We start from the raw sequence: 56,449 nt of genomic DNA on the forward strand, positions 1-56,449 counted from the left end.
TGGCAGACGCGGTGGCGTAGCCTCACTCTTGCGCGAATCCTGAGTTTCTTGTCGGGTGCGATGCCTCGCAGCGCAGCGAATTATCCGCCTTGACGGCAGCCTGTGCCAGTTCCTGAATGTCATTGAACTGTCACGTAACTAACACATTGTCCGCGGCGATTGGCTGCTACCGCCTCATTGCCCGAAATGGATGGATGACGACCTGATGGATTCCGTGGAAGAGATTGCGATTGAAGAGAAAAAGGGTGAAGCGAAGGCGGCTGAGGCGATCGCGTCCGGGCCGGAGCGTTTCATCAATCGCGAACTTTCCTGGTTGCATTTCAATCGCCGCGTGCTGGAGGAATCCGTCAATCCCGGCCATCCCGCGCTGGAGCGTGTCCGCTTCCTGTCGATCTCCGCCAACAATCTCGACGAATTCTTCATGGTCCGCGTCGCCGGCCTGAAGGCGCAGGTGCGCGAGGGGATCACGGAGCGCAGCCCGGATGGCCTGACGCCGCTCGAGCAGCTCGTGCTGATCAATGCATCGGTGTCAAAACTCGCCACCGACCAGCAGGCGATCTGGCGCGACCAGCGCGCCATTCTGGCCGATGTCGGTATCGTGTTGCTCGACGGCAAGGACGTCACCAAGCCCGAGCGTAGCTGGATCGAGGATCATTTCCTCCACAACATTTTCCCGCTGCTGACGCCGCTGGCGATCGATCCCGCGCATCCGTTCCCGTTCATCCCGAATCTCGGCTTCACCATCGCGCTGCATCTGACGCGGGTGGCCGACGGCAAGACGATGAACGCGCTGATCCGCATGCCCGGCAAGATCGACCGCTTCATCCGTCTGCCCAATCCCGGCAAGGATGGCGAAGTCCGTCTGATCACGCTGGAGCAGGCGACCGGCCTGTTCATTGGCCGTCTTTTCCCCGGCTATATCGTGCAGGGGCAGGGCGCTTTCCGCATCATCCGCGATAGTGAACTGGAAGTCGAAGAAGAGGCCGAAGATCTCGTTCGCCTGTTCGAGTCCGCACTGAAGCGTCGTCGCCGCGGGTCGGTGATCCGGCTCGAGATCGAAGCCACCATGCCGGTGGAATTGCGGGCATTCGTGCAGCGCGCGCTGGCGACGTCCGACGACGAGATCCTGCTGGTCGATGGCGTGCTCGCCATGAACGAGGTGTCGCAACTGACGCGGCTGGATCGCTCCGACCTCGAATTCGTGCCTTACGTGCCGCGCCATCCCGAGCGCGTCCGCGATCACGGCGGCGATATCTTTGCCGCGATCCGCCAGAAGGATCTGGTGGTTCATCACCCCTATGAGTCCTTCGACGTCGTTGTCCAGTTCCTGCAGCAGGCGGCGCGCGATCCCGACGTGGTGGCGATCAAGCAGACGCTGTATCGCACCTCCAACAATTCACCGATTGTGCGCACGCTGATCGAGGCGGCCGAGGCCGGCAAGTCGGTGACGGCGCTGGTGGAGCTGCGCGCGCGCTTCGACGAGGAAGCGAATATCCGCTGGGCGCGCGATCTCGAACGTGCCGGCGTGCAGGTCGTCTACGGCTTCCTGGAGCTGAAGACGCATGCAAAACTCTCCTTGGTGGTCCGCCGCGAGGGCGGCGCGCTGACGACTTATGTCCATACCGGCACCGGCAATTATCATCCGGTCACCGCGCGCATCTATACCGACCTCTCTTACTTCACGTCCGATCCGATCATCGGCCGCGATGTGGCGCGGGTGTTCAACTACATCACCGGCTATGCGGAGCCGAGCGACATCGAGAAGATGGCGGTGTCGCCATTGACCCTGCGCAAGCAGATGATCGACCACATCAAGGGCGAGGCGGAATTCGCGCGTGCCGGCAAGCCGGGCGCGATCTGGCTCAAGATGAATGCGCTGGTCGATCCCGGCATCATCGATGCGCTCTATGAAGCCTCAAAAGCCGGCGTTTCCATCGAGCTGATCATCCGTGGTATTTGCTGCCTGCGGCCTGGCGTTCCCGGCCTGTCCGAGAACATCAGGGTCAAGTCGATCATCGGCCGTTTCCTCGAACATTGCCGCATCTATTGCTTCGGCATGGGTCATGGCCTGCCGAGCCCGAAGGCGATGATCTACATCTCGTCGGCCGACATGATGCCCCGCAATCTCGATCGCCGCGTCGAGGTCTTGTGCCCGCTGCAGAATCCGACGGTGCACACCCAGGTGCTCGAACAGATTATGGTCGCGAATCTGAAGGACACCGAACAGAGCTGGCGATTGTTGCCCGATGGGTCGTCAACGCGTATGAAGGCCGCGAAGGGCGAGGAGCCCTTCAACGTACATAATTACTTCATGACGAATCCGAGTCTGTCTGGCCGTGGAAAGTCGCTTGAGAAATCATCGCCCCGGCGGCTTACGCGCCGTTCTGAACGCCAGCAATCGTCGTAAGGATCAGGCCTCGTGGTAGCGCGCACGGGTCAACGCGCCCAAAGCGTTGCGGTCATCGATATCGGTTCGAATTCCGTTCGTCTCGTCGTCTATGAATCGCTCGCCCGCAGTCTCGTTACTATTTTCAACGAGAAGGCGTTATGCGGTCTCGGCCGCGAGGTCCAGAGCACCGGTCTCCTGGCAAAGGACGCTGTCGACAAGGCCTTGGTCGCGCTGAAGCGTTTCCGGGCGCTGTGCAAGATCATGAAGGTCGGTCGCGTCTATGCGATCGCGACGGCCGCGGCGCGCGATGCCAGTAATGGTCCGGACTTCATCACGGCCGCGGAGAAGATCTGCGGCACCGAAATCCAGATCATCTCAGGACCGCGCGAAGCAAAGCTCTCCGCGCTTGGCGTGATCTCCGGCGTTCACAAGCCCAATGGCCTCGTCGGCGATATGGGCGGTGGATCGCTCGAGCTGATCGACGTGCGCGGCAATTCGCTGCGGCAGGGCATCACGCTGCCGCTGGGTGGTCTTGCCTTGCAGGATGCGTCGAAGGATTCGCCGAAGCGCGCCGAACGCATCATCGCCAAGGCCTTCGCCGATGTAGAGCAGCTCAAAGCCTGTGAGGGCCGCAATTTCTACGCCGTCGGCGGTACATGGCGCGCGCTTGCGCGGCTGCACATCCTGCAGAGCGGCTATCCGCTCAAGGTGATGCACGGCTATACGATTTCCGCTGCGGATGCGCTCAGCTTCGTGCGCCGCGTGCGGCGTTTCGCGACCGCCAATGTGCTGGCCGATATCGAGACCATCACAGAGGCGCGCCAGCCGCTGCTTGTCTATGCGGCGATCTTGCTCGAACACATCATCCGCATCGGCAAGCCGAAATCGATCGTGTTCTCGACCTATGGCGTGCGCGAAGGCCTATTCTACGAGATGCTGACACCGGCGCAGCGCGCCGAAGACGGCCTGCTCGGCGCGGCCGAGACGATGAACCAGCTTTACTCACGCTCGGCCCGCCATGCGCAGGAGTTGAGTGACTGGAGCGATCACTTCGCACGCGTGACGAAATTGCAGGAGACGGATGAAGACAAGCGCCTGCGCCGCATCGCCTGTCTGCTGTCCGACATCGGCTGGCGCGTGCATCCCGATCATCGCGGCGAACAGACTCTGCATCTGATCACCAACGGCAATTTCGGCTCGGTCGATCATCACGGTCGCGCCTTCCTCGCGCTGTCGGTCTACTACCGCTATGCCGGTTTCAGTGCCGAGAACGAGCCGCCGGAAATCGTCCGCGCTCTGGTGACACCGGCGCAGGTGGAGCGCGCGCGTTTGCTCGGCGCGCTGTTCCGTGTGGCGCATCTGATCTCGGCGGCGCAGCCGGGTGTGTTGCCGGCCGCGCATTTCACCGTGCAGGACCGCAAGATGATGCTGATCTTCGAGCATCGCCTGGTCGATCTCGTCGCCGACCGCGTCGGCAGCCGCTTCAAGCAGCTGGCACGACTGGTCGGGAAATCGGGCTCGGTGGTTCGGCGCTAATCTAGTCTCCGTCCCTCATCCTGAGGAGCCGCGCAGCGGCGTCTCGAAGGATGGCCGCAGGCTCTGAACCCGGCCAACTCATGGTTCGAGACGGCGCTACGCGCCTCCTCACCATGAGGGGCAGCGTGTACTGCGCTTCATAGACCGTATTTCCAGTCAGGCTCTCAGGATGAGGGCGGAGTTTAGTTGCCCACCCGATTCTCCAACGTTCCAATCTGCTCGATCTCAAGCGTCATGACATCGCCAGCCTTGAGCGGCCGCGGAGGCGTCATGGCATAGCCGACACCGGATGGCGTGCCGGTGGCGATGATGTCGCCGGGCTCCAGCGTAAGGCCGAGCGACAATTCGCTGATGATGCGCGCGATCGGGAAGATCATGTGCCTGGTGTTGGAGCTCTGGCGCAATTCGCCATTCACCTTCAGCGACAGATCGAGCGCCTGGGGATCGCTGATATCGGCACGCTCCACCACCCACGGCCCCATCGGACAGGTGCCGTCGAGGCCCTTGCCCTTGAACCACTGATCGTGGCGGCGCTGCACGTCGCGGCCGGTGACGTCGTTGATGATGGTGAAGCCGAAAATGTGATCGAGCGCGCTCTCGATCGGAATGTTCACCCCGCCGCGGCCGATGATGACGGCGAGTTCGACCTCATAGTCGAGCATCGCGGTGACATTCGCGTGCAGTGGCACAGTTGCGCCTGCGCCGATCACGGCCGTGCGCGGTTTGGTGAAGAACTGCGGATATTCCGGCAGTTTTACCTCAGTGCCACGCGCCCGATATCCCTCTTCGACATGCTCGATATAGTTGCGGCCGACGCAGAACACGTTCTTGCGCGGCGAGGGGATCGGCGCCTGCAACGTGACATCGGAGAGCTTGACGACGGCGCTTGGCGGCGCGGCGGAGGCGAGACGTCGTGCAGCTTCCAGCCCGGCAGCGCCGGCCTCGATCAGGCTGATCAGATCGGCAAAGGCCGCATTCGGCTCTGCCTTTGCGAGATCGAGCACACGCTCACTATCGAGCATCACGCCCAGACGCGCCGCGCCGCCCGACAAGATCGATACGAATTTCATGACGTCTCCCCGAATGTGCTGCGCTTGAACGGCAGCGGCACATTTGTGCCAGAGATCGGAGAGGTTTGGGAAGGGTTGGCGATGGAAATGAGATGTCGTCCCCGCGAAGGCAGAGAGCCATAACCTCTGGAGACATGGAAGAGCGCGATGGTTGCGGCTCTCGTGTTTCTGTCAGGTCGTCGGAGGCCATGGGTCCCCGCCTTTGCGGGGACGACAAGACAGCTTACGTCCGCTCGACGCGGATCACGCGGCCTTTTTCCATCGCGAGTGCCAGCCGGCCGTGCTTGAGCGCCAGCGCATCCTTGCCGAACAGCTCATGCCGCCAGCCCTGCAAAGCGCCCACATCGGCGTTGTCGTCGATGGCGATCTGTTCGAGATCGTCCACCGTGGCGATCACCTTGCTCGCGACAGCGTGACGCTCCGACGTCATGCGCAACAGCACTTTCAACAGCTCAACAGTGGCTGCGCCATTGCCGTTACCGCGCGGCTTTTCCAGCTTCGGCAGCGTGTTGGGATCGCGATTGATGCCGCGCTGGATGGCGGCAATGATGTCGCTGCCCCATTTCGAGCGCTCAAAACCTTTGGGCAGCGAACGCAGATTGGCGAGCTTCTCAAGCGTGGTCGGCGCATGTGTCGCGATATCGCCGACGGCGTCGTCCTTCAGCACGCGCGAACGCGGCACGTCGCGGCTCTGCGCTTCCTGCTCGCGCCAGGCGGCCACTTCCATCAGCACCGCGAGCTCCTTCGGCTTGCGGACGCGGGTCTTCAGGCGTTCCCAGGCGCGCTCGGGATGGAAGTCATAGGTTTTGGGCGAGGTAAGGATCTTCATTTCCTCGCTCACCCAGTCGCTGCGATTGCGTTTCTTCAGATCGGCATCGAGCTTGGCGAACACGTCGCGCAGATGCGTCACGTCCGAGACCGCGTAATGCAGCTGCTCGTCGGTCAGCGGGCGGCGCGACCAGTCGGTGAAACGGTGGGTCTTGTCAGGACGATGGCCGGTGACGCGCTCGACGAGCTGGTCATAGGCGATGCTGTCGCCATAGCCGAGCACCATGGCGGCGACCTGGGTATCGAAGATCGGATGCGGCACCACCCCATTGCGGTGGACCATGATCTCGATGTCCTGCCGCGCGGCGTGGAAGACCTTCAGCACGGCTTCGTTGTTCATCAATGCGAAGAACGGTGCGAGATCGATGCCTTCGGCCAGTGTATCCACGACCACCGCATCCTCGGCGCTGGCCATCTGCACGACGCAGAGCAGGGGATAATAAGTGGTCTCGCGGAGGAATTCCGTATCGACGGTGATGACGGGATGCTGGGCGAGGCGCTCACAGGCAGCGGCGAGTTGGTCGGTGGTGGTGATCAGTTCCATGGATGGTCCATAACGCTTTTATCAAGGCGTTCGGCCCAAAACGCTGGTGAGTCAAGGGAATCCCGCAGATTTGCGGTCTGCGGGAGCAAAAATGGGGTGATCAGGTACCGCAGAACGTGCGTAACACGCGCTCATCCATCGCTGGCGGATGGGTATAATCCGCCATCTGCGGTTGATCTTCATAGGGTTTTGCCAGCACGGCAACCAGTTCCTCGAACGGCGCGAAGTTGTCCGCGAGCGCTGCCTGGATCGCCGCCTCGATGCGGTGATTGCGGGGGATGAAGGCCGGATTGACGGCGTTCATGGCCTTGGCACGGGTGGCGCCGTCCTCGGATTCCGCGCTGAGTCGCTGCCGCCATTTGGCCGCCCATTCGTCATAGGCGGCGGGATTGACGAACTGGTCGCGGACACTGGCATCTCCTGCCGGATCGGCAGCAGCGGCTCCGAGCTGGCGGAATGTGTTTGTGAAGTCCGCCTGATTGGCCGTCATCGCGGCGAGCAGATCCTGTACCAACGCTTCGTCATTGGGCTGGCTCGTGAACAGGCCGATCTTCTTGCGGAGACCGCCTTGATAGGCGTCATTGAAGATGTCGGTGAAGGCACCGAGTGCCGATTGCGCGAGTTCGATGGCTTTCTTCTCGTCGCTGTCGATCAACGGCAGCAGCGTCTCGGCGAAGCGCGTCAGATTCCACAGCGCGATGCGTGGCTGGTTCGCATAGGCATAGCGGCCCATCTCGTCGATGGAGCTGTAGACCGTTGCGGGATCATAGGCGTCCATGAAGGCGCAGGGGCCGTAATCGATGGTCTCACCGGCGATGGAGCAATTGTCGGTGTTCATCACGCCGTGGATGAAGCCCACATGCAGCCAGCGCGCGACAAGCTCGGCCTGCCGCCTGATCACGGCATCGAGCAGTGCTCGGATGGGATGTTCGGCCGTCGCGAGATCCGGATAATGCCGATTGATCACGTGATCGGCGAGGCGCTTCACAGCAGCGATATCCTCGCGTGCGGCGAAGAACTGGAACGTGCCGACACGGATATGGCTCGATGCGACGCGCGTCAGCACCGCGCCGGGCAGCATGGTCTCACGCTGGACTTTCTCGCCGGTGATAACGGCTGCGAGCGAGCGCGTGGTCGGGATGCCCAGCGCGAACATCGCCTCGCTGACGATATATTCGCGCAGCACCGGGCCGAGCGCTGCACGGCCATCGCCGCGGCGCGAGAACGGCGTCGGGCCGGAGCCCTTGAGCTGGATGTCACGACGGACGCCGCTCCGGTCGATGACTTCGCCGAGCAGGATGGCGCGACCGTCGCCGAGTTGGGCGACGAAATTGCCGAACTGATGGCCGGCATAAGCCATCGCAATCGGATCCGCGCCATCGGGCACACGCTTGCCGGCGAGCACATCCACACCTTCCGGGGTGGCGAGCCATTTGGGATCGAGGCCGAGTTGCTCGGCAAGCGCCGTGTTCAGCTTGATCAGCCGCGGCGCATTCACCGGCGTTGGCGCGACGCGGGCGAAGAAATTGGCGGGCAGGGCCGCGTAGCTGTTGTCGAACGGGAAGTGGACTGTCATGGGCCTAAGATAGGCCAGCCCTTGCAATTGACAACCGTGCCATTCGCGCCGGTGTCATCACCCGCTTACGCGGGTGACGACAGTTGAGATTTAAGCCGCCCGCACCGTATCAAGGAACTTGTCGACTTCGCCCTTGAGGCGGTTGCTTTCCATCGACAGCGACTGCGCTGCAGCGAGAACCTGCGTCGAGGCCGAGCCGGTTTCAGCGGCGCCGCGATTGACCTCGGTGACCTCATTGGCGACCTGGCCGGACAGTTGCGCCGACTGCTGGACGTTGCGTGCGATCTCCTGCGTCGCCGCGCCCTGTTCCTCAACCGCCGCGGCGATCGCCGACGACACTTCCGAGATCAGCGTGATGGTCGCGCCGATTTCCTTGATGGTCTCGACGGTCTCGGAACTGGCCGCTTGCATGCCGGCGATCTGGGTCGAGATTTCATCGGTGGCTTTTGCGGTCTGCGAGGCGAGGGCCTTCACTTCGGCGGCAACCACCGCGAAGCCACGGCCGGCTTCGCCAGCGCGGGCCGCTTCGATCGTGGCGTTGAGCGCGAGCAGGTTGGTCTGTTCGGCGACGGCGGTGATCAGCTTCACGACATCGTCGATGCGGGCCGTCGCCTGCGTCAGCTTGGTGATGCTCGCATTGGTCTTCTCGGCCTGCTGAACTGCGGTCGCAGCGATCCGGTTCGATTCTGTTACCTGACGGCCGATCTCGTTCACCGACGACGTGATCTCTTCCGTCGCGGCGGCGACCGACTGGACGTTCTGCGACACTTCGGTCGAGGCCGAGGCTGCCGAGCCCGACAGCGTCATGGTCACATCCGAGGTGCGCGTCAGCGTGGTCGCGGAGGCTTCCAGTTCGGTCGAGGCCGACGACAGCGAATTCACGAGTTCGCCGATCATCGCCTCGAAATTGCGTGTCGCGTTATTGATCGTCTCGGCGCGCGCGGCCTTGACCTGGGCTTCGGCACCTGCGGCTTCATCGGCCGAGCGCTTGGCGATCAGCGCGTTCTTGAAGATCTGCAGCGCACTGGCAATGCGGCCGATTTCGGTGCTCTCGCCCTGATGCGGAATGCCGACATCCAGCTCGCCGTCGGTGAGCTTGCCCATCGGCTTGAGGATCGAGGAGATGCCGCCCGAAATATCGCGCACCAGATAGATCGCAGCACCGATGCCCGCGACCAGCGCTGCGGCGAGAATGCCGATCATCATCCAGATCGAATTCGCATAGGTGCTGTCGGCATGCTCGCCAGCGATGCCGGCGCCCTTGTCGTTTAGCTCGGTGAGTTTTGCCAGTGTCGCATCCATTGCGCGGCCGGTCGGCACGACCTTCTTGGCATTGATGTCCTTGGCGGCGTTGAGGTCGCCCTTGGTGGCGAGCGCCTGCACATCGGCGGCGGCGCTGATGAAGTCCTTCCATTCCTTGTCCAGCTTGTCGGCGAGTTCGCGCTCGGCCGGCGAGGATACCAGCGGCATATAGGCCTTGGCAGCCTTGTCGAAGTCCGACTTGCGGGCCGCGAGGTTCTTATCGACGTCCGGACGGTCGGCATCGGCGACGATCAGATGGTCGCGCAGCACGGCACGGTAGCGGGCCGATTGCACGCGCATCTCGCCAATCCAGCGGACGCTGGGCAGCCAGTTGTTCTTGATGTCATGGGTGGCGGCGTTCATGGCGCGCATCTGCAGAAACGAGACTGCGCCGATGCCGGCGATGGCGATGAACAGGAAGGTGACAATGGCAAACAGCTTTGTGCTGATCGAGTATCTGGCGAGCACGGAAGTTTCCTCGGCGTTTTGGCCGCGCACCTCGGCTGGCCAATCACGGCAATGGAGGGCACGCAGCGGGCAATGAATGCAGCAAGTTCCAGCTGAAGAGCCTGCCTTCAAAACGGGCAGGTTTCATGCAAATGACACTGACGGCGGGTGGTCAAAGATCGGTAAATTTTTCTGCAAATCGCCATAAGCTGTTGAATTTGTCCCAAAAATACCGCTGGAACCGTTCGTATGGCGAACTCGCGGGTGCTTTTGCGTGCCGGCGTTTATGTGTGCACCTTGAGGGTGTCGCGACTTAAAAGGTTGTTTGCGCCTGTCGATTCTGTTCGGCTTCGGGTTTCCTCGGCCGCTGCCATTCGGTTGCCGCGCAAGATGCGGTCGGGTAAACCCTGCGCTTCGCGCGCTAAGGCGCGACACCCGATTCTGAACCTCTGAAGCACTGCCAGGATAATCATGCATCGCTACCGGTCCCACACCTGCGGCGCGCTCCGCGACAGCCATATCGATCAGACCGTGCGCCTGTCCGGCTGGTGCCATCGTATCCGCGACCATGGCGGTGTGCTGTTCATCGACCTGCGCGATCATTACGGCCTGACCCAGTGTGTCGCCGATCCGGATTCGCCGGCCTTCAAGGTCGCCGAAACCCTGCGCTCGGAGTGGGTCGTCAAGATTGACGGCAAGGTGCGCCGTCGTCCCGAGGGCACCGAGAACGCCGAACTGCCGACCGGGCAGGTCGAAATCTATATCGACTCCATCGAGGTGCTCGGCCCGGCCGCTGAACTGCCGCTGCCGGTGTTCGGCGATCAGGAATATCCGGAAGATATCCGCCTGAAATTCCGCTTCCTCGATCTGCGTCGCGAGAAGCTGCATCAGAACATCATGACCCGCGGCGCCATCATCGACAGCATGCGCCGTCGCATGAAGGAGGGCGGCTTCTTCGAATTCCAGACGCCGATCCTGACCGCGTCGTCGCCGGAAGGCGCGCGCGACTTCCTGGTGCCGTCGCGCATCCATCCCGGCAAGTTCTACGCGCTGCCGCAGGCGCCGCAGCAGTACAAGCAGCTGCTGATGATGTCGGGTTTCGACCGCTACTTCCAGATCGCGCCATGCTTCCGCGACGAAGACCCGCGCGCCGACCGTCTGCCCGGCGAATTCTACCAGCTCGATCTCGAAATGAGCTTCATCGAGCAGGAAGACGTGTTCGCGGCGATGGAGCCTGTCATCACCGGCATCTTCGAGGAATTCGCCAACGGCAAGCCGGTCAGCAAGGACTGGCCGCGCATTCCATACGCCGAGGCGATCCGTAAGTACGGCAGCGACAAGCCGGATCTCCGCAACCCGCTGGTCATGCAGGATGTCTCCGAACACTTCCGCGGTTCGGGCTTCAAGGTTTTCGCGCGCATGCTCGAAGACCCGAAGAACCAGGTGTGGGCCATTCCAGGTCCGACCGGCGGCAGCCGCGCATTCTGCGATCGCATGAATTCCTGGGCGCAGGGCGAAGGTCAGCCCGGTCTTGGTTACATCATGTGGCGCGAGAACAATGAGGGCGCTGGTCCCATCGCCAACAATATCGGCGCCGAGCGTGCCGAAGCGGTGCGTGCTGCGCTCGGCCTCAAGGCCGGCGATGCCGCGTTCTTCGTCGCGGGTGATCCTGAGAAGTTCTACAAGTTCGCTGGTCTCGCCCGTAACAAGGTGGCCGACGATCTGAATCTCGCCGACAAGGAGCAGTTCAAGCTCGCCTGGATCGTCGATTTCCCGATGTTCGAATATAACGAGGACGACAAGAAGGTCGACTTCGCGCACAACCCGTTCTCGATGCCGCAGGGCGGACTCGACGCGCTGAATGGCCAGGATCCGCTGACCATCCGCGCGTTCCAGTACGACATCGCCTGCAATGGTTTCGAGATCGCTTCAGGTGGCATCCGCAATCACAAGCCGGAAGCCATGGTGAAGGCGTTCGAGATCGCCGGTTACGGCGAGGAGACGGTGATCGAGCGCTTTGGCGGTATGTATCGCGCGTTCCAGTATGGCGCGCCGCCGCATGGTGGCATGGCTGCTGGCGTCGACCGCATCGTGATGCTGTTGTGCGGCACCAACAACCTGCGCGAGATCTCGCTGTTCCCGATGAACCAGCGCGCCGAAGATCTCCTGATGGGCGCGCCATCGGAAGCATCGACCAAGCAGCTGCGTGAAGCGCATATCCGGCTGAACCTGCCGGAGAAGTAAGACTCTTTCACCTCTCCCCACCGGGGAGAGGTCACGCGTTCTTACGCGCGGGTGAGGGGGCTCGTGACGTCGGAGTTTGGGGCTCCCCCTCACCCGAAATCTACGCTGCGCTTTGATTTCACCTCTCCCCGGAGGGGAGAGGTGAAACAAGCCGTGCCGACGAGCTAAATCCTACGGCCCGCTCTGCGCCTCGATCTCGAACAGCGAGATCGCATCCGGGCCGCCTGCTTTCAGCACATCGATCATCTCCAGCAGCCGCAGGCTTTGCTTTGGCGTCATGCTGACTTTCAGCGTGCCGTTCGGCTTCCTGATGAAGTCCACAAGTGCCGCACCGAACTTGCCGCCTGCCGGATCCCTTGCAGCCAGCGCTTCGCTGTTGAGCTGCACTTCGGCCATGATGGCGGTTCGTGCTTCCTCGATCATGATACCGTGCTCGCGCGCATATTTCGCGAGCAACAGATCGACGCCGCCGAGATCGCGCAACGTGATCTTGAGCGGGCCGGGCTTGATCAGCGACGTCGTGACAAGCGCCTGGGTTGGATTGGTCGTGAACAGGTCGCGCAGCACGTTGTCGAGCGACAGTTCGGCATTGACGGCGAACAGCTTGCCGATCTCGAATGTGCCGGGCGTGAGCACCAGCTTCCTCTCGCTTTCGTTCCAGACGAGGCCGACATCGATCACGGCGGTGGCTTCATTGATGCCGACATCGCGCAACAGCATGAAGGGCTCGCCGTCTTTCTCCTCGATCGGGCCGGTCATGTTGAGCTTGAGCTGAACCTTGCTCGGGATCGGGCCGACGAACTGGCCCCAACTCAGGCTGGCATCATGCAGGGTGACCAGCTTGCCGCTTTCCTTGTGCGGCACCACCATGTCCTTGAACTCGACGCTCTCCAGCACTTTCAGCATGCCGATCATGTCGTCATTGGACGGCGTTGTGCCGCGCACGGTCATCTTCGAGGTCTGGCGCATCAGGCCGGAAAAATCGAAGCCCTTCACAGCGAAGCGACCGATTTTGAACGGACCTTCCTTCGATTTGCCGTCGAGTCCCTCGACGGCGAATTCACTGATCTTGCCGCGATCGACATTGAAACGCATGGACGCAAGCTTCACCGGTCCATCCGGCGCCTGGAACGACAGGCCGCGCATTTCGGCATTGTCGAGCTGGATGCCTTCATAGGTCGAAGCCACGGTCTCGATCATCGCGCTGGTCTTGGCGGGATCAAGCGGTGCGTTCGCTGCAGGCAATGCGGCGAGCAATTCCTGCATCTTGAATTTGGACGGCTGGATCTTCATGCCGCCCATGCGAATGCCGTCGATACGGAACGCGGGGCCGTCATCCGATGTCAGCGTATAGGCGCCGGTGCTGACCTCTCCCTGAATGCGATAGAACTTTTCATCATTCATATGGGCGGGATCGAGCACGATTGCCGTGGCCGTGGCATCGAAATCCCGTGCGGTGATGTCGGCGATCTCGCCCTTCATGCGCACCTGCTTGCCCGGCTGCGCAACGGTCATCGCGACATTGACGCGGCTCACATGCGAGGTCGCGACCTTGCCGTCCTTGATGTCGCGGATCGACAGATCGGAATAGACATAATCGGCGCCGCCCGGCAGCGCCGTGCCTTTTGCGGTCACCGTGACGGTCGGCGCCGTCAGCGCGCGCGCCGAGATGGCGGCGAATTGCGCGAGGCCGGCGCGATACATATCAAGCGGTGAGGTGATTTTGCTCTGTGCCGGCAACTGCGTCGGGCCGGAATAGTCGGCGATCTCGACGCGGGGCGCCTTGACCGTGACATCGAGGCCGCCCGACGGCGCGATCGCGCCGCTGGCGTCGATATCGGTGAGAGCGATCTTGCTGGTTGTGAAGGTCGATGTGCTTGCGAGCCCCACGCCTGAGGCGGCGAAGCGGCCGACAGTGATCTTGGCTTGCTGCGGTGCACTAAATTCCACGGCGATATCGGAAATGGTGACATCGCGTGTCCACAGGCTGAAGGCGAGGTTGCCATGCTTGGCCTGTCCGCCGCCGGCGCGGATCTGTGCGAAGTTGGCTTCGATCTCGGTCGCGATCCGGTGCTTGATATAGGCTTCGGTGCCGAAATAGCCGCCGACAGCAGCGACTGCGACCACTCCGAGGCCAATGACAGTTTTGGACATGGAAAACTCCGTTAGCGGGCGATGTGATGCGTCAATGCCTGAGGTCGCCAACGATCGAATGGCAGCGCCGGAGCGCTGAGTGACACATTTGCGTGCAATGGCATCAAGGTACCCAATTTTTGCGCGGTTGGGCAAGGCAGTCATTCCTAAGACGCGCATGACGCCCGATCGGTTCGAGGCGGCATGGGCGAAATATCATCGCTGATGTGGCCTCTGACATGCGTCCGGAAGCGGTTGCGCCAATGCCGTCCGGCGGGATAGACATCGCGCTGAATCCGCTGAACAACCCATCATTCAGTTGTCCTGCAGTCCTTCCTGCTTGCCCCCGACCGGAGCGCTTATGTCCTCTCCTTCCTCCGAAGAATTGTCGCGCGCGGCGCTCGCTTATCATCGCCTGCCCAAACCGGGTAAGCTCGAGATCCAGGCGACCAAGCCGCTGGCCAATCAGCGCGACCTCGCGCTCGCTTACTCGCCCGGCGTTGCAGCGCCATGCCTCGCCATCGCCGCCGATCCCAATGAAGCCGCAACCCTGACCTCGCGTGCCAATCTCGTGGCGGTTGTGTCGAACGGCACGGCCGTGCTCGGCCTCGGCAATATCGGCCCATTGGCCTCGAAGCCGGTCATGGAAGGCAAGGCTGTCCTGTTCAAGAAGTTCGCCGGCATCGACGTGTTCGACATCGAGATCGCCGCCGACACCATCGAGCGCGTGGTCGAGACCGTCTCGGCGCTGGAGCCGACCTTTGGCGGCATCAATCTCGAAGACATCAAGGGACCGGAGTGTTTCGAGATCGAGGCGCAGCTCAAGGAGCGCATGAAGATCCCGGTGTTCCATGACGACCAGCATGGCACCGCCATCATCGTCGGCGCCGCGATCAAGAATGCGCTGCTGCTGAACGGCAAGAAGCTGCCGGATGTGAAGATCGTGTGCTCGGGCGCAGGTGCTGCGGCGATCGCGTGTTTGAACCTGCTGGTGTCGCTCGGCGCCAAGCGCGAAAACATCTGGGTCTGCGATATCGACGGCGTCGTCCATGAAGGCCGCAACACGCTGATGGATCGCTGGAAGGCCGTCTATGCGCAGAAGACCGATGCGCGCACGCTGGGCGACGTCATCGGTGGCGCCGATATTTTCCTCGGCGTTTCCGCACCCAACGTGCTGAAGCCCGAGATGGTCAAGGCGATGGCCGACAAGCCGCTGGTGCTGGCGCTCGCCAATCCGACCCCGGAAATCATGCCGGATGAGGCCCGCAAGGCGCGTCCGGATGCGATGATCTGCACCGGCCGTTCGGACTTTCCGAACCAGGTTAACAACGTCCTCTGCTTCCCCTTTATTTTCCGCGGGGCGCTGGATTGCGGTGCAACCGCCATCAATGAAGCGATGAAGCACGCAGCCGTGGATGCCATCGCGCAGCTCGCGCAGGATCCGCCGTCGGATGCCGTGCATGCAGGCTTCGAGAGCGAGACGCAGGGCTTTGGTCCGGGCTCGCTGATTCCGTCGCCCTTCGATCCGCGCCTGATCCTGCGCATCGCGCCGGCCGTCGCCAAGGCTGCGATGGATTCGGGCGTCGCATCGCGTCCGATCACCAATTTCGACGAATACACCGCCGGCCTCGAGCGCTTCGCGTTCCGTTCGGGCCTGGTGATGAAGCCCGTCTTTGCGAAAGCCAAGACGCAGCCCGTCCGCGTGATCTATGCGGAAGGCGAGGACGAGCGCGTGCTGCGCGCCGTGCAGGTCGTGCTGGAAGAGAAACTGGCGCGTCCGATTCTTGTCGGTCGTCCGTCGGTGGTCGATGCGCGCATCAAGCGCTTTGGCCTGTCGATCAAGGCCGGGCAGGATTTCGACCTCATCAATCCCGAGGACGATCCGCGTTATCGCTCTTACGTGCAGTCCTATATCGACGTTGCCGGTCGTCGCGGCGTGACGCCTGATGCCGCGCGCACGGTTGTGCGCACCAATGCCACCGTCATCGCGGCTCTCGCCGTGATCCGCGGCGAGGCCGATGCGATGATCTGCGGTGTCGAAGGCCGCTTCATGAGCCATCTGCGCCATGTGCGCGAGATCATCGGCTTCCTGCCGGGTGTGTCCGATTTTGCGGCACTCTCGCTGATGATCACCAGCAAGGGCGCGCATTTCATCGCCGATACGCAGGTGCGTCCGAATCCGAACGCCCATGAGCTCGCTGAAATCGCAGCGCTCGCTGCGAACCACGTGCAGCGCTTCGCCATGAAGCCAAAGATCGCCTTCGTCTCGCATTCGGATTTCGGCAGCTACGATACGGACTCGTCGCGCAAGATGCGCCACGCCGCAGCCCTGCTGCGTGAAAAGCATCCGGAGATCGAGTCCGATGGCGAAATGCAGGGTGACACTGCGCTGTCGGAAGCAGCCCGCAAGATGGTTCTGCCGCATTCGAAGCTGGAAGGTGCTGCGAATGTGCTGATCATGCCGACGCTGGACGCGGCCAATGTCGCCTATCAGATGATCAAGACGCTCGGCGATGCGTTGCCCGTCGGTCCGATCCTGATCGGTCCGGCGCGTCCTGCGCATGTCCTGACACCGGGCGTGACCGCGCGTGGCATTCTGAACATGACGGCTGTTGCTGCGGTCGAAGCGCAGGAACGGGCAGGGCGTTCGCAGGCCAATCTGTTCGGCTGAGATGTTCTGACTGTAGTCGCCCGGCTCGACCGGGCGATCCAGTAAACACTGCGATATCGTTTATGCACTGCTGACTGTGTCGACTGGATCACCCGCTTTTGCGGGTGATGACAACGGCGCAGATCGTTATTTGACATTTGTATTTGCGACAAACTTGATCATACTTGTCGCGTTTCCATCCGCAGTCATTGCAGTTCGTGGGGCTTTCCTATGCCGGCGTTTATTACTTTCGGCCGCATTCTGTTTGCGGTGATCTTCATTGCCTCCGGCGCAAACAAGTTCCTCGATCTCGGCGTGGCCGCGGATGCCATTGCCAACAAGATCATTCCCACGCTGCCGGCTGAAATAACGCCCTACACGCAACAGCTCGAACAATTCACCAAGATGGAACTGAAGCAGATTCTCGCGATCGCGACCGCGGCGCTGGAACTGATCGGCGGCATCATGATCGCGCTGAACTTTGGTGCGCGATTCTTCGCCCTCGTGATGGTGCTGTTCGTGATGGCCGCGACGTTCTATTTCCACGACTTCTGGAATCTCACCGGCGCCGATGCGAAGGGCCAGATGATCCACGCGCTGAAGAACCTGTCGCTGATCGGCGGCCTGTTCATGATCGCGGGCATCGGCAAAGGCCCGCGCATGGATGGGTACAGCGAGGTGTGATCGACGCTTTGCGTAGGATGGGTTGAGCGAAGGCGCAAAGCGCCGTAGCGATAACCCATCACCGCTGAGCGCATGTGGTGATGGGTTGTCGCTGCGCTCAACCCATCCTACGAATTACGTCCTTCGCCACGCCGTCACCGTCACGTCATTCTCTGCATCCAGCACCCGCATCTCGCTCGCCTTCAGCCCGTGGCTTGCCAGCACTTCATGCGCCGACTGCGCGGGCACGCCGGGAAAACAGCCTTGGCCATCGGGCAGGCGAACCCTGTGCGCTTCCGACAGCCAGAACACGTCGTAGCGATCGAGAAAGAGACCGTAGACTTCCGGGCCGCCGATGATCGCAGCTGATCCGTCGGTCATGCCAGCCGCGTGTGCTGCGGCCTCGAAGGACGCGCCAGCGGGATTCCAGTAGACGGCTTGCGGGATGTCGTCGGCCAATGCCAGAGCAGCGACGCTGCGGGTCACGATGAGCCGTCGCCGCACGCGCTCGCGCGGATCGTCATCGCCGGAATTGCGGCCGTGGACGACGAGCGCCGCCCGCTTCAGGCCATCAACGAAGAAGCGGTGGTCCGCCTTGAATCGCAACGCATCGGGCTGCTGGTGAGTTGCGTCGGTCAGCCGGCCGTCGGCGGAGACGATGACGAAGCCTTCAACCGTAATCGGCATTGCGCAAGCTATTCCGAGACTGTGGTCACGACGCTGTTCACCGGACGCGAGCTCACCGTCGGCAGTTTGGCGTCCTTGGTGATCGCCTCGTCATAGGACGCAATCGTCTGCACCGGCGCCTTTGCGCGCATCAGCACGACCTTGTAGCCGCTGGCTTTCAGCTTCTGCAGCAGCGTCGGCAGTGCTTCCGCGGTGTGCTTCTGGAAGTCGTGCATCAGGATGATGCCCTTGCCGAGCTTGTCGAGCTTGGTCATCACATTGGTGACGACCTGTTCGGCCTTGCGCGTCTTGAAATCGAAGCTGTCGATGTCGGTGGAGAAGATCGCCATGTTGCGTTCGCCGAGATAGGTGACGATTTCTGGCGGATGCTGCAAAGCGGGCGCGCGGAAGAAGGGGGCGGGGGCGGCGCCCAGGGCCCATTTCACGGCGCTGAAGCCTTTCTCGATCTCGTCCTTGCGCTGCTGCTCGGTGAGTTTCTTGTTGGTCAGCGCGACGTGAGCCCAGGTGTGCCCGCCCACGGTGTGGCCGGCGGCGGCGACCTGCTTGAGGATTTCCGGATAATAGGTCGCATGCTTGCCAATCGGGAAGAAGACGGCGCGGACGCATTCATCGGCGAGGGTCTTGAGCACGGTCGGCGTGGTGGTCTGCCACGGGCCGTCGTCAAAGGTCAGCACCACTTCTTTGTCGCGCAGGAAGTCGAGCTGCTTGAAATGCTCGAAGCCGAAACCGGGACCGCCGGTGGTGTCGATCTCGACCACGCGGCTGACGCCGAGGGCATTGGGATTGGCGCAAGGCGGCGCCTTGGCTGCGGTCGGGGCGGGAGCAGGGGCAGGTGCGGCAGCCGGCGCCGGCGCGGCCGGAGCGGCAGCCTTCGGGGCCTGGGCCTGTGCGTGCATCGCCCAGAGCGAGACAGCGCTCGCCAAAAACACACCTGCAGACTTGCGCATGACGTCCCCCGTGGAACCGGCCTGCGGCCGGGTGAAAATCGGTTGGCTCGAAGTCTAGCGTGATTTCAGGTATCGCCGCCATGGTTGCGGGCCTTATCCCCAGCGTGGGATTTCTGGAATGGATTCAACTGTCAAACAGCCACGCCATCCCGTTCTCGCGGCGCCCGGTGGCGTCCGAGGTATGAGCAGGTCTCCCCTCGAGACATGAGGGGAGGTGGCACGCCGCAAGGCGCACTGGGTGGGACTTGACGCTGCTCCTGCCTGCTGGATCGCCAGCAAACCTGAGCCGCGCAACGCCTTACGGCGCGCCACCGCGACGTCTTGTTAGTCGAAGGACCGTTCTTCCGGGTACTGGGCACTCCCATTGGGAGTCATCCGGCAGGTTTCCCTGCCTTCACCCGCACCACGTCCAGCCGCGCTAGCGGCAGGGCCCCGTATTGGGCCCGGACGGTGACCCTCGACCACCCGAGTGCGTGAGGCCGCGTGAGCCTCCCGCCCGCAGGCGCCGCATCCACGTTCCGCCCAAAAGACGCCTCATGAGAGCGCCCCTCGCGAACGGGACAAGCGGGATATTGGCGAGGATGGGAATTTTGTCAAGAACAAAATAAGAACAAATCTCCGCCCCTCATAGTGAGGAGGCGCGAAGCGCCGTCTCGAACCATGAGATGGTGACGCTCTCGAGCCTGCGGCCATCCTTGAAGACGCGCGCTTTGCGCGCTCCTCAGGATGAGGGTGGAGTGTGGGTCTTGTCTGTGCACCCGCGATCCTCTTTTGCAATCGCCACATATTCCGCTGCCTGCCTAAATCTTGTCGCAGCCCGGCAAATCCTTGGACGCCTTAGCCAGATATGGTATCCGGGCGCAGTTCCTGACCACCACCCGAGACCGCCCGATCCCTGCCTCTCAGGCCGCGGCGGTGGAGATATGCTCACGATGACCAGTTCGGCTCCCAACGCCTCGTTCTTCTCTGCTTCTCTCGCCAAGGCCGATCCGGAAATCGCCGATGCCATCCGTGGTGAACTTGGTCGCCAGCGTCATGAGATCGAACTGATCGCGTCGGAGAACATCGTTAGCCGCGCCGTGCTGGAAGCGCAGGGCTCGGTGATGACCAACAAATATGCCGAGGGCTATCCGGGCGCGCGCTATTACGGTGGCTGCGAATTCGTCGATATCGCCGAGAACCTCGCCATCGAGCGCGCCAAGAAGCTGTTCGGCGCCCAGTTCGCGAACGTGCAGCCGAATTCCGGCAGCCAGATGAACCAGGCCGTGTTCCTGGCGCTGCTGCAGCCGGGCGACACCTTCATGGGCCTCGATCTCGCGGCCGGCGGCCATCTCACCCATGGTTCGCCCGTCAACATGTCCGGCAAGTGGTTCAAGCCGGCGCATTACACCGTGCGCCCGGACGACCAGCTGCTCGACATGGACGCCATCGCCAAGCAGGCGGAAGAGGTGAAGCCGAAGCTGATCATCGCAGGCGGCTCCGCCTATTCGCGCGCCTGGGATTTCAAGCGGTTTCGCGAGATCGCCGACAGCGTCGGTGCGTATCTGCTGGTGGACATGGCCCACTTCGCCGGTCTCGTTGCCGGTGGTGCGCACGACTCGCCGGTGCCGTATGCGCATGTCACCACCACCACCACGCACAAGTCGCTGCGCGGTCCGCGCGGTGGCCTGATCCTCACCAATGACGAGGCGCTGCACAAGAAGCTGAACTCGGCGATCTTCCCGGGCCTGCAGGGCGGTCCGCTGATGCATGTGATCGCGGCCAAGGCGGTCGCCTTCAAGGAAGCGCTGCAGCCGGAATTCAAGACCTATGCGGCCAATGTCGTCGCCAATGCCAAGGCGCTGGCGGAGACGCTGGTGGCCCAGGGCTTCAACATTGTGTCGGGCGGCACCGATAACCATCTGATGCTGGTTGACCTGCGGCCGAAGGGCCTGAAGGGCAATGTGTCGGAGAAGGCGCTCGTTCGCGCCGGTCTCACCTGCAACAAGAATGGTGTGCCGTTCGATCCGGAGAAGCCGTGGATCACCTCGGGCATCCGTCTCGGGACCCCGGCAGCCACGACCCGCGGTTTCGGCACCGACGAGTTCAAGCAGGCCGGCGAGTTCATCGCCGAAGTGCTGAGCGCCGTGGCGCAGTCCGGCGACGGCTCGGCGCCGCTGGTGGAAGCCGCGGTGAAGGACAAGGTGAAGGCGCTGACGGATCGTTTCCCGATCTATCAGTAAAGGGAAGTCGTAGGATGGGTAGAGCGCAGCGAAACCCATCATTCCGTGGCTGCTGCTAGCTCGGCTGATGGGTTTCGCTTCGGCGCTTTGCGCCTTCGCTCTACCCATCCTACACGCGACGGCCATGACGGAGTGAGTTGAGCGATGCGCTGCCCGAACTGCAACAGCCTCGATACGCAGGTGAAGGACTCGCGGCCTACCGAGGACTCGTCGGTGATCCGCAGGCGGCGCGTGTGCATCGCCTGCAATTTCCGCTTCACGACGTTTGAGCGCGTGCAGCTGCGCGAACTCACGGTGATCAAGCGCAACAGCCGCCGCGTGCCGTTCGATCGCGACAAGCTGGTGCGCTCGCTGCAGATCTCGCTGCGCAAACGCCCGGTCGATCCGGAGAAGGTCGAGACCATGGTCTCGGCCATCGTCCGTGAACTGGAAAGCGGCGGCGAGGCGGAGATTTCATCGGAGGCGATCGGCGAGATCGTGATGGAGCATCTGCGCGTGCTCGACGACGTCGCCTATGTCCGCTTCGCCTCGGTCTATCGCGATTTTCGCGAGGCGAAGGATTTTGAGGCGCTGCTCGGTGAACTCCACACCGATGAAGATGGACGGCCCACGGCCGCACGAAAATGATCTTCCGCATCCTGGAGGATCAGCATCGCGAAAAACTGGCCACCGCGAAGGCCGACGATCTCCGCTTCATGCAGCTTGCGCTGACGCTTGGGCGGCGCGGGCAGGGGCGGACATGGCCGAACCCGGCCGTCGGCGCTGTGATCGTCAAGGATGGCGTGATCATCGGCCGTGGCTGGACGCAGCCGGGCGGGCGTCCCCATGCGGAGCCGGTGGCGCTGGCGCAGGCGGGCGCGGCGGCGAAGGGCGCGACGCTGTATGTGACGCTGGAGCCGTGCTCGCATTTCGGCAAGTCGCCGCCTTGTGCGGATGCGATTGTTGCGGCCGGGATCGCGCGGGTCGTGGCGGCCATTGAAGATCCCAATCCCGACGTTGCCGGACAAGGCCATGCGCGCCTGCGTGCTGCGGGGATCAAGGTGGATGTCGGCCTGTGCGCCGAGGAAGCCGCGCGTGACCACGCCGGCCATTTCCGCCGCATTCGCGACAAGCGTCCGCATGTGGTGCTGAAGCTCGCGGTGTCGCCGGATGGCAAGATTGCAGTTAGCGGCCACAAGCCGGTCGCCGTGACCGGCGAGCGCGTGCGGTCGCGCGTGCATCTGCTGCGCGCGCAATGCGATGCGATCCTGGTGGGCATCGGGACGGTGATTGCCGACGACCCCGAACTGACCTGTCGCCTGCCGGGCATGGCAAAACGCTCGCCGGTGCGCGTGGTGCTCGATCGCGCGCTGCGCATTTCAGGCAACAGCAAGCTCGTGCATTCGGCCCGCACTACGCCGCTCTGGGTGATGACCTCGGATATTTCCGAAGCACCGGCCGCGATGGCGCTGGGCGCTGCGGGTGCGCAGGTGCTGCGCGTGGCCGCGGTGACATCCCCGCTGCCGGGGCTGGAATTGCCGGCGGTGCTGCATAGCTTGGCAGACAAGAGCATCACCAGGCTGATGGTGGAAGGCGGTGCGAAGATCGCGTCGTCTTTCGTGAGCGCGGGCCTGGTCGATGAAGTCTGGCTGTTTCAGGGGGCGACGGAAATTGGGGCGGACGGTGTCAACGCGCTGGACGCATTGCCGCTATCGGCGATCACCGGGTCGTCGGGCTTCAAGGCGCGTGCTAGCGAGAGTTTTGGAGAAGATACGCTCACGATCTATGAGCGCACCTAACTCCGTCCCCTCATGGTGAGGAGCGCGCTCTTGCGCGCGTCTCGAACCATGAGATGGTGAAGCTCCGAGCTTGCGGCCATCCTTCGAGACGCCGCTTCCGCCTTCGCTCTGCGAGCTACGGCGGACAAGGCGCGGCTCCTCAGGATGAGGGGCGGAGTGGGTTGAGACGTAGGAAGAGACATTATGTTTACCGGCATTGTCACCGATATCGGCGAGATCGAGAGCCTGACGCCCGTGGCGCAGGGGCAGCTGCACCGGCTGCGCATCCGCTGCGATTACGACCAGACCACCATCGCCGATGGTGCGTCGATCGCGAATAACGGCGTCTGTCTCACCGTGGTCGCGTCTGGCACCGCCAATGGCAAGACCTGGTTCGACGTCGATGCCGCAGCTGAAACGCTGGCGCTGACGACCGCCAAACACTGGCAGGTCGGGACCAAGCTCAATCTCGAGCGCGCGCTGAAGATCGGCGATGAACTTGGCGGCCATATCGTCGCCGGCCATGTGGACGGCATCGCCACCATCGTGTCGCGCGACAACCTGCCGGACATGGCAAGGATCACCTTTCGCACCACGCGCGAGCTGGCCAGGTTCATTGCCACCAAAGGCTCGATCACGCTGGACGGCGTGTCGCTGACGGTGAACACCGTGTCCGACGTCGAATTCGCCGTGCTGATCATCCCGCATACGCTGAGCGTGACCACGCTGGGCGAGGGCTGGCAGGCGGGCGCCGAGGTCAATATCGAGGTCGATCTGATGGCGCGCTATGCGGCGCGGCTGACGGAGATGGCCTGACGCTGCTCTTTCGGTCGTCATTGCGAGCGAAGCGAAGCAATCCAGGAGCCGCTGGCAAGAACTGGATTGCTTCGTCGCCAAGAGGCTCCTCGCAATGACGGAGGAATGTACCCGTGCATTGCCGCTTGGCATCCCCGCCGGTGGCGACTAAAACCGCGCGCAACCCGCTGATATTTCGATTGGAAGACGATGGCCGACCCGCGACGTGCCCCCCTGAAGGACCAGACCGACATCACCGGCGCCCGTGCGCTGATCGTCGAGGCCCGGTTCTATGACGATATCCAGGACGCCATGCTGGAGGCCGCGATCGCGGAACTGAAGGCCGCGGGCGTGTCTCATGATGTCCTGACCGTGCCCGGCGCGCTGGAGATCCCGGCGGCCATCGCCATTGCGGTGGATTCTGCCGCGAAAAACGGCAAGCCTTATGACTGTGCGATCGCGCTCGGCTGCGTGGTGCGCGGCGATACCATCCATTTCGAGATCGTCTCGATGGAATCCTCGCGCGCGCTGATGGATTATTCCGTGACCGCCCGGTTCCCGCTCGGCAATGGCATCATCACGGTGAACACCGAGGAGCAGGCCTGGGCCCGCGCCAAGGCGTCCGAGCTGAACAAGGGCGGCGATGCCGCGCGCGCCGCGCTCGCAATGCTGCGCATCAAGCGCCGCCTGGCGAAGGCGTAAGCGATGGGCGAGTTCAAGAAACCGGAACCCAAAGGCGAGCGCAAGGCCAACCGCCGCGGCGCCGCCCGTCTCGCCGCCGTGCAGGCGCTCTACCAGATGGATGTCGGCGGCACCGGCATCAATGAAGTGCTGGCCGAGTTCGAGAGCTTCTGGATCGGCAGCGAGGTCGAGGGCGAACAGTATCTGCCGGCCGAGGGCGCGTTCTTCCGCGATGTCGTGTCGGGCGTGCTGCGCGACCAGAAGGAGCTGGATCCGCTGATCGACGACGTGCTGTCGCGCGGCTGGCCGCTGGCCCGTGTCGAGGCGATCCTGCGCGCGGTGATGCGGGCAGGGGCCTATGAGCTGCAGCATCGCAAGGACATTCCGGGTCGGGTGATCGTGTCGGAATATGTGGACGTCGCGCATGCCTTCGTGGAGCGCGACGAGACCGGCATGGTGAATGCCGTGCTGGACCAGATCGGGCGACAGTATCGACCGGACGAGTTTACGCGCTGATTGTCTCTGGTTGTCATCACCCGCGAAAGCGGGTGATCCAGTAGACACCGCCGCTTGTTGATAGAACCGCATCGTCGCCGTTTACTGGATCGCCCGGTCAAGCCGGGCGATGACAGATGGAGTGAGAGGCGACACCGATGGCATCCGGCGAAGACACGCTCATCTCCCGCTATTTCGCGCCGCTCGCCACCGATCCCGGTGCGTTCGGCCTGCGCGATGATGCCGCCGTGCTGAAAGCCGCCGGTGAAGACATCGTCGTCAATACCGACGCCATCGTCGAAGGCGTGCATTTCCTGCCCGACGATCCCCCGGACACCATCGCCCGCAAGGCGCTGCGCACCAATCTCTCCGATCTCGCCGCCAAGGGCGCCGTTCCCGCCGGCTTCGTGCTGACGCTGGCGTTGAAGGTGCAGGACGAAGCCTGGCTGGCGGAATTCGCGCGCGGGCTTGGCGAGGACATCGCCGAATTCGACTGCCCGCTGCTCGGTGGCGACACCGTGTCCACGCCGGGGCCGCTGATGATCTCCGTCACTGCTTTCGGCCTTGTACCGGAGGGGCGGATCGTGCGGCGGGCGGGCGCGCAGGTGGGCGACCTGATCGTGGTCACCGGCAGCATCGGCGATGCAGCATTGGGACTCGCGGTGCTGCAGGGGCGGCTGGCGTCGTCGAATGAGGACCCGCTGATCGAGCGCTATCGCGTGCCGCAGCCGCGCTGCGCGCTGGCGCGTGCGGTGCGGGATCATGCAAGCGCATCGATGGATGTCTCGGACGGGCTGGCCGGCGATCTCGCCAAATTATGCGCGGTGTCGGGTGTTAGCGCGGTGGTCGAGACGGCGATGCTGCCACTGTCGGCACCGGCCGGCGCGCTGCTGGACGCGGGCATGATCGGCTATGAGGCGCTGGTGGCGGGCGGCGACGACTACGAAATTCTCTGCACCATGCCTGAGGCGCGGCTGGCGTCCTTCATGGCGCAGGCGGACCAGGCGGGTGTGGCTGCTGCGGTGATTGGCGAGATCGTCGCGGGTGAGGGGCCGCCGCGTTTTGTCGATGCCGAGGGTGGTGAGATCGTCTTGAAGCGGCATTCCTACAGTCACTTTTAAAGCGCGATGGTTGCCGCGAACTAACCTCTCCCCGCATCTTGCGCGGGGAGAGGTCGCCGCGTCTTCGCGGCGGGTGAGGGGCCGGGCACGCGAGAAGTGTCAAGCCAGATATCAGTCGTTCGACAGATTCGATGGTGCAGGCGGGTGGAGAGCTCGTGCCATGCCCCTCACCCGATCCGGCTTCGCTGCGCTCCGCCGGCTCGACCTCTCCCCGCAAAAGGGCGGGGAGAGGTTATCGAGCGTCGCTGCATCTCCCCTACATCCCCTCCAAATTAGCAGCCTTCTTCCATCCGCGGACGTTGCACGCCGATACCGGATTTGACATGCTTCCTGTTACGAGAGGCCGTCCTCACGTACTCAGGACAGGCCTCCGATCATATGCGCCACCATAACAAGGCGCCGGGCAGGAAGGACTGAGGCAGATTCCATGACAGCATTGTGGGTGATCGTGCTCTGCGGGGCACTGTCGATCGTTTACGCGATCTGGGCGACAAGTTCGGTGTTGAAGGCGGATGCCGGAAATGCGCGAATGCAGGAAATCGCAGCGGCGGTGCGCGAAGGCGCGCAGGCCTATCTGCGGCGGCAATATCTCACCATCGGCATCGTCGGCGTCGTGATCTTCGTGCTGCTGGCTTACTTCCTCGGCATGCTCGTGGCCGTGGGCTTCCTGATCGGCGCAGTGCTGTCGGGCGCGGCCGGTTTCATCGGCATGAATGTCTCGGTGCGCGCAAACGTCCGCACCGCGCAGGCGGCGACCAGTTCGCTGGCCGGCGGCCTCGAACTCGCCTTCAAGGCGGGTGCCATCACCGGCATGCTGGTGGCGGGCCTCGCACTGCTCGGCGTCACCATCTACTTCATGATCCTCACCCAGAGCCTCGGCCACGCCGCCAACAGCCGTATCGTGATCGATGCGCTGGTGGCGCTCGGCTTCGGCGCCTCGCTGATCTCGATCTTCGCCCGTCTCGGCGGCGGCATCTTCACCAAGGGCGCCGATGTCGGCGGCGATCTCGTCGGCAAGGTGGAAGCGGGCATTCCGGAAGACGATCCGCGCAACCCTGCGACCATCGCCGACAATGTGGGCGACAATGTCGGCGACTGCGCCGGCATGGCGGCCGACCTGTTCGAGACCTATGCGGTGACCGCGGTCGCCACCATGGTGCTCGCGGCGATCTTCTTTGCGACATCGCCGCTGCTGGTGAACATGATGACGCTGCCGCTTGCCATCGGCGGCATCTGCATCATCACCTCGATCATCGGCACTTTCTTCGTCAAGCTCGGTGCCAGCCAGTCCATCATGGGCGCGCTGTATAAGGGCCTGATCGCGACGGGGGTTCTGTCGCTGTTCGGCCTCGCTTTCGCGATCCACTGGCTGGTCGGCTTCGGGCCGCTGGCGGGCGCGAAATACACCGGCTTTGCGCTGTTCGAATGCGGCGTGGTCGGTCTGGTCGTCACCGGCCTGATCATCTGGATCACCGAATACTACACCGGCACCGACTATCGGCCGGTGAAGTCCATCGCGCAGTCCTCGGTCACCGGTCACGGCACCAATGTGATCCAGGGCCTCGCGATCTCGATGGAGTCAACCGCGGGCCCCGCCATCGTCATCATCGCCGGCATCCTCGTCACCTATAGCCTCGCCGGCCTGTTCGGCATTGCGATCGCCACCACCACCATGCTCGCGCTCGCCGGCATGATCGTGGCGCTCGATGCCTTCGGTCCCGTCACCGACAATGCCGGCGGTATTGCCGAAATGGCGGGCCTGCCGAAGGAAGTGCGCAAAGCCACCGACGCGCTCGACGCCGTTGGCAACACCACCAAGGCGGTCACCAAGGGCTATGCGATCGGCTCGGCCGGTCTCGGCGCACTGGTGCTGTTCGCGGCCTATAATGAAGACCTCAAATTCTTCATCGCCAATGCCGCGAAGTATCCGTACTTCAAGGACGTGCTGCCGGACTTCTCGCTGAACAATCCCTATGTGGTGGTCGGCCTGCTGTTCGGCGGCCTGTTGCCATACCTGTTCGGCGCGATGGGCATGACGGCGGTGGGCCGCGCGGCCGGCGCCATCGTCGAGGAAGTGCGGCGCCAGTTCCGCGAGAAGCCGGGCATCATGCAGGGCACCGACAAGCCGGATTACGGCCGGGCGGTGGACCTGCTGACGCGCGCGGCGATCAAGGAAATGATCATTCCGTCGCTGCTCCCGGTGCTGTCGCCGATCGTGGTCTACTTCTTGATCTATGTGATTGCGGGCGGTGGTGCGGCCGGCAAGTCGGCGGCGTTCTCGGCCGTTGGCGCCATGCTGCTCGGTGTCATCGTCACCGGTCTGTTCGTGGCCATCTCGATGACCTCGGGCGGCGGTGCCTGGGACAATGCCAAGAAGTATATCGAGGACGGCCATTTCGGCGGCAAGGGCTCGGATGCCCATAAGGCAGCCGTGACCGGCGACACCGTCGGCGATCCCTACAAGGACACGGCGGGACCCGCGGTGAATCCGATGATCAAGATCACCAACATCGTGGCGCTCTTGCTGTTGGCGATCTTGGCGCATTGATCTGTGGAAGAACGGCGGATGAGCGAAGCGTCATCCGCCGTTCTTCGCCACATGCGCTCGGCCGGCGGATGACGCCTTCGGCTCATCCGCCCTACTGGACGAGCGTTACGACCGACGCAAAGGTCCCGCGGTGAGAGCCGCGGGATTTTTGATGGGTTTCGCTACGCTCTACCCATCCTACGGCATCTTGCTATGCTGATGGCCCGGCGCTCCCTCATAGGTCCACTCGCATGATCCGAAGCTCAATCCCAACGGCACTTTTCTTGTGTTTCGTGACTTGCGTCGCTCCGGCTGCCGCCGCCGAAAAATGCCCTATCAGCGATGACGCCGCTGCCAAAGCGGGCGGCTTGGCCAATGCCGTGACCGCCGCCGTCAAAACCGAGTTCAGCTGCGAAGGCGCGTTTCGCGTCCTCGATCTCTGCCAGCTCGGCTCCACCGCGGACAATGCGCTGTCCGACATGGTGCTGGCGAAATGCGAACCGCGTTTCCTGCCCAAGGCGCAGCCTGCGACAAGGGCCGCCTATGAGAAGGCGCGGGCGAAATGCAGTAAAATCGCCGCAAAGGACGGCACCATGTATCAGGGGCAGGCGGCGGTTTGCCTCGCGCGCACCGGGCGCGATTTTGCGCGGAAGTACGGGACGAAATCGTAGGATGGGTTGAGCGCAGGCGCGTCGCGCCGGAGCGATACCCATCACCACGCGCTCCGGCGTTTGTGGTGATGGGTATCGCTCCGCTCAACCCATCCTACGGCCGTGGGCCTGGATTGGAATCGACCAATGACCGATGTTCTGCAGCTGGATCGCTATTTCGAGCGGATCGGATTCAGCGGAAAAGCTGCGCCCGACCTTGCGACGCTGACGGCGATCCATGCGGCGCATGTCAATGCGATCCCGTTCGAGGGCATCAATCCGTTGTTGCGGCGTCCGGTCGATCTCGACCTCGCATCCCTGCAGCGCAAGCTCGTGGAGTCGCGGCGCGGCGGCTATTGTTACGAACACAATGCGGTGCTCCGGACTGCGCTGGAAATCATCGGCTTCAAGGTGACCGGCCTCGGTGGGCGCGTGCGCTGGAATGCGCCGCCGGACAGCCCGCTCGGGCCGAAGACGCATATGTTGCTGAAGGTCGATCTGCCCGATGGGCCTTATCTCGCCGATGTCGGTTTCGGCGCCTGCGTGCTCGATGCGCCGCTGCGGCTCGCCACCGATATCGAGCAGTCCACGGCGATGGGCACGTACAAGCTGACGGAGACGGATGGACGGTTGTGGCTGGCCGCCAAGCGGGCAGGTGGCTGGCGGACCATGTATGTGTTCGATCTCATCCCGCAGTTGCCGTCGGACTATGAACTCGGCAACTGGTACACATCGACCAATCCAGCCGTGCCGTTCCCGACCACGCTGGTGTTGGAGCGCGTCACCGGCGATCGCCGGTTCAAGCTGGTCAATCGCCATCTCATCGTCGAGGCGCGTGATGGCGAGCAGGTCTCGACGCGGACGCTGGAGAGTGCCGGGGAGTTGCGGCAGGTTCTCGGCGAGACGTTCAACGTCGCATCGCCGGTGCCGGTCGAGGAATTGTGGGCGATTATCAATCGCGTGCAGGCGTAGGGCGGATAAGGCGTAGCCGTCATCCGCCGCGGAGCTTGCAGCGCGCGTTGCGGCGGATTACGCCTTCGGCTTATCCGCCCTACGATCGACCACCGCGAGAGCCAACAATGTCCCTGTCATCCGCCAAGAACTACGCCCTGCGCGCCGCCAAATCGCAGGACCAGAAGGAAGCCACCGAGCTGCTGTCCAAGGCGATCATGGAATTGACGCTGGCGATCGAGGCGCAGGAGGCCAAGATCAAGAAGATCAACAAAGGCGGCTGATCCCGCTGCGCTCACGGCCTTGCGAGTGAACCAAATCCGGTTCCAGCCGTTCAGTGTTCCCACCATCAAAGGAACATGACATGAGCGCGCTCAGCAAAATCAAAGAACATATGGAAGTCATCGGCGCCGACGGCGTGCATGTGGGGACCGTGGACAAGGTCGAGGGCAACCGCATCAAGCTGACCAAGAAGGACTCAGGCGAAGGTCATCACAAGGGACATCACCATTTTATCGATGGTGGGCTCGTGGCCGATATCGAAGGCGACAAGGTGCGCCTGTCGGCCAATGGCGCGGTGGCATTCTCGCTGGAAGAAGAGAAATAAGCCGTTCAGAATTCCAGCCGGGAGGCGGGCGTGGCGGTCTGCGAATTCTGCGAGCGCGAGATTCCCGGCGGCGCAGGCGTCTGCCATCACTGCGGGCGCTTGCAGGCGTCGCCTGCTGAACGGCGCCTGACGATGATCAAAACGGCCACCGCCATTGTATTGGCGATGGCCGTCTTTCTGTTGTGGGGGAAGTTCGTCGGCTTCACGCCAGGCTGATGCGCCTACTTCACTTCCATCTGCAGGCCTTCCTTATCGATGATGCCCTTGAATTTCAGGGCCTCGGCTTCGATGAAGGTCTGGTATTGCGCGGGCGAGCCGTAGTCGGGCACGGCGCCCATGGCCGCGATGCTCTTCTTGGCGGCGTCGGTGGCGAGCAGAACCTTGATCTGCTCGTTGAGGGCGGTCACGGCCTCGGTCGGTGTGCTCTTCGGATAGAACGCGCCGAACCAGGTCGAGACATCGAAATTCGCGAGTTCAGGCACGCCGGTCTCGCGCATCGACGGCACATTCGGGCACTGCGCATTCCGTTCGGGTGTCGTCACCGCGAGCGCGTTGAGCTTGCCGTCGAGCACCTGCGGCAGCGACGGATAGAGATTGTCGCACAGGATCTGCACGTCGCCGGCCAATGCCGCCTGCAGGGCCGGACCTGCGCCACGGAACGGGACGTGCTGCATCTTGAGGCCTGTGAGCTGCAGCCACCATGCGCCGGTGAGATGCGGGCTCTGGCCGACGCCGGATGACGCGTAGTTCAGCTTGTCCGGATTGGCCTTGATATAGGCGATCAGCTCCGGGATCGTCTTGATCCCCACGCTCGGATGCGCGCACATGATGTTGGGCAGCTTGATCATGTTGGAGACCGGCTGCAACTGGTCGATCTTGTAGGGCAGGTTCTTGAAGATGCTGTAGGCGATGGCATTCGGGCCGGGATTGCCGATCAGGATGGTGTGACCATCGCCCTTGAGGCGCGCGACTTCGGCAACGCCGATGGTGCCGCCGCCGCCCGAACGATTTTCCACCACGACGGACTGGCCCCACACCGGCTGCAGATGCGCGGCGAGCATGCGGCCCATCACGTCGGTGGATCCGCCGGCCGCAGCAGGCACGATCACACGAACGGTTTCGGTGGGCTTCCATTCGCCGGCACCAAGGCTTGCGCGCGGCAGGATCGCAGCCGTTGAAAGTGCGGCAGCACCGGTGAGTATGCGGCGGCGCGTAACCAGTTTGGTCATCACATTTCCTCTCTTGGATTTATTACTTTGGCTCTTAGCGAAAACCGTAGTCAGAGCTGTGACGGCAGACAAGACGCGTTGTCGCTGCGAACAACAAAAAGCCCCGCAGCTTGTGCTGCGGGGCTTTTTGAATTTCGTAGGGCGGATTAGCCACCGGGTCGCGCGAAGCTCGCCCGATGATAAACTCCGCGTCATCCGCCGCGGAGTTTCCGTTGTGAACTCGGCCGGCGGATGACGGCTTCGCCTAATCCGCCCTACGGCCGCAGTTGTTAGCGGAAGCTCACCAACCGGAACAGCGGTGCGAGATAGCTCATCTCCGAGCCCGAGGTCGGCGTGGTGCGGCTGATGAAGTCGAAAATCTTGCCGTCCTGCAGACCATAATTGGCAAGACGCGTAACCCTGCGATTCTTGTCGAAATAAATGGCAATGACACGCTGGTCGGTGACACTTTGCTGCATGAAGGCGACGGGGCGTTCGGCGCGCTGCGAGATGTAGTAGAACACTTCACCGTTCAGCGTGGCGACCGTGGACGGGGTGCCCATCACGATCAGCACCTGATCCTGGCTGGCGCCGATCGGGATCTGCTCCAGCGCGCCGGGAGGCAGGATGTAGCCCTTCTGGAATTGCTCGGCGCAGGCGCCCAGCGACAGGCAGACGGCGGCAACGGCCACGGCTGAGCGGACCCGGCGCCAGTTCAGGCGCGATCCGCGGATGGCAGTGCTCAGGCTCGAATTGATCATCGTGGAGGAAATCCCCATCCTCTAGGCGCTTCCGGGGCTCTTGCATCCCGGAAGGCGTTGACGTACCGGGCAGAACCCTCGAATGCAACATGCGCGTGCCCGACCGGCCCGCAAGGAACCCGTCATGATCTGGCCGTTCAGTCGATTCAGGAAGTCCCCGGCGCGATTGCGCGGCACCATTGAAGCGATCTATGGCATGATCGTGGCGCAGGCGAGAGAACCGTTGTTTTACCGTGATTTAGCAGCTCCCGACACGGTCGATGGGCGTTTCGATATGTTGCTGGTCCAGCTCTGGCTGGTGCTGCGGCGGCTGGATCCCAGGAGCGAACTGGCGCAGGGGCTTTTTGACAAGTTCTGCGACGACATGGACGACAATCTGCGTGAACTCGGCACCAGCGACATGAAGGTGCCCAGGAAGATGCGGGACTTCGGCAGCGCCTTCTATGGTCGCACCAAGGCCTACGATGTGGCTCTGGCCGAGGGCGGCGAGGCGCTGGCAGCGGCGCTGTCGAAGAATATCTATAATGGCCGCGATCTCGATCAGGCCCGGCAGCTCGCAGCTTACGTGGAAGCGGCCGATCATCATTTCGCCGGGCTCGATCCGGCGACATTCACCTCCGGCGCGTGGCGGTTTCCGTCGCCCGCGGCAACTTTGGTAACGACATGAGCAAATCCGATCGCGGCCAGAAGCCATCGCAGCTTCCGCCGTCGCAACTCCCGCCGCCGCCCTGGAGCGTGCCGGTCCCGGTGACCGAAATCCCGGATACGGGACTGTACCAGACCATCGAGGCGCGGCCGGAGCAGCGCAAGGCGATGGCCGAACTCGGCGGTGTGCCGGATATCGCGGCTGTGAAGGCCGAGTTGCGGCTGCTGCCGGTCAAGGGTGGCACGGTGCATGTCACCGGCCGGGTGACGGGCAAGGTGACCCAGATCTGCGTGGTGTCGCTCGATCCGTTCGAGAACGAGATCGATGAGGACGTGGATGTGGTGTTCGCGCCGCCCTCGCAGATTCGCGAGCTGGCCGATTCGGCCGACGAGGACGACGGCGAGAGCGATGACGACCGGCCGGATCCACCGGAGCCGATCGAGAACGGGGCGATCGACATCGGCAAACTGGTGACGGATGCGCTGTTTCTGGGTCTCGATCCCTATCCGCGCAAGCCGGATGCGGTGTTCGAGGACCAGGTCGAGGCGCCGAATCCCGACGAACACCCGTTTGCGGCGCTGAAGGCGCTGCAGGACGCACCTGCGAAGCCGAAAAAGGGGTGATCCGAGGCGCCCGGCTCCGATTCTCGCCCGGTTCCACCCCTGCGGCTGGCGCGGGAAAACGCCCGGTCAAGGTGTTGTGTCAAATGGCGGAAACGCTATTGTCGCGCGCCGTAAAGGGGTACATGCCATAGCTTTACTGCCGCCGGTCGCGGCAGTTCGTCGGCGGCCATGTGGATGATGCCGCTCAAGACAGGTTTCCAGGACGTACATGGCTAAAAAGGTTCGCATCGCGCTCGACGCCATGGGCGGTGACTTCGGCCCATCGGTGGTCATCCCCGGCGCGGCGATTTCGCTGACCCGGCACCCCGACAGCGAATTCGTGCTGGTCGGCGACAGCGCCAAGATCGAGGCCGAGCTGGCCAACCACCCGGCACTGAAAAAGGTGTCGAAGGTGATCCATTCCGACGTCGCGGTGTCCATGCATGACAAGCCGAGCCAGGCACTGCGCCGCGGCCGCAAGGTGTCGTCCATGTGGATGGCGATCGATGCCGTGAAGCAGGGAGAGGCCGATGTGGCCGTCTCCGCCGGCAATACCGGTGCGCTGATGGCGATGGCGCGGTTCTGCCTGCGCACGCTGCCGGGGATCGATCGCCCGGCGATCGCCGCGGTGTGGCCGACCATGCGCGGCGACAGCATCGTGCTCGATCTCGGCGCCACCATCGGCGGCGATGCGCATCACCTCAAATCGCTGGCGATCATGGGCAGCGCCATGGCGCGGGTGATGTTCGATCTCGAGCGTCCGACCGTGGGCCTGCTCAATATCGGCGTCGAGGAAGTGAAGGGCGGCGAGGAAATCCGCGAGGCAGCCGAGCTGTTGCGCGCCGCCGATCTGCCGCAACTCAAATTCATCGGCTTCGTCGAAGGCGACGGCATCGGCAAGGGCGACGCCGATGTCATCGTGACCGAGGGCTTTTCCGGCAATATCGCACTGAAGGCCGCCGAAGGCACCGCGCGCCAGATCGCCGAATATCTGCGCGGCGCCATGAGCCGCACCTGGCGCTCCAAGATCGGTTATCTATTCGCCAAGAACGCCTTCAAGGCGCTGCGCGACAAGATGGATCCGTCGAAATCCAATGGCGGCGTGTTTCTCGGCCTCAAGGGCATCGTGGTGAAGAGCCATGGCGGCACCGATGCCGATGGCTTCGCTTATGCGGTGGATGTCGCCTATGACATGGTCCGCTACGACCTTCTCAACAAGATCAATGAAACGCTCGACCGCGATCATGGTGCTGTCTCTGCGCCCGCGGCCGCGCAGGAGGCTGTCTCGTGATACGTTCGGTCGTGCTCGGCTGCGGCTCCTATCTGCCGGAGCGCATTCTCACCAATGCTGAACTGGCCCAGAAGGTCGATACGTCGGACGAGTGGATCGTCCAGCGCACCGGCATCCAGCAGCGCCACATTGCGGCCGAAGGCGAGTTCACCTCGCATCTCGCCATCAAGGCAGCACAGGCGGCGCTGAAGAATGCCGGCATCGACGCGCAGTCGATCGACCTGATCGTGCTCGCCACCTCGACACCGGACAATACGTTTCCCGCGACAGCTGTGGCCGTGCAGAACGCGCTCGGCATTACGCACGGCGCAGCATTCGACCTGCAGGCCGTGTGTTCCGGCTTCATCTTTGCGCTGACCACCGCCGACAGCCTGCTGCGCACCGGCGCCGGCAAGCGTGCGCTGGTGATCGGTGCCGAAACCTTTTCGCGAATCCTCGACTGGACCGACCGCGGCACCTGCGTGCTGTTCGGCGACGGCGCCGGCGCCGTGGTGCTCGAAGCACAGGACGGGGCAGGGACGACCGCCGATCGCGGCGTGCTCACCACGCATCTGCGCTCCGACGGCCGGCACAAGGAAAAGCTGTTCGTCGATGGCGGCCCGTCCTCGACGCAGACCGTGGGTTATCTGCGCATGGAAGGCCGCGAGGTCTTCAAGCATGCGGTCGGCATGATCACCGACGTGATCGTCGATGCTTTCGCTGCGACCGGTGCGAATGCGGACAGCATCGACTGGTTCGTGCCGCATCAGGCCAACAAGCGCATTATCGATGCGTCCGCGCATAAATTGCATATTGCGCCGCAGAAGGTGGTGCTCACGGTGGATCGCCATGGCAACACCTCGGCGGCGTCGATCCCGCTGGCACTATCTGTTGCGGTCAATGACGGGCGCATCAAGAAAGGTGACCTGGTATTGCTCGAAGCCATGGGCGGCGGTTTCACCTGGGGCTCGGCGCTTGTCCGCTGGTGATGGTGGCAAAACCACAACATCTCAAATTGTCTCGACTTTCCATGCGCTTGCAACGCCCTGCGGTGTTGACCCCGTCCCGTTAACCTCCTAGTTTCCGTGACGAATTTCGGTTCGCCGAGAAGTTTTTGGGGCTGGCATGACGGGCACGGGAAAAACAGTCACACGCGTCGATCTGTGCGAGGCGGTCTATCAAAAGGTAGGCTTGTCGCGCACGGAGTCATCGGCGTTTGTTGAACTTGTTCTGAAAGAGATCACGGATTGTCTGGAAAAGGGTGAGACAGTGAAACTGTCCTCGTTCGGCTCCTTCATGGTGCGTAGTAAAGGCGAGCGCATCGGACGCAATCCGAAGACGGGCACGGAAGTACCGATCTCGCCGCGGCGGGTGATGGTGTTCAAGCCGTCGGCGATCCTGAAACAGCGGATCAACGGCAATGTCGATGCCGTCGGTAACGGCAAAGACCACGACGAGTAGACCTTGATTTGACGCGTTTTCTTCACGCGAACCGGTTTCCACTTCGCTTGAAAACGCTTTGATATAGCAACGGGATGAACCACAGGAATCCTGCACTTGGATAAAGCGCCGGATGCGTTTCGGACCATCAGCGAGGTCGCCGACGACCTCGATATTCCGCAGCATGTGCTGCGGTTCTGGGAAACGCGGTTCACTCAAATCAAACCGATGAAGCGATCCGGCGGCCGGCGATATTATCGCCCGGACGACGTCGATCTGCTGCGCGGCATCCGTCGGTTGCTGTATGGCGAGGGCTACACGATCCGCGGTGTGCAGCGGATTCTCAAAGAGAACGGCATCAAGGCGGTGCAGGGGCTGGTGGACGAAGAGGCCACGCCGGCCTTCGCACCCGTGCCTGCACGCGGGGTAGAGCCACGGATGACGTCGGCGGCCCCGCTGATGACGCGACCGGCGGCGAAGGCGCCGGTGGTCGAGGACGAGCCGGACGAAGAGGCTGAGGCCGAACTCGAAGATGAGCTCGAGGACGAGGAAACGGCCGACGAGGACTCCGGGGACGCCGAGGAGGAGGAGTCTGACGAGGACGATTCCGAAGAGGGCGACGAGGAGGAATCCGACGACGAGGACGCGGACGAAGACGAGTCCGAGGACGACGAGTCTGAAGAGGAAGGCGCCGAAGAAGAGGAGGTGGCAGAACCAGTCGCCGCCCGCAAGGCGCCTGACGTCGTGGCGCGCCGCGAGCCCGATCTGCGTCCGCCGACCGGGGCCGCGCCGGAGGTGCGCACCGATCCCGCGCTACGCGCTGCGCCGCGCGTTGAACCGCGTCTGCAGCAGGCCATCGGCCGCACAGATCCGGCGTCCATGAGCCGTGCCAATCCGATGCCGGCGGTTCGTGCGAATCCCGCTCCGCCGCAACCGCGCTTGAATCCCGAGCCATCGCCGCAACCGCGTCCGGAGGTTCGCTCGCTCGACCGCGAAAGGCTGGAATTGGTGCTCGAGGATCTGCTCGCAGCCCGCCGCGCGCTCGATGCGGCGATGAAGGATGGCGGCGGTTGACCCGACGCCCGCTGACAGCGGCATGCAAGCTAACAGGCGAGGAACTTAGCTGAGGGTCGTTCAGTTGTATCGAGCAGATAACCTGATCCGAGGTGGTGACATGACCCATTGGCATTCGGCTGCTGGTGCCCATGATTTCCAGCATAAAGAGATCCAGCACGAAGATGACGTCGGCTACTATGGCGGATGGACCATCAGTGGCCTGGCTGTCCTGGCTACAATTGGCGCCGTATGGCTCATCGGGATGTAGCCTGATCGGCATCAACGAACCGGGTGTTGCGCAGCCAATGTTCCCTAATGGCTCAAAACGACCTTGCTTGTCGGGGCGAATATCCCTAATCAATCAGCGCCGTCAGGCATTCGGAGCGTAGCGCAGCCCGGTTAGCGCACTAGTCTGGGAGACTAGGGGTCGGAGGTTCGAATCCTCTCGCTCCGACCATTAAATCATTGAAAATGCTTGATAAGCGACAAAAAGACCCGGATTGCTCCGGGCCTTTTGTCGTCTTGCGGCTATCAATAATAGCCGTAGCTGCGGTAATAGCGCGGGCCGCCGCCGTAATAGCCGTAGCGCGGGCCATCATAATAACGGGGACCGCCGTAATAGCGCGGACCACCGTAATAGCCCGGTCCCGGACCATAGGCATATGCGCCACTGGCTGCGGCACCGGCCACCAGGGCGCCGGCTGCGAGGCCGAGGCCGATGGCGGCGCCGCGACCACCACGTGCTTCTGCAGGCTTGGTGGTGATGGTTGCAGCGCCCAGCGCTGCGACGGTGGCGAGAGCGATTGCCATTCTCTTCATGTTGCTTCTCCTTGTTCTCGGGACGGCAACGTGTGGCTTCGCGCATCGTTCATGCCGCAGGGGCAATGCAGCCATATGGAACCAGGCGGGGAACCAGAACAAAAATGACCCGGAACCGAAAGCTCCGAGCCATTTCCACGCAGACGTACATCCGGCCTGCGTTAACCTGATAACCACTGTGAGTCGTGATCGTTAATGCGACGTTAGCGTCAGCATAAGAATGTGTGATGACGTGCGCACGTCAGTTTTGTGCGCGATCAGCCCGAAGGCCCTTCGACCTCATCATTGTCCTTGTCGGGAAGCATGCCGCTGCCCGGCGTCTTGTGGTGGTCGGTGAGTTCGGGCTTGTCGTGAGGGCCGGCCGGCGAGACTTCCTCGTCCGGCTTGGACTTGTCGTGATCGCGCTTCGTTTTGGGATCGGTCATGCGGTGAAAACGCCCGTCGCAACATGACGTTCCCATTCGATCCGAGGCGATGCCATTTGGCGTCATATGCTTTGAATCAAATCGGAACCTTTAGATCACCTTCGACTTGTCCCCGCAGATTTCACAGGAAGGGACACAATGATCAAGAAATTGGCTCTGCTGGCAGCTGCCGGCCTTCTCTATATCGGCACTCCGGCGGCTCCGGCTGCAGCTCAGGGCATCAATGTCCAGATCGGCGGCGGTGGTTATCATGGTGGCCATCGCGGCTATCATCGCGGCCCCGGCTATCATCGTGGTCCCGGCTATCGCCACAGCCGCGCCTATTACGGCCCGCGTCACGGTCATCGCCATGGCTATCATGGCGGCCGCACCAAGACGATCATCGTTCGCTAAAGCGGACGACATTTAACGGCAACAGCCTCGCGCAAGCGGGGCTGTTTTCGTTTGAGCAATGGGTTGAGTGGATCAGTGCCCGATCCAGGGCTCGGCAAGATAGCGCAGCAGTTTCGCTTCGCGCCGGCCGCGCGACACGGTGTCGAGAATGAGACCGGAGAACATCGAGATCACCGCGACCAGCATGATGCCGGTGGACAGGATCGCGGTGGGAAAGCGTGGCACCAGGCCTTCTTCCACATAAGTGAGGAAGAGCGGGATCGACAGGATCACCGACATCGATGCCAGCGTGATCGCGATGGTGGTGAAGAAGCGCAGCGGCTTCTCCGATCGATAGAGTTTCAGGATGGTGCCGAGAATACGGAAGCCATCGCGCCAGGTGTTGAGCTTGCTGTGCGATCCGGCTGGCCGCGAGAAATAGGGCGTCTGCATTTCCGCGACGGGGATCGAGAGTTCGAGCGCGTGCACGCTGAGCTCGGTCTCGATCTCGAAGCCGTCGGACAGTACGGGGATGGTCTTGACGAAACGGCGCGAGAACACGCGATAGCCGGACAGGATATCCTCGAAGCCGCGGCCGAAGGTGTCGGCAAGAAAGCGTGTCAGCAGGAAATTCCCGGTGCGGTGACCTGGGCGATAGGCCGCCGTATCCTGGTCGACGCGCTGGGCGACCACCATGTCGAGGCGTTCATCGATCAGCTTGGCGATCATGGCTGGCGCGCTGGCGGCATCATAGGTCGCGTCGCCATCCACCATCACATAGATGTCGGCATCAACGTCGGCGAACATGCGGCGCACCACATGGCCCTTGCCCTGATGCCGTTCGCTGCGGACCTGGGCGCCTGCAGCGCTGGCGATGGCCACCGTGTCGTCGGAGGAGTTGTTGTCATAGACATAGACCTCGGCCATCGGCAGTGCGGCACGGAAATCATGCACGACCTGAGCGATGGCGGCGGCCTCGTTGAAACAGGGGACGAGCACGGCGATGCGGATGCTGGCTTCCGTCATCGTGCGGGCAGTCCTTCTGTATGAGTTGTAAATTCATCGGCGTGGCGCGCTGTCGCCATATAGCGCTGGGTGGCGACGAACAGGCCCCACATCAGGCCGAGCATCAGCCAGAAATGACGCCAGTGATCGGTGTCGATGATGAAGGCCTCGCCGACCGTGCCGAGATAGGCGGAGAACACTGCGAGATAAGGCCGCTGCCACGGCGTCCGCACGAAGATGTAGCGAAAGCCGATCAGGGCGGTGGTGAAGACCAGCGCCGGATACACCACGCCGGAAATCCAGCCGCCGGACATGAAGGCGTTGAGATAGGAATTATGCGTGTCTTCGGGGAAGAACTTGTTGAATTGCAGCGGGCCGATGCCGAGCGGCAGATCGAGCGCCATCTGTGCGCCCAGCAAATGACGGCCGAAACGGCCGAAGCGGCCTTCGTCGTATTTCTGGTCGAAGCTTGCGCGCTGCTGGAACATGTCGCGGATGAAATCGAATTGCAGCAGGATCATCAGCACCAGCGCCAATGCGACGATGGCGGCGATCGCCATGAGGACGATGCGCGAGCGCTGCCGATTGGTCTGGCTGGTCAGCATCATCAATAGCAGCATGAAGGCGGCGGTGAGGGCAAGCAGCCCCCAGGCCGCGCGCGAGAAGGCGAGCAGCAGCGCCAGCGTGATGATGCCGAGCAGGATGGCCGAGCGCAGCGAGCGGCCAAAGCCGTCGCTGACGACGCTTTGCAGGCAGAACAAGGCCGGCAGCACCAGGAAGGCGCCGAACACGTTGGGGTCCTTGAAGGTGCCGGCGGCGCGGCCATAGAGCGTGAAGAGTTCACCGGGCGTCAGGCGCAGATAGCCGGCGATGCCGGCCAGCGATGCGATCACGGCACCTGCGATCAGGCCGGAGCGCAGATAATGCAGCCGCGCGGCGGTGTCTTCGGAAACGACGAGGGCGATGAAGATCGCGGTGACCGCCATGTACCAGGAGGTCAGGATCCAATAGACGATCGGTTGCTGGTCGAGCAGTGGCAAAGCGCAGATCGTGTAGCCGAGATTGACGGCGAACAGCAGCAGCGCCAGTGGCATGAAAGCGAGCCGCATGCGCAGGCCGGTGGCGGCGAACACCACGACCGAGGTCAGCGCGAAGATTTCATAAGGGCTGGGCTCGATGAAGACGATGGCCCCGCCCATGCCCATCAGCCACAGCAGCCCGTGCTGAAGCGTCACGACGGCCGGGGCCGTCGGCGCTGCATAAGCGTAATCGCTGGACGCGTGCATGGTCATGCGGCGATGTTAGCGGGGGCGGGTGAATGAGTGGTGTAGGCGGATATGTCGTCCCCGCGCAGGCGGGGACCCATAGCCTCAGGAGAAATGGCGACGCGCAATCGGAGAGGGCAAATTTCTTGCTAGGCCGACGGTGGTTATGGGTCCCCGCCTGCGCGGGGACGACGCCTCAATACGCGTTCTCGTTCTTGGTCAGCATCGAGATCGGCGTCCGGAACAGGATATAGGCGTCGAACAGCACCGACCAGTTCTCGATGTAATACAGATCGAACTCGACGCGCTTCTGGATCTTCTCTTCGCTGTCGACTTCGCCGCGCCAGCCATTGACCTGGGCCCAGCCGGTGATGCCCGGCTTGACGCGGTGGCGGGCGAAATAGCCGTCCACGGCTTCGTCCAGCAACTGGCTCTGCAGCTTTTGTTGCACTGCATGCGGACGGGGACCGACCAGAGAGAGATTGCCCTTGAACACCACATTGAACAGCTGCGGCAGCTCGTCGATGCTGGATTTGCGGATGAAGCGACCGACACGGGTGACGCGCTTGTCACCCTTGGTCACCACGGTCTTGGCCAGCGGATCGGCCTGATCGTGATAGAGCGAGCGAAACTTGAAGACATCGATGCGCTCATTGTTGAAGCCAAAACGCTTCTGCCGGAACAGCACCGGGCCGGGGCTGTCGAGCTTGATGGCCAGCGCCACGAGCGCCATGAAGGGCAGCGCGCAGAGCAGCGCGAGGCCGCCGACCACATGGTCGAACAGCCATTTCATCACCAGGTCCCAGTCGGTGATCGGTGCCTCGAACACGTCAAGGGTCGGCACCTTGCCGAGATAGGAATAGGAGCGGGGTCGGAAGCGCAGCTTGTTGGTATGCGCGGACAGGCGGATATCCACCGGCAGCACCCACAGCTTCTTTAGCATTTCAAGGATGCGCGTCTCGGCCGAGATCGGCAATGCGAACAGCACGAGATCGACGCGGGTGCGGCGGGCGAATTCGATGATGTCGTCGATCTTGCCGAGTTTCGGCGCGCCGGAAATCGTGTCCATCGAGCGCTTGTCGTTGCGGTCGTCAAAGACGCCGAGGATCTGGATGTCGGAATCCTCCTGCGACTGCAGCTCCCGGATCAGCTGCTCGCCATTGACATCGGCGCCGACGATCACGGTACGGCGCGCAAGGCGACCCTGCTGCGCCCAGCGAACGATGAGCGCGCGCAGCACGGTGCGTTGCGCGATCAGCGCGATGAGACCGACAATGAAGAATGACGACAGCCAGACGCGCGACACCGCGTCGCCGAACTTGGCAAAGAACAGCACGCCGATGAACAGCAGGAACACGAAGGCCCAGGCCGACACCATGCGGGTCAGCTGCTTCACACGGCCACGAAACATCTGCAGATGATAGATATCGGCGGCCTGAAAGCACGCAACCGCGACGGCGGACAATGCGATGATGCCTGCGAGATATTCCCAGGAGAAGCCGGCGGCGCGCACCACATAGGAAAAATAGAGTACGGTGCCGACAAGGCTGAGCATCACGAAATCGACCGCGCGAACGACGCCGGTGATGACCACCGGCGAATAGGCGGAGCGGACTTTCTGTTCGACGAGGGCGAGTGCTTCTGGCGTGAGCCGGCGGCGGCGTTCGAACTGGCGCGGCGCGGATGCGTCGGTCGCAGCAGCGTCGATCATTGAGCGTGCGTTGATCGGATCCAAAGCGAATTTCCCGTTATTGCGAGGCAAGCGACGGCGGTGCGTCGAGCCTACTCCTTTTCCGCTGAATTAGCGGATAAATCGGAAGAATTCGTTACAAGTTAATGAGAGTTAATGCTTCGCAAACGCTTCGCGGTAGCCGGCGACGACGCCTTCCACCATGGCATCCTGCGAGAAGTGCTGCTGGATGCGTTCGCGTAGTATCATGGCACGCGCACGCGTGCCGTTGAGATCACCGAGTGCTGTTTTGATCGCCTCGGCCATGGCGCCGGCATTGCTCGGCGCAAACAATGCATCGGTGTGCGGACCGAAGATTTCCGGGATGCCGCCGACATTGGCGGCGATCATCGGCACGCCGGCAGCACCGGCTTCGATCACCACATAGGGCATGCTGTCGCCGCGCGACGGCACCACCAGCAGGCGCCCCTTGGAGAAGCCGAAACGCGGCTTCACATGGCCGATGAAGCGCACGGCGCCGCCGAGGCCGAGGCGCTCGATCTGTGCTTTCAGCGCATGGGTCTCTTCGCCGTCGCCGCCGAGGGTGAGGGTGACGGCATGGCCATCGGCGCGGAGCCGCGCGACCGCATCGACCAGAAGGTCTGCGCCCTTGATGCGGCGGAATTCGCCGACATAGCAGATGTCGGTGGCGTCCTCGGCGAGTTCGACCGGCTCGAATTCGCCGGCGGTCACGCCATTGAACACGCATTTCACGAGGCCCGACGGCGTGCCGATCATGCGCTGATAGGTGTCGCGCGCAAAGGCGCTCTCGAACAGGAAGAGCTCGGTGCGGTTCATCAGCGCGCGTTCGAGGCGGCTGTAGAAGGCACCCTTGGGCGTATTCTGCGGATAATGCAGCGAGCCGCCATGGGGCGTGTAGATGCGGATGGTGCCTTTTGCATGGCCCTTGAGGCGCACGAAGGCGCCGGCCTTGGCGCCGTGACCATGCAGCACATCGGGCTTCAGCGTGCGAACGAGATTCTTGAATTTGAACCAGACCGTGATGTCTGTCGGATCGGGCTCGCGCTTGATGGGCAGGCGATGGATGCCGAGCGTCATGCGCGGAGCGATCTCGGCCAATGCGGCGTCGGCGCGCTCGCCGCCGGTCAGGCTGTCGGCGAGAATTCCGACCTGATGGCCGCGATCGGCCTGGCCATTGGCGACATCGATGATGTGACGGAAGATGCCACCGACAGGCGCGCGCACGGCGTGCAGGATTCGGAGTGGCTTATCCGTGGCATACATGCGTGAGACCAGCATTCGGGAAGGGCGCGAGGCCCCTGGACCGGAAATTCCTGAAGCAATTAACTTCAATAAGCGCCATCGCCGTTAACAAAGCGTGAGGCTGCGGGATTCGCTCAGCCCGAGTCCTGCGCGCAGGTCGGTCAACCTGCGCGATTAACCGGCCGGCAACCTTAATCGCATTTAATCGATTCCGTTGAGTAGGCGCTGTGGCGTTCTGTAGGGGTATACGATGCGTTGGCCGTTTGGGCGTGCAAAGAAGAGTGATGCGTCGGTTGATCAGGCCATCAAGGCTCCCGTCGCAGAAAAGCCCGTCTCGCCGCTGAAGTCGGCGTTCAGCTCCAGACCAAAAGAATCGATCGTCGAAGAGCGCGTGACATCGTCCACGCCGCCGCAGCTTGGTGATCTCGATCTCGGTGCCCTCGGCCGCGCGCTGCTGCGCAAGCGGATGTGGGTGATTGTGCCGACACTGGTGGCCGCCGTCGGCTCCATCGTTCTCGTCAATCTCATCACGCCCCGTTACAAGTCGGAATCCCGCATCCTCATCGATGGCCGTGAAAACATCTTCCTGCGGCCGAATGGCGAGCGCAGCGAAGAGCGCCTGTCGCTCGACCCCGAGGCTGTGGCCAGCCAGGTGCAGCTGGTGCTGTCGCGCGATCTTGCGCGCGAGGTGATCAAGAAGAACAAGCTCGCCGAGCGGCCGGAATTCGATCCCGTGCTGAAGGGCGCGCAGCCGTGGAAGTCGCTGCTGGCGCTGATCGGTGCGGCGCGCGATCCGTTCTCGATGACGCCGGAAGAGCGCGTGCTGGATTCCTATTATGAGCGGTTGACTGCCTTCGCGGTGGACAAGTCGCGCGTGATCGTCGTGGAATTCCAGTCGGCCGATCCCGATCTTGCGGCGCGCGTCGCCAATTCCATCGCCGATGGCTATCTCGTGATGCAGCAGAGCGCACGGCAGCAGCAGGCCAAGGCGGCCGGGCAGTGGCTGTCGGGCGAAATCGATGATCTCCGCAAGAAGGTCAATGATGCGGAATCGCGTGCCGAGGAATTTCGTTCGAAATCGAGCCTGTTCATCGGCACCAACAACACGTCGCTGTCCAACCAGCAGCTCGGCGAGATCAACAGCCAGCTGGGCAATGCGCGGGCCTTGAAATCGGATGCGGAATCCAGATCGCGGCTGATCAAGGAGATGCTGCAGACCGGCAAGCCGATCGAGTTCTCGGAAGTGCTGAATTCGGATCTGATCCGCCGCCTGTCCGAACAGCGCGTGACGCTGCGTGCGCAACTGGCCGAGCAGTCATCGACCTTGCTCGATGCCCATCCGCGTATCAAGGAGCTGCGGGCGCAGCTCGGCGATCTCGACAAGCAGCTGCGTGATGAGGCGGCCAAATTGTCGCGTTCGTTCGAGAACGATGCGCGCGTCGCGGCCGGCCGTGTCGATGGACTCACCAACAGCCTCGAACAACTGAAGCGCCAGGCGTCGAGCAGCAATGGCCAGGACGTGCAGCTGCGTGCGCTCGAGCGCGAAGCCAAGGCACAGCGCGACCTGCTGGAATCCTATCTCGCCAAATATCGCGAGGCGACCACGCGTGAAAATATTGATGGCGCGCCGACCGACGGCCGCATCATCTCGCGCGCCATCGTCTCCAACACCCCGGCCTATCCGAAGAAGCTGCCGATCGTGCTGATCGCCACGCTGGCCACGCTGATCCTCACCGCGGGCAGCATCGTCACCGGCGAATTGCTGCGCATGACGGCGCCGCAAGGGCCGGTGTCAGGTACCACGCGGGTGACGCAGGCATCGCGCCGTGTCGAGCCGGACGTGCAGCCCCATGCGGAGCCTGTCATGCCGCAGATGCCGGCGCCATCGGCGACGATCGTGCCTGAGCCCGCACCTGTCGCGGCACCTGCACCTGTTGCTGCGACGCCGACCATCGTGCCGGAGCCGGAAGCTGCGTTGGTGCAGTCGCCGCTGCGGGATCATCATCCCGAACTCGCCGCCGGTGTGACGGAGATCGAGCAGCTCGCCCGCGATATTCGTGCCGCTGGACCTGCCGCGCGCAAGATCACTGTGCTCGGCACCGGCCATAATGACAGCATTTCGCTCACCGCATTGACGCTGGCGCGCATCCTGGCGCGTGACGCCAAGGTCGTGTTGGTGGATCTGTCGGTGTCGTCACCGACCTTGAAGGCGGTGTCGAACGATCCGTCGGCGCCGGGTCTTGCGGATCTGATGCTGGGCGAAGCCTCGTTCGGCCAGGTGATCACAAAGGACCGGATGTCGGGGCTGCATATGGTCTTGGCCGGTCGTGCCAGCGCGGATCGTACGTTGCTGCAGTCACCGCGCCTGACCATGGCGCTGGATGCGCTGCTGCGGGTCTATGATCATGTGCTGCTCGATGCCGGCACCGCTGCTGATCTGCCGGCCGGCATGCTGACCGCGCAGGCCCGCGCCATCGTGGTGCCGGAAGCGGGCATGGGGATGGAAGCGCGGGCGCGCATGGCGGAGGAGCTGAGGGCTGTGGGCTTCGGCGATGTCCGCATGCTGCGTTCGGTGGCGGAAGCACCGAATGGCGACGAGCCGAACGGGCATGGGCCGCGCGTGGTGGCGGCTTAATGCATTTGTAGGATGGGTTGAGCGCAGCGATACCCATCACCACCAGCGCCCGGCGGTGATGGGTATCGCTGCGCTCAACCCATCCTACGTTCTAGCGCTGAAACGCGCTGCGCAGCTTCTGCGCCATCTGCAGCAGGGCCGGTGATTGCTTCACCATTCGCTTCGCATGCGCCATCGATGACAGGCCGAGCGCACCGAGACGGCCGCGCGTGGTCAGCGGGATGTAGCTGTCGAAGATGATCTCGTCATCCTTGCAGAACATCCGCTTGTAGTCGCCTTCGCCGATGCCGAGATCGAGCGACTCGATGCCGCGCTCGGCATAATAATCCACGATGCTGCGCATCAGGATCAGGCCAGGGCTGTATTTCGCATTGGCCGACATGGTGTAGGTGTTGAACATCATCGAGAAGCGATGCTCGTCGGTGACGCCGGCATACATGGCGATGACTTCCTCGTCGCAGACGAGGGCGTGGACATCGATGGCATAGCCGCCGGTTCGCGGCGCAGCACAAGCCTCCCGCAAAAAGCCTTCGATGCCGGGCTCGGCAAACACGTCGGGCAGGCCCTGTTCGGCCATGCGCAGGGGCTTCACGGCAAAGAACATGTCAAGAACGCGATTGACTTCAGCCGGTGTCGTCGCATGAAGATAGCCGTAGCCGGGCAGGCCCTTGTATTTGGCCTCCTTGGTCTTCAGCCGCTTGCGCATCGAGCTGGAGACGCGATCGGTCGGCACCGCATCGGGGACCATGATCAATAGCGGGCATTCATTCGCGGATGGCTGATGCGCCAGCAGAGCCAGCGGATTGGCGATGCCGCGCCAGCTTTGCGGTTGCTGCAGCATGGCCAGCACGTCGATTTTGTCGGAGCCGGACTGGATGCCCTTGAGGAGCACATCCATCTCGGCGCGCGTTGCGGTCTCCGCAAAATCGCGGCGCCACAGCGGCATATTGAACGTGACGTGTTTGCCACCGGGGAAGCTGGCCACGCGCATGCCATTCTCGCGGCTGACGACGAGCGGCAGCAGCATCAGTGGCTGCTGATCATGGTCGTAGGCGACGACAATGAGAGGCTGCACACCTTCGGCCTTGCCGGCATGGGCCTGCCAGGCGGAGAGGAAGTCGAAGCGTTGATAGGGCGTGGCGAGATGCGCGGCTGTTTCGAACTGCCGCCAGATCGGTTCGGCGCTGGCGAAATCATGCAGGATATCGACCCGCGCAATACGGGGCGCGCCGGGACGTGCCGCGATTGGTGTTTCCATTGCCGCAGCCATTGTCATTGCGATGCCCGATCGGGGATTTTTAGGTTTGAGGTGCAGTTTTGCAAAGAAATCTCAACAAACGGTAAGGACTATGGCAGCGCGGAGATGGCCGCGGCGGGGTGTGCGGTGTCGTTGGGAACGGATTGGACGGCGCTCAAACTGGAACTCGCCTATGCGAGCGGGCTTTGGCGATTGCTGGAACCGTCGCACGGCGGCGCCGGTATCATCCTCAAATTCGAGCGCGTGCGACCGGCGCGCGATGCCGCGTTCCAGCCGCTCAAGGCCAGCGAGATCACACCGCAATTCCTGCATCGGGTGATCAAAAGCCTGAAGCGCTGGCCGCTCGACATCGTTTCCATGGATGAAGCCTGCCGTCGCGCGCAGGCGCCGCAGTCAGGTCGCCGTTTCGTCGCGCTGACCTTCGATGCGGCGACGCGCGATTTTCTCGATTATGCGTGGCCGCTGCTGTCCGGCCATCAGGTGCCGTTCACGCTCTACCTGCCAAGCGCGTTTCCCGATGGGCTCGGACGGATGTGGGGGCTGGCGCTGGAGCAGGTCATCGCGAGGCAGGACCGCATCAATGTGGTTGTCGATGACGTCAGGCGATATTTCGAGACGGCCGATATCGCCGGGAAATATCTCGCGCATCATTATCTCGACGGCTGGCTGCGCAGCCTGCCGTCGCGCGCGCTGGATGTTGCGATCGACGATCTCTGCCTGCGTTACGATGTCAATCTCGGGGCTTTATCGCGCGAAGCTGCCATGACGTGGGACGATGTCGCGGTCTTTGCCGGCGATCCCCTGGTAACGATCGGCACCAGCACGTTGCATCATGCGATCCTCGCCAATCTCGACGATGCCGCTGCGAAGCGCGAGATGGCGATGGGACAGGCCGTTGCCGAGGCGGCACTGCCGGTGTCGCCGCGGCATTTTGCGTATCCGTTCGGCGACAAGACTGCGTTTGGTGCGCGGGATGTTGCGATGGCAGCGGAGCAGGGTTTTACGAGCGCGGTGACGTCGATGCCGGGTGTCGTGAAGCCGGGGGCAAGCTTGCATGCGCTGCCACGGCTGGCCTGGGACGGACGGCGGAGCTCGCTGCGGATCTTGCGCGTGATGATGAGCGGCTGGATGTAGGGCGCATGAGCGAAGCGTAATCCGCCGGCCGACTGCATGCAGCGAAGAACGGCGGATGACGGCTTCGCCTCATCCGCCCTACGGCTTTAAGCGTCTTCCGGGTCCGGTTTCTGCATCCAGCTGATGATCGGCATCGCCGGCAGCACCCAGCCGATGCCCGCCACCACGTAGAAGATCGCCTGCCGCCAGCCCGAGGCGGCGAGCCAGGGCATCTGCGCCATGGCCATGCCGAGCAGCGACCACACCACCACAAGAATCAGGAGGAGGATGGTTCCGATGAATTTGCGGGTGCGGATTTTCATGAGCGGTAAGTGGCGGATGATCCGGGGAGGGTGGGCAAAGTGCCCAGCTTTGCAGGGGTCTGGGCGCGGACTATAAGGGGCGCGAAAACTCGTTCAAAGCGATCATTTCGTAGCACCGGATATCGTCACCATGATTGCCCCAGCTCAAGGCCAAAGGGCTCAAAGCCACGGCGTTGAAATCCGCGACAAGGAATTGCGCCCGGTCCGCCTGTGGCTGATGGTGGTCGCGGCCATGATCGTCGCCATGGTGCTGGTCGGCGGCGCCACACGGCTGACGGAATCGGGATTGTCCATCACCGAATGGAAACCGGTCACCGGAACGCTGCCGCCGCTTACCGAAGCGCACTGGCACGAGGCTTTCGAGGCCTACAAGAAGATCCCGCAATATCGCGAGCTCAATCACGGCATGAGCCTCGCCGAATTCAAGAACATCTTCTGGTGGGAGTGGAGCCATCGCTTGCTCGGCCGCACCATCGGCATGGTGTTCCTGCTGCCGTTCCTGTTTTTCCTGTGGCGTCGCAAGGTGCCGTCCGCATTCAAGAAGCCGCTCTGGGTGATCTTTGCACTCGGCGGCCTGCAGGGCTTTGTCGGCTGGTGGATGGTGGCGTCAGGCCTGACGCATCGCGTCGAGGTATCGCAATATCGCCTCGCGGTGCATCTGATGCTGGCTCTGATCATATTTGCCGCCATTGTCTGGGTGCTGCGACGGATGAGTGCGGGCACCACGGTGCTGGCATCGGCGCGGCTGCGCGTCACGAGCTGGGTGTTGCTCGGGCTCACATTCCTGCAGATCTATTTCGGCGCGCTGGTGGCGGGACTGCGTGCCGGGCGTGTCTTCAATACATGGCCTGATATCGACGGCGCGTTCATTCCGTCGGCTGCGCGGCTGTTCTTCGAGGATCCGTGGTGGCGCAACATGTTCGACAATGCGCTGACGGTGCAGTTCCAGCACCGCATGACCGCTTATCTGCTGTTCGCCGTCGCGATCTGGCACGCGCTCGATGCGCTGCTGGCGCGGGCGGATCGATCGGTGGTGAACGGCGCGCTATGGCTGGTGGCGACGATTGCCGTGCAGGCCATGCTCGGCATCATGACATTGCTGCAGCAGGTGCCGATCGATCTCGCGCTGATGCATCAGGGCGTGGCGATCGTGGTGCTGACGCTGGCGATTTTGCAGGTGGAGCGGATGAAGGAGCGGGACGTGCCTCAGGCTTCTCACCCGCTCGGTCTGGCGATCGGCCTGCCGAGCGCTCCTCCCTCATCCTGAGGAGCCGCGCGAAGCGCGGCGTCTCGAAGGATGTGCCCCACACTCATGGTTCGAGACGCCCGCCCAACCGGGCGGGCTCCTCACCATGAGGGCCGGAGTTAGGCGTTCAGTGCCTGCTCCAGATCCGCGATCAGATCTTCCTTGTCCTCGATGCCCACCGACAGGCGCACCACGTCCGGGCCGGCGCCCGAACGCGTCTTGGCGTCGTCGTCGAGCTGGCTGTGAGTGGTGGAGGCCGGGTGGATCACCAGAGAACGGGTGTCGCCGACATTGGCGAGATGCGAGAACAGTTTCAGGTTCGATACCAGGCTGACGCCGGCGTCATAGCCGCCCTTCAGGCTGAAGGTAAACACGGCGCCGGCACCCTTCGGGGCGTATTTGCGGGCGAGGGCGTGATACTTGTCGTTCGGCAAGCCCGCATAATTCACCGCAGCCACTGCCGGATGGGCCGATAGCCATTCCGCTACGGCCTTGGCATTATCGCTGTGGCGCTGCATGCGCAGCGGTAGCGTTTCGATGCCGGTCTGGATCAGGAACGCATTGAACGGCGACAGCGCCGGGCCGAGATCGCGCAGGCCGAGCACGCGGCAGGCGATGGCGAAGGAGAAGTTGCCAAACGTCTCCTGCAGCTTGATGCCGTGATATTCCGGGCGCGGCTCGGACAGCACCGGATATTTGCCGTCCTTCGACCAGTCGAAGGTGCCGGCATCGACGATGATGCCGCCGAGCGAATTGCCGTGGCCGCCGAGAAATTTCGTCAGCGAATGCACGACGATGTCGGCGCCGTGATCGATCGGCTTGATCAGATAGGGCGAGGCCAGCGTGTTGTCGACGATCAACGGGACGCCAGCCTTGCGAGCGACGGCGGCGACACCTTCGATATCGGTGATCGAGCCTGCTGGATTGGCGATCGACTCGATGAAGATGGCCTTGGTCTTTGGCGTCACCGCGCGCTCGAACGAGGCGATGTCATCGGGATCGGCCCAGACCACGTTCCAGCCGAAGCTCTTGAAGGCATGGCTGAACTGGTTGATCGATCCGCCATAGAGTTTTCGCGAGGCGACGAATTCGTCGCCGGGCTGCAGCAATTGCTGAAACACCACGAGCTGTGCGGCATGGCCGGACGCCACGGCAAGCGCTGCCGTACCGCCTTCCAGCGCCGCAACGCGCTCTTCGAGCACGGCGGTCGTCGGATTGGTGATGCGCGTATAGATGTTACCGAAGGATTGCAGGCCGAACAGCGAGGCCGCGTGATCGGCGTCATTGAAGACGAAGGACGTGGTCTGATAGATCGGCGTGGCGCGGGCGCCCGTGGTTGGATCAGGCTGCGCGCCGGCATGGACGGCAAGGGTGCCGAAACCTGGAATACGATCGCTCATTATCACTCCCCATCAAAGGTCGATTTGGTTGGTGCCAAACTGATCGGGCACGATGGCCGCGTCAAGGCACGGGAACATGTTGCGCGGTGTTCGCAACAGCCGCACTGCGGCAGGTCATTGCAGCAAAAATAAACTGCTGCATCCTGCGATCAGACGATGTCGTTTTTGTCCTTGTTGCCAAGCTGCGCGATACGATCGGCTGCCGTAGTGCTGCCGCCGCCCAGGCTCTGACGATTCAATGACAGCCGCATGCCTTGCGTGGGAATTGGAGCGCGTTTGGCGCTGATGGTGCGCGAATTGACGCCCATCCACTGAATTTCCGACGATAGCCGTGCATATTCAATCTTCGGGCAGCGGTTCATGACAACCTTGATGCCGGCCGCCTCGGCCTTGGCCGCGGCTTCGTCATTGCGCACGCCGAGCTGCATCCAGATCACCTTGGGCAGGGTCTTGAGTGCGAGCGCCGCATCGACGATGGGCATCGCATGTTCGGCGCTGCGAAAGACGTCGATCATGTCGATGGGGCGGTCGATCTCTTCCAGCGATTTCACGAAGGGTTTTCCGAGCAGGCTTTTGCCCACCTGGCCCGGATTGATCGGGATCATGTCGTAGCCGCGCTCCGCCAGATATTTGAACACGAAGTAGCTCGGCCGCACATTCTGCGGCGATGCGCCGATCATGGCGACGGTTTTGACAGTGTTGAGAATGTCGCGGATGTAGGCGTCGCTGTAGCTGTCGTGGTTCATTGCAATCCCATTCACAAAACTCAGTCCCTCATGGTGAGGAGGCGCGCAGCGCCATCTCGAACCTTGAGTTGGCTTGGTTCGGAGTCCGCGGCCATCCTTCGAGACGCGCGCGTTGCGCGCTCCTCAGGATGAGGGCGGAGTGTTATCGGTCTTCCCAGGTCGGCACGCGCTTCTCGATGAAAGCTCCGATGCCTTCCTCCGCGTCGCGCGCCATCATGTTCTCTGTCATCACTTCGGCGGCAAAGCGATAGGCCTCGGCGAGGCCCATCTCCGCCTGATGATAGAAGGCTTCCTTGCCGATCCTGATCGTATGTGCCGATTTGCGCGCGACCTGCTGGGCGAGGGCGATCGCGGCCTCGCGTTCGGTGCCTGCGGGCACCACGCGATTCACGAGCCCGATTTCTCGCGCGCGTTCGGCCGAGATTGGCTCGCCTGTCAGCAGCATCTCCATCGCCTGTTTTCGCGGGACATTGCGCGATAGCGCCACCATGGGCGTCGAGCAGAACAGGCCGATATCGACGCCCGGCGTCGCAAAGCGCGCATGCTCGGAGGCAATGGCGAGGTCGCAGCTGGCGACCAGCTGACAGCCCGCGGCGGTGGCGATGCCTTGCACTGCGGCGACCACCGGCTTTGGCAAACGCACAACGGCCTGCATCATCGCGCTGCAGGCCGTCATCAACTGGCCGAAATAAGCCCGGCCGAGATCGGCATCCGCACGCCGGGCGGTCAATTCCTTGAGGTCATGTCCTGCACAAAAGGCGGGACCGTTGGCTGCGATCACCACGGCACGAACGCTCTTGTCGTCCGCGATGTCGTTCAGGGCCGCATGCAAGTCGGCGATCAAACCGTCCGACAGGCTGTTGCGCGCGGCGGAACGGTTCAGCGTGAGCACGCCGACATCGCCGATCGTCTCACGCAACAAGTTGGATGGTTGCGCCGTTTCGGCGCGGGCAGGTTGAGCCATGTCTTGTCTTCCATCGTCTGGGCAGATCCGTCACCATATTGTAACAGGACGGTGTCGGCGAAAAGACGCAGAGACGGGACGGGGACATGACTGACGCGAAAATGACGGTGCCGGAGCTCGAGGAATTCCTGAAGCGCGAATTCCCGCAGGCCTTTGGCGCCGGTGACATTGCCATCGAGCATGCCGACGGTACCACCTGCCTGCTGCGCCAGACCTATGGCGAGCGCATGCTGCGGCCGGGCGGCACGGTTTCGGGTCCGACCCTGATGGCTCTGGCCGATTTCGCCATGTATGTCGTGCTGCTGTCCGCCATCGGCCCGGTCGGCCTGGCCGTCACCACCAGCCTCAACATCAATTTCCTGCGCAAGGGCCAGCCGGGGCAGGACGTCCTCGCGGCGGCCAAGCTGCTCAAGCTTGGCAAGCGCCTGGCCGTGGGGGAGGTGAACCTGCTGTCTGGCACCTCAGCGGATCCGATCGCCCATGTCACATCCACCTATTCCATTCCGAATAAAGCGTGATTTCTAGGGTAATGTTGCACCTTAATTATAAGGTGCTGATTTTGTTGAGAGATTGCGTGTGTTTTAGCATTGACGGAATCCAGGCGGTTCTCTAGAACCACCCTCACTTCGGCGCCCCCGTTTGGGCGCCGATCTCTGTTTCACCCCGATCTCACGGATACGGATCTCAACAATGAAAACCTTTTCGGCAAAGCCGGCTGAGGTCACGAAGAAGTGGATCGTCATCGACGCCACCGGTCTCGTGGTCGGCCGTCTCGCCACGCTGGTCGCTATGCGCCTGCGCGGCAAGCATCTCCCGATCTACACCCCCCACGTCGATTGCGGTGACAATGTCATCATCATCAACGCGGAGAAGGTGGTGTTCACCGGTCGCAAGCGCGACGACAAGATGTACTATCACCACACCGGCTTCATCGGCGGCATCAAAGAGCGTTCGGCCAAGTCGATCCTCGAAGGTCGCTTCCCGGAGCGCGTTGTCGAGAAGGCCGTCGAGCGTATGATCCCCCGTGGTCCGCTCGGTCGCGTCCAGATGGGCAACCTGCGCGTTTACGCCGGTAGCGAGCATCCGCATGAAGCACAGCAGCCTGAGGCGCTCGACGTCGGCGCGCTGAACCGCAAGAACAAGAGGGCTGCATAATTATGTCGGATACTATCCAGTCTCTCGACCAGCTCGGCTCGCTTAAGGTCTCTGCACCGGACGCGCCGCGCTACGAAAAGAAAGTCGACAAGCAGGGCCGCGCCTATGCCACCGGCAAGCGCAAGGACGCGGTTGCCCGCGTTTGGGTCAAGCCGGGTTCCGGCAAGGTTGTCGTCAACACCCGCGACGTCGAAGTGTACTTCGCCCGTCCGGTGCTGCGCATGCTGATCCAGCAGCCGCTGGTCGCTGCAGCCCGCGCCGGTCAGTATGACGTGATCTGCACCGTCGCCGGTGGTGGTCTGTCGGGCCAGGCTGGCGCCGTGCGCCACGGCCTGTCCAAGGCGCTGACCAACTTCGAGCCGGAGCTGCGCACGGTCCTCAAGAAGGGCGGCTTCCTGACCCGCGACTCGCGTGTCGTTGAACGTAAGAAGTACGGCAAGGCGAAAGCCCGTCGTTCGTTCCAGTTCTCGAAGCGTTAATCGCCTCGTTCAAATCGATATCGAAAAGGGCGCCTTTGGGCGCCCTTTTTTGCGTTTGGGTATCCGGTGGCTGCATCCGTCAAGATTGATGCAGTTTTTCCCGAAAACTTTGCTTTGCGATAAAACGAATTTCCAATGGGTACATAGCTACGTTCGCGCAATCGCGATTCTCCCATCCGGCCGATGCAGGCCGGTCATATTGCAAATGATTGCCGGTGCGCGGACATGCTGCTCGACACATCCACACTCTATCTGGTGGCGATTCTGGTCGCCGCGATGCTTGGTGGAATGCTTCTCTATTTTGGACGGCACGAGAACATCCCGGCGCTGAACTGGTGGGGCTCGGCCTATCTGCTCGGCGCAATCTCGATCGGATTGTCGGCGCTGGCAGCGCCGTTGCTCGGCGAGATGCTGGCGCTCGGCTTCAACGCATTCGGCTTCGTCGCCTGTGGCATGGTGTGGACCGCGGCGCGCGTTTTCCATGGC

Annotated in this window: 53 protein-coding genes, 1 tRNA gene and 1 pseudogene (2 of these 55 running past the window's edge); 35 read left to right on the forward strand and 20 right to left on the reverse strand. The window is 62.7% G+C overall.

The genetic code is table 11. The features are described from left to right. The 3 genes from AC1RQ5_RS15425 to ppx form a co-directional block, all read left to right on the forward strand. Window positions 1–20, forward strand: partial view of a helix-turn-helix domain-containing protein gene (locus AC1RQ5_RS15425; protein WP_398478775.1) — the end only. Its footprint begins 259 nt before the window's first position; only the last 20 of its 279 coding nucleotides appear in the window; the start codon falls outside the window, past its left edge; the stop codon is at window positions 18–20. Window positions 21–205: 185 nt separating this feature from the next. Next, a complete protein-coding gene (locus AC1RQ5_RS15430) occupies window positions 206–2,407 on the forward strand; it encodes an RNA degradosome polyphosphate kinase (RefSeq protein WP_398478773.1) in 2,202 nt (733 codons plus the stop codon). Between the two features lie 12 nt (window positions 2,408–2,419). Beyond that, complete coding sequence (gene ppx / locus AC1RQ5_RS15435) at window positions 2,420–3,925, forward strand: exopolyphosphatase (RefSeq protein WP_398478771.1); 1,506 nt, start codon at window positions 2,420–2,422, stop codon at window positions 3,923–3,925. A 182-nt stretch (window positions 3,926–4,107) separates the two neighbouring features. Here ppx and AC1RQ5_RS15440 read toward each other — a convergent pair whose 3' ends face one another. The 4 genes from AC1RQ5_RS15440 to AC1RQ5_RS15455 form a co-directional block, all read right to left on the reverse strand. Beyond that, complete coding sequence (locus AC1RQ5_RS15440) at window positions 4,108–4,995, reverse strand: fumarylacetoacetate hydrolase family protein (RefSeq protein ID WP_493200089.1); 888 nt, start codon at window positions 4,993–4,995, stop codon at window positions 4,108–4,110. A gap of 223 nt (window positions 4,996–5,218) precedes the next feature. After that, complete coding sequence (gene rnd, locus AC1RQ5_RS15445) at window positions 5,219–6,367, reverse strand: ribonuclease D (RefSeq protein WP_398478767.1); 1,149 nt, start codon at window positions 6,365–6,367, stop codon at window positions 5,219–5,221. Window positions 6,368–6,467: 100 nt separating this feature from the next. Further along, window positions 6,468–7,943 carry a protein adenylyltransferase SelO gene (locus AC1RQ5_RS15450; protein ID WP_493200090.1) on the reverse strand — a complete coding sequence of 492 codons (1,476 nt, stop codon included), beginning with the start codon at window positions 7,941–7,943 and terminating at the stop codon, window positions 6,468–6,470. A gap of 90 nt (window positions 7,944–8,033) precedes the next feature. Then, complete coding sequence (locus AC1RQ5_RS15455; protein WP_493200091.1) at window positions 8,034–9,713, reverse strand: methyl-accepting chemotaxis protein; 1,680 nt, start codon at window positions 9,711–9,713, stop codon at window positions 8,034–8,036. Window positions 9,714–10,163: 450 nt separating this feature from the next. On the opposite strand from AC1RQ5_RS15455, the gene aspS reads away from it, so the two are divergent. Continuing rightward, the gene (gene aspS, locus AC1RQ5_RS15460; RefSeq protein ID WP_493200093.1) at window positions 10,164–11,936 is read left to right on the forward strand and encodes an aspartate--tRNA ligase; all 1,773 of its coding nucleotides are present in this window, start codon (window positions 10,164–10,166) and stop codon (window positions 11,934–11,936) included. A 171-nt stretch (window positions 11,937–12,107) separates the two neighbouring features. On the opposite strand, the gene AC1RQ5_RS15465 is transcribed toward aspS, so the two are convergent. After that, window positions 12,108–14,090, reverse strand: a complete 1,983-nt coding sequence (locus tag AC1RQ5_RS15465) for an aq_1923 C-terminal domain (protein ID WP_493200095.1) — start codon at window positions 14,088–14,090, stop codon at window positions 12,108–12,110. A gap of 340 nt (window positions 14,091–14,430) precedes the next feature. Here AC1RQ5_RS15465 and AC1RQ5_RS15470 point away from each other — a divergent pair, with 340 nt between their 5' ends. Together AC1RQ5_RS15470 and AC1RQ5_RS15475 are read left to right on the forward strand one after the other, a co-directional pair. Then, window positions 14,431–16,740, forward strand: coding sequence for an NADP-dependent malic enzyme (locus tag AC1RQ5_RS15470; protein ID WP_493200097.1), 2,310 nt, complete (start codon window positions 14,431–14,433; stop codon window positions 16,738–16,740). Between the two features lie 210 nt (window positions 16,741–16,950). Next, a complete protein-coding gene (locus AC1RQ5_RS15475; RefSeq protein ID WP_493200098.1) occupies window positions 16,951–17,403 on the forward strand; it encodes a DoxX family protein in 453 nt (150 codons plus the stop codon). A gap of 114 nt (window positions 17,404–17,517) precedes the next feature. Here the strand turns inward: AC1RQ5_RS15475 and AC1RQ5_RS15480 are convergent, their stop codons facing one another. Both AC1RQ5_RS15480 and AC1RQ5_RS15485 read right to left on the reverse strand, forming a co-directional pair. Next, window positions 17,518–18,069 carry a dihydrofolate reductase gene (locus tag AC1RQ5_RS15480; protein WP_493200100.1) on the reverse strand — a complete coding sequence of 184 codons (552 nt, stop codon included), beginning with the start codon at window positions 18,067–18,069 and terminating at the stop codon, window positions 17,518–17,520. Between the two features lie 8 nt (window positions 18,070–18,077). Further along, entirely contained in the window at window positions 18,078–19,016 is a 939-nt protein-coding gene (locus tag AC1RQ5_RS15485) for a polysaccharide deacetylase family protein (protein ID WP_493200102.1), read from the reverse strand. Window positions 19,017–19,939: 923 nt separating this feature from the next. On the opposite strand from AC1RQ5_RS15485, the gene glyA reads away from it, so the two are divergent. The 13 genes from glyA to AC1RQ5_RS15550 all read left to right on the forward strand — a co-directional run bounded on the left by glyA (window position 19,940) and on the right by AC1RQ5_RS15550 (window position 31,038). Beyond that, on the forward strand, window positions 19,940–21,238 hold the full coding sequence (gene glyA, locus AC1RQ5_RS15490) for a serine hydroxymethyltransferase (protein ID WP_398478749.1): 1,299 nt from the start codon (window positions 19,940–19,942) through the stop codon (window positions 21,236–21,238). 144 nt (window positions 21,239–21,382) lie between these two features. Beyond that, window positions 21,383–21,865 (forward strand): transcriptional regulator NrdR, encoded by a 483-nt coding sequence (gene nrdR / locus AC1RQ5_RS15495; protein ID WP_398478746.1) that lies wholly within the window; start codon window positions 21,383–21,385, stop codon window positions 21,863–21,865. Further along, entirely contained in the window at window positions 21,862–23,016 is a 1,155-nt protein-coding gene (gene ribD, locus AC1RQ5_RS15500) for a bifunctional diaminohydroxyphosphoribosylaminopyrimidine deaminase/5-amino-6-(5-phosphoribosylamino)uracil reductase RibD (protein ID WP_493200104.1), read from the forward strand. Before nrdR ends, ribD begins: the two co-directional genes overlap by 4 nt. A gap of 183 nt (window positions 23,017–23,199) precedes the next feature. Next, complete coding sequence (locus AC1RQ5_RS15505; RefSeq protein ID WP_493200106.1) at window positions 23,200–23,811, forward strand: riboflavin synthase; 612 nt, start codon at window positions 23,200–23,202, stop codon at window positions 23,809–23,811. Window positions 23,812–24,000: 189 nt separating this feature from the next. Continuing rightward, window positions 24,001–24,492, forward strand: a complete 492-nt coding sequence (gene ribH / locus AC1RQ5_RS15510) for a 6,7-dimethyl-8-ribityllumazine synthase (RefSeq protein WP_493200108.1) — start codon at window positions 24,001–24,003, stop codon at window positions 24,490–24,492. Between the two features lie 3 nt (window positions 24,493–24,495). Next, window positions 24,496–24,987 (forward strand): transcription antitermination factor NusB, encoded by a 492-nt coding sequence (gene nusB / locus AC1RQ5_RS15515; RefSeq protein ID WP_398478738.1) that lies wholly within the window; start codon window positions 24,496–24,498, stop codon window positions 24,985–24,987. 137 nt (window positions 24,988–25,124) lie between these two features. Continuing rightward, a complete protein-coding gene (gene thiL, locus AC1RQ5_RS15520; protein ID WP_493200109.1) occupies window positions 25,125–26,087 on the forward strand; it encodes a thiamine-phosphate kinase in 963 nt (320 codons plus the stop codon). A gap of 427 nt (window positions 26,088–26,514) precedes the next feature. Continuing rightward, complete coding sequence (locus AC1RQ5_RS15525) at window positions 26,515–28,635, forward strand: sodium-translocating pyrophosphatase (protein WP_493200111.1); 2,121 nt, start codon at window positions 26,515–26,517, stop codon at window positions 28,633–28,635. 359 nt (window positions 28,636–28,994) lie between these two features. Continuing rightward, window positions 28,995–29,285 (forward strand): hypothetical protein, encoded by a 291-nt coding sequence (locus AC1RQ5_RS15530; protein WP_398478731.1) that lies wholly within the window; start codon window positions 28,995–28,997, stop codon window positions 29,283–29,285. A gap of 126 nt (window positions 29,286–29,411) precedes the next feature. Then, window positions 29,412–30,236 carry an arylamine N-acetyltransferase family protein gene (locus tag AC1RQ5_RS15535; RefSeq protein ID WP_493200113.1) on the forward strand — a complete coding sequence of 275 codons (825 nt, stop codon included), beginning with the start codon at window positions 29,412–29,414 and terminating at the stop codon, window positions 30,234–30,236. Window positions 30,237–30,343: 107 nt separating this feature from the next. Further along, on the forward strand, window positions 30,344–30,499 hold the full coding sequence (locus tag AC1RQ5_RS15540) for a hypothetical protein (RefSeq protein ID WP_398478727.1): 156 nt from the start codon (window positions 30,344–30,346) through the stop codon (window positions 30,497–30,499). A gap of 80 nt (window positions 30,500–30,579) precedes the next feature. After that, on the forward strand, window positions 30,580–30,822 hold the full coding sequence (locus AC1RQ5_RS15545) for a DUF2171 domain-containing protein (RefSeq protein WP_398478725.1): 243 nt from the start codon (window positions 30,580–30,582) through the stop codon (window positions 30,820–30,822). 30 nt (window positions 30,823–30,852) lie between these two features. Beyond that, window positions 30,853–31,038 (forward strand): hypothetical protein, encoded by a 186-nt coding sequence (locus AC1RQ5_RS15550; protein ID WP_493200115.1) that lies wholly within the window; start codon window positions 30,853–30,855, stop codon window positions 31,036–31,038. Window positions 31,039–31,043: 5 nt separating this feature from the next. On the opposite strand, the gene AC1RQ5_RS15555 is transcribed toward AC1RQ5_RS15550, so the two are convergent. Further along, window positions 31,044–32,051, reverse strand: a complete 1,008-nt coding sequence (locus AC1RQ5_RS15555; protein WP_493200116.1) for a Bug family tripartite tricarboxylate transporter substrate binding protein — start codon at window positions 32,049–32,051, stop codon at window positions 31,044–31,046. A gap of 269 nt (window positions 32,052–32,320) precedes the next feature. Further along, complete coding sequence (locus tag AC1RQ5_RS15560) at window positions 32,321–32,791, reverse strand: outer membrane protein assembly factor BamE (protein WP_398478719.1); 471 nt, start codon at window positions 32,789–32,791, stop codon at window positions 32,321–32,323. Window positions 32,792–32,915: 124 nt separating this feature from the next. Here AC1RQ5_RS15560 and AC1RQ5_RS15565 point away from each other — a divergent pair, with 124 nt between their 5' ends. The 8 genes and pseudogenes from AC1RQ5_RS15565 to AC1RQ5_RS15600 all read left to right on the forward strand — a co-directional run bounded on the left by AC1RQ5_RS15565 (window position 32,916) and on the right by AC1RQ5_RS15600 (window position 38,262). Continuing rightward, window positions 32,916–33,458 (forward strand): ubiquinol-cytochrome C chaperone family protein, encoded by a 543-nt coding sequence (locus tag AC1RQ5_RS15565; protein ID WP_398478717.1) that lies wholly within the window; start codon window positions 32,916–32,918, stop codon window positions 33,456–33,458. Then, window positions 33,455–34,060, forward strand: a complete 606-nt coding sequence (locus tag AC1RQ5_RS15570; RefSeq protein WP_493200119.1) for a YceD family protein — start codon at window positions 33,455–33,457, stop codon at window positions 34,058–34,060. Before AC1RQ5_RS15565 ends, AC1RQ5_RS15570 begins: the two co-directional genes overlap by 4 nt. A gap of 208 nt (window positions 34,061–34,268) precedes the next feature. Continuing rightward, a complete protein-coding gene (gene plsX, locus AC1RQ5_RS15575) occupies window positions 34,269–35,330 on the forward strand; it encodes a phosphate acyltransferase PlsX (protein ID WP_398478713.1) in 1,062 nt (353 codons plus the stop codon). Then, window positions 35,327–36,298, forward strand: a complete 972-nt coding sequence (locus tag AC1RQ5_RS15580; RefSeq protein WP_493200121.1) for a beta-ketoacyl-ACP synthase III — start codon at window positions 35,327–35,329, stop codon at window positions 36,296–36,298. Before plsX ends, AC1RQ5_RS15580 begins: the two co-directional genes overlap by 4 nt. 136 nt (window positions 36,299–36,434) lie before the next feature. After that, window positions 36,435–36,770 carry an integration host factor subunit alpha gene (locus AC1RQ5_RS15585; RefSeq protein WP_398478709.1) on the forward strand — a complete coding sequence of 112 codons (336 nt, stop codon included), beginning with the start codon at window positions 36,435–36,437 and terminating at the stop codon, window positions 36,768–36,770. Between the two features lie 96 nt (window positions 36,771–36,866). Beyond that, window positions 36,867–37,137: pseudogene (locus AC1RQ5_RS15590) on the forward strand (MerR family transcriptional regulator); the annotation flags it as partial. A 786-nt stretch (window positions 37,138–37,923) separates the two neighbouring features. Beyond that, on the forward strand, window positions 37,924–38,073 hold the full coding sequence (locus AC1RQ5_RS15595; RefSeq protein ID WP_493200123.1) for a hypothetical protein: 150 nt from the start codon (window positions 37,924–37,926) through the stop codon (window positions 38,071–38,073). Between the two features lie 111 nt (window positions 38,074–38,184). Next, window positions 38,185–38,262: transfer RNA gene (locus AC1RQ5_RS15600), tRNA-Pro, on the forward strand. Window positions 38,263–38,336: 74 nt separating this feature from the next. Here the strand turns inward: AC1RQ5_RS15600 and AC1RQ5_RS15605 are convergent. Beyond that, the gene (locus AC1RQ5_RS15605) at window positions 38,337–38,624 is read right to left on the reverse strand and encodes a hypothetical protein (RefSeq protein ID WP_493200125.1); all 288 of its coding nucleotides are present in this window, start codon (window positions 38,622–38,624) and stop codon (window positions 38,337–38,339) included. 257 nt (window positions 38,625–38,881) lie between these two features. After that, window positions 38,882–39,049 (reverse strand): hypothetical protein, encoded by a 168-nt coding sequence (locus tag AC1RQ5_RS15610; protein ID WP_493200126.1) that lies wholly within the window; start codon window positions 39,047–39,049, stop codon window positions 38,882–38,884. Window positions 39,050–39,187: 138 nt separating this feature from the next. Here AC1RQ5_RS15610 and AC1RQ5_RS15615 point away from each other — a divergent pair, with 138 nt between their 5' ends. Next, window positions 39,188–39,442 carry a hypothetical protein gene (locus AC1RQ5_RS15615; protein WP_398478703.1) on the forward strand — a complete coding sequence of 85 codons (255 nt, stop codon included), beginning with the start codon at window positions 39,188–39,190 and terminating at the stop codon, window positions 39,440–39,442. Between the two features lie 72 nt (window positions 39,443–39,514). Here AC1RQ5_RS15615 and AC1RQ5_RS15620 read toward each other — a convergent pair whose 3' ends face one another. The 4 genes from AC1RQ5_RS15620 to AC1RQ5_RS15635 form a co-directional block, all read right to left on the reverse strand. Then, window positions 39,515–40,447 carry a glycosyltransferase family 2 protein gene (locus AC1RQ5_RS15620; protein WP_493200128.1) on the reverse strand — a complete coding sequence of 311 codons (933 nt, stop codon included), beginning with the start codon at window positions 40,445–40,447 and terminating at the stop codon, window positions 39,515–39,517. After that, complete coding sequence (locus AC1RQ5_RS15625; protein ID WP_493200130.1) at window positions 40,444–41,718, reverse strand: O-antigen ligase family protein; 1,275 nt, start codon at window positions 41,716–41,718, stop codon at window positions 40,444–40,446. Before AC1RQ5_RS15625 ends, AC1RQ5_RS15620 begins: the two co-directional genes overlap by 4 nt. A 169-nt stretch (window positions 41,719–41,887) precedes the next feature. Beyond that, a complete protein-coding gene (locus AC1RQ5_RS15630) occupies window positions 41,888–43,426 on the reverse strand; it encodes an undecaprenyl-phosphate glucose phosphotransferase (RefSeq protein ID WP_398478697.1) in 1,539 nt (512 codons plus the stop codon). A 108-nt stretch (window positions 43,427–43,534) separates the two neighbouring features. Continuing rightward, window positions 43,535–44,665, reverse strand: coding sequence for a glycosyltransferase family 4 protein (locus AC1RQ5_RS15635; protein WP_493200132.1), 1,131 nt, complete (start codon window positions 44,663–44,665; stop codon window positions 43,535–43,537). A gap of 229 nt (window positions 44,666–44,894) precedes the next feature. Between AC1RQ5_RS15635 and AC1RQ5_RS15640 the strand changes: the two genes are divergently transcribed. Continuing rightward, entirely contained in the window at window positions 44,895–47,279 is a 2,385-nt protein-coding gene (locus tag AC1RQ5_RS15640) for a GumC family protein (RefSeq protein WP_398478692.1), read from the forward strand. 91 nt (window positions 47,280–47,370) lie between these two features. Here AC1RQ5_RS15640 and AC1RQ5_RS15645 read toward each other — a convergent pair whose 3' ends face one another. Then, window positions 47,371–48,555, reverse strand: coding sequence for a GNAT family N-acetyltransferase (locus AC1RQ5_RS15645; RefSeq protein ID WP_493200134.1), 1,185 nt, complete (start codon window positions 48,553–48,555; stop codon window positions 47,371–47,373). A 108-nt stretch (window positions 48,556–48,663) separates the two neighbouring features. Here AC1RQ5_RS15645 and AC1RQ5_RS15650 point away from each other — a divergent pair, with 108 nt between their 5' ends. Beyond that, a complete protein-coding gene (locus AC1RQ5_RS15650) occupies window positions 48,664–49,671 on the forward strand; it encodes a polysaccharide deacetylase family protein (RefSeq protein WP_493200136.1) in 1,008 nt (335 codons plus the stop codon). 86 nt (window positions 49,672–49,757) lie between these two features. On the opposite strand, the gene AC1RQ5_RS15655 is transcribed toward AC1RQ5_RS15650, so the two are convergent. Then, entirely contained in the window at window positions 49,758–49,973 is a 216-nt protein-coding gene (locus AC1RQ5_RS15655) for a DUF2842 domain-containing protein (RefSeq protein WP_398478686.1), read from the reverse strand. A 217-nt stretch (window positions 49,974–50,190) separates the two neighbouring features. Here AC1RQ5_RS15655 and AC1RQ5_RS15660 point away from each other — a divergent pair, with 217 nt between their 5' ends. Continuing rightward, window positions 50,191–51,240: a COX15/CtaA family protein gene (locus AC1RQ5_RS15660; RefSeq protein WP_493203443.1), complete on the forward strand. Its 1,050-nt coding sequence runs from the start codon at window positions 50,191–50,193 to the stop codon at window positions 51,238–51,240. A gap of 98 nt (window positions 51,241–51,338) precedes the next feature. Here the strand turns inward: AC1RQ5_RS15660 and AC1RQ5_RS15665 are convergent, their stop codons facing one another. From AC1RQ5_RS15665 to AC1RQ5_RS15675, 3 genes are all read right to left on the reverse strand, one after another. Continuing rightward, complete coding sequence (locus AC1RQ5_RS15665; RefSeq protein WP_493200138.1) at window positions 51,339–52,619, reverse strand: O-acetylhomoserine aminocarboxypropyltransferase; 1,281 nt, start codon at window positions 52,617–52,619, stop codon at window positions 51,339–51,341. A gap of 149 nt (window positions 52,620–52,768) precedes the next feature. Then, window positions 52,769–53,365 carry a CoA-binding protein gene (locus tag AC1RQ5_RS15670; protein WP_398478574.1) on the reverse strand — a complete coding sequence of 199 codons (597 nt, stop codon included), beginning with the start codon at window positions 53,363–53,365 and terminating at the stop codon, window positions 52,769–52,771. Window positions 53,366–53,507: 142 nt separating this feature from the next. Continuing rightward, window positions 53,508–54,329, reverse strand: a complete 822-nt coding sequence (locus AC1RQ5_RS15675) for an enoyl-CoA hydratase (RefSeq protein WP_493200140.1) — start codon at window positions 54,327–54,329, stop codon at window positions 53,508–53,510. Window positions 54,330–54,415: 86 nt separating this feature from the next. On the opposite strand from AC1RQ5_RS15675, the gene AC1RQ5_RS15680 reads away from it, so the two are divergent. The 4 genes from AC1RQ5_RS15680 to AC1RQ5_RS15695 all read left to right on the forward strand — a co-directional run. Then, window positions 54,416–54,847: a PaaI family thioesterase gene (locus tag AC1RQ5_RS15680; protein ID WP_211908832.1), complete on the forward strand. Its 432-nt coding sequence runs from the start codon at window positions 54,416–54,418 to the stop codon at window positions 54,845–54,847. 172 nt (window positions 54,848–55,019) lie between these two features. Beyond that, window positions 55,020–55,484, forward strand: a complete 465-nt coding sequence (gene rplM, locus AC1RQ5_RS15685; protein ID WP_398478580.1) for a 50S ribosomal protein L13 — start codon at window positions 55,020–55,022, stop codon at window positions 55,482–55,484. Between the two features lie 2 nt (window positions 55,485–55,486). Beyond that, entirely contained in the window at window positions 55,487–55,963 is a 477-nt protein-coding gene (rpsI, locus tag AC1RQ5_RS15690; RefSeq protein ID WP_398478582.1) for a 30S ribosomal protein S9, read from the forward strand. Between the two features lie 225 nt (window positions 55,964–56,188). Then, window positions 56,189–56,449 carry the 5' portion of a GGDEF domain-containing protein gene (locus AC1RQ5_RS15695; RefSeq protein ID WP_493200142.1) on the forward strand. Its footprint extends 990 nt past the window's final position, so the window shows 261 of its 1,251 coding nt (coding positions 1–261); its start codon is at window positions 56,189–56,191; its stop codon lies beyond the right edge, outside the window.

Source organism: Tardiphaga sp. GW821-FHT12E02, assembly GCF_058807155.1.

Excerpts from the sequence above, each read along its gene's own strand:
- AC1RQ5_RS15565 (WP_398478717.1), top strand. The coding sequence starts at position 32,916 with ATGATCTGGCCGTTCAGTCGATTCAGGAAGTCCCCGGCGCGATTGCGC.
- nusB (WP_398478738.1), top strand. The coding sequence starts at position 24,496 with ATGGGCGAGTTCAAGAAACCGGAACCCAAAGGCGAGCGCAAGGCCAAC.
- AC1RQ5_RS15430 (WP_398478773.1), top strand. The coding sequence starts at position 206 with ATGGATTCCGTGGAAGAGATTGCGATTGAAGAGAAAAAGGGTGAAGCG.
- AC1RQ5_RS15660 (WP_493203443.1), top strand. The coding sequence starts at position 50,191 with ATGGTGGTCGCGGCCATGATCGTCGCCATGGTGCTGGTCGGCGGCGCC.
- nrdR (WP_398478746.1), top strand. The coding sequence starts at position 21,383 with ATGCGCTGCCCGAACTGCAACAGCCTCGATACGCAGGTGAAGGACTCG.
- AC1RQ5_RS15595 (WP_493200123.1), top strand. The coding sequence starts at position 37,924 with ATGACCCATTGGCATTCGGCTGCTGGTGCCCATGATTTCCAGCATAAA.
- AC1RQ5_RS15570 (WP_493200119.1), top strand. The coding sequence starts at position 33,455 with ATGAGCAAATCCGATCGCGGCCAGAAGCCATCGCAGCTTCCGCCGTCG.
- thiL (WP_493200109.1), top strand. The coding sequence starts at position 25,125 with ATGGCATCCGGCGAAGACACGCTCATCTCCCGCTATTTCGCGCCGCTC.
- AC1RQ5_RS15465 (WP_493200095.1), bottom strand. The coding sequence starts at position 14,090 with ATGTCCAAAACTGTCATTGGCCTCGGAGTGGTCGCAGTCGCTGCTGTC.
- ribD (WP_493200104.1), top strand. The coding sequence starts at position 21,862 with ATGATCTTCCGCATCCTGGAGGATCAGCATCGCGAAAAACTGGCCACC.
- AC1RQ5_RS15675 (WP_493200140.1), bottom strand. The coding sequence starts at position 54,329 with ATGGCTCAACCTGCCCGCGCCGAAACGGCGCAACCATCCAACTTGTTG.
- AC1RQ5_RS15615 (WP_398478703.1), top strand. The coding sequence starts at position 39,188 with ATGATCAAGAAATTGGCTCTGCTGGCAGCTGCCGGCCTTCTCTATATC.
- AC1RQ5_RS15560 (WP_398478719.1), bottom strand. The coding sequence starts at position 32,791 with ATGATCAATTCGAGCCTGAGCACTGCCATCCGCGGATCGCGCCTGAAC.
- glyA (WP_398478749.1), top strand. The coding sequence starts at position 19,940 with ATGCTCACGATGACCAGTTCGGCTCCCAACGCCTCGTTCTTCTCTGCT.
- AC1RQ5_RS15485 (WP_493200102.1), bottom strand. The coding sequence starts at position 19,016 with ATGCGCAAGTCTGCAGGTGTGTTTTTGGCGAGCGCTGTCTCGCTCTGG.
- AC1RQ5_RS15610 (WP_493200126.1), bottom strand. The coding sequence starts at position 39,049 with ATGACCGATCCCAAAACGAAGCGCGATCACGACAAGTCCAAGCCGGAC.
- plsX (WP_398478713.1), top strand. The coding sequence starts at position 34,269 with ATGGCTAAAAAGGTTCGCATCGCGCTCGACGCCATGGGCGGTGACTTC.
- AC1RQ5_RS15635 (WP_493200132.1), bottom strand. The coding sequence starts at position 44,665 with ATGTATGCCACGGATAAGCCACTCCGAATCCTGCACGCCGTGCGCGCG.
- rnd (WP_398478767.1), bottom strand. The coding sequence starts at position 6,367 with ATGGAACTGATCACCACCACCGACCAACTCGCCGCTGCCTGTGAGCGC.
- AC1RQ5_RS15585 (WP_398478709.1), top strand. The coding sequence starts at position 36,435 with ATGACGGGCACGGGAAAAACAGTCACACGCGTCGATCTGTGCGAGGCG.
- AC1RQ5_RS15525 (WP_493200111.1), top strand. The coding sequence starts at position 26,515 with ATGACAGCATTGTGGGTGATCGTGCTCTGCGGGGCACTGTCGATCGTT.
- AC1RQ5_RS15625 (WP_493200130.1), bottom strand. The coding sequence starts at position 41,718 with ATGACCATGCACGCGTCCAGCGATTACGCTTATGCAGCGCCGACGGCC.
- AC1RQ5_RS15680 (WP_211908832.1), top strand. The coding sequence starts at position 54,416 with ATGACTGACGCGAAAATGACGGTGCCGGAGCTCGAGGAATTCCTGAAG.
- AC1RQ5_RS15440 (WP_493200089.1), bottom strand. The coding sequence starts at position 4,995 with ATGAAATTCGTATCGATCTTGTCGGGCGGCGCGGCGCGTCTGGGCGTG.
- AC1RQ5_RS15555 (WP_493200116.1), bottom strand. The coding sequence starts at position 32,051 with ATGACCAAACTGGTTACGCGCCGCCGCATACTCACCGGTGCTGCCGCA.
- AC1RQ5_RS15655 (WP_398478686.1), bottom strand. The coding sequence starts at position 49,973 with ATGAAAATCCGCACCCGCAAATTCATCGGAACCATCCTCCTCCTGATT.
- rpsI (WP_398478582.1), top strand. The coding sequence starts at position 55,487 with ATGTCGGATACTATCCAGTCTCTCGACCAGCTCGGCTCGCTTAAGGTC.
- aspS (WP_493200093.1), top strand. The coding sequence starts at position 10,164 with ATGCATCGCTACCGGTCCCACACCTGCGGCGCGCTCCGCGACAGCCAT.
- AC1RQ5_RS15450 (WP_493200090.1), bottom strand. The coding sequence starts at position 7,943 with ATGACAGTCCACTTCCCGTTCGACAACAGCTACGCGGCCCTGCCCGCC.
- AC1RQ5_RS15545 (WP_398478725.1), top strand. The coding sequence starts at position 30,580 with ATGAGCGCGCTCAGCAAAATCAAAGAACATATGGAAGTCATCGGCGCC.
- AC1RQ5_RS15665 (WP_493200138.1), bottom strand. The coding sequence starts at position 52,619 with ATGAGCGATCGTATTCCAGGTTTCGGCACCCTTGCCGTCCATGCCGGC.
- AC1RQ5_RS15620 (WP_493200128.1), bottom strand. The coding sequence starts at position 40,447 with ATGACGGAAGCCAGCATCCGCATCGCCGTGCTCGTCCCCTGTTTCAAC.
- AC1RQ5_RS15535 (WP_493200113.1), top strand. The coding sequence starts at position 29,412 with ATGACCGATGTTCTGCAGCTGGATCGCTATTTCGAGCGGATCGGATTC.
- AC1RQ5_RS15505 (WP_493200106.1), top strand. The coding sequence starts at position 23,200 with ATGTTTACCGGCATTGTCACCGATATCGGCGAGATCGAGAGCCTGACG.
- AC1RQ5_RS15670 (WP_398478574.1), bottom strand. The coding sequence starts at position 53,365 with ATGAACCACGACAGCTACAGCGACGCCTACATCCGCGACATTCTCAAC.
- AC1RQ5_RS15605 (WP_493200125.1), bottom strand. The coding sequence starts at position 38,624 with ATGAAGAGAATGGCAATCGCTCTCGCCACCGTCGCAGCGCTGGGCGCT.
- AC1RQ5_RS15475 (WP_493200098.1), top strand. The coding sequence starts at position 16,951 with ATGCCGGCGTTTATTACTTTCGGCCGCATTCTGTTTGCGGTGATCTTC.
- AC1RQ5_RS15470 (WP_493200097.1), top strand. The coding sequence starts at position 14,431 with ATGTCCTCTCCTTCCTCCGAAGAATTGTCGCGCGCGGCGCTCGCTTAT.
- AC1RQ5_RS15540 (WP_398478727.1), top strand. The coding sequence starts at position 30,344 with ATGTCCCTGTCATCCGCCAAGAACTACGCCCTGCGCGCCGCCAAATCG.
- rplM (WP_398478580.1), top strand. The coding sequence starts at position 55,020 with ATGAAAACCTTTTCGGCAAAGCCGGCTGAGGTCACGAAGAAGTGGATC.
- AC1RQ5_RS15645 (WP_493200134.1), bottom strand. The coding sequence starts at position 48,555 with ATGACAATGGCTGCGGCAATGGAAACACCAATCGCGGCACGTCCCGGC.
- ribH (WP_493200108.1), top strand. The coding sequence starts at position 24,001 with ATGGCCGACCCGCGACGTGCCCCCCTGAAGGACCAGACCGACATCACC.
- AC1RQ5_RS15640 (WP_398478692.1), top strand. The coding sequence starts at position 44,895 with ATGCGTTGGCCGTTTGGGCGTGCAAAGAAGAGTGATGCGTCGGTTGAT.
- AC1RQ5_RS15480 (WP_493200100.1), bottom strand. The coding sequence starts at position 18,069 with ATGCCGATTACGGTTGAAGGCTTCGTCATCGTCTCCGCCGACGGCCGG.